Annotated in this window: 50 protein-coding genes, 1 tRNA gene and 3 pseudogenes (1 of these 54 running past the window's edge); 24 read left to right on the top strand and 30 right to left on the bottom strand. The window is 40.1% G+C overall.

Annotation, left to right across the window (positions count from 1 at the left end; all coding sequences use genetic code 11):
* From rsmA to trmY, 6 genes are all read right to left on the bottom strand, one after another.
* Positions 1 to 461: the 5' portion of a 16S rRNA (adenine(1518)-N(6)/adenine(1519)-N(6))-dimethyltransferase RsmA gene (gene rsmA, locus BP621_RS15850; RefSeq protein WP_349682090.1), read on the bottom strand. Its footprint begins 286 nt before the window's first position; the window shows 461 of its 747 coding nt (coding positions 1-461); the start codon lies at positions 459 to 461; its stop codon lies off the left edge, out of view.
* 235 nt (positions 462 to 696) lie between these two features.
* Positions 697 to 1419, bottom strand: a complete 723-nt coding sequence (locus BP621_RS15845) for a DUF655 domain-containing protein (RefSeq protein ID WP_292391603.1) — start codon at positions 1417 to 1419, stop codon at positions 697 to 699.
* 347 nt (positions 1420 to 1766) lie between these two features.
* Positions 1767 to 2120: an RNA polymerase Rpb4 family protein gene (locus tag BP621_RS15840; RefSeq protein ID WP_292391602.1), complete on the bottom strand. Its 354-nt coding sequence runs from the start codon at positions 2118 to 2120 to the stop codon at positions 1767 to 1769.
* Between the two features lie 541 nt (positions 2121 to 2661).
* Entirely contained in the window at positions 2662 to 2955 is a 294-nt protein-coding gene (locus BP621_RS15835; protein ID WP_292391600.1) for a 50S ribosomal protein L21e, read from the bottom strand.
* 149 nt (positions 2956 to 3104) lie between these two features.
* Complete coding sequence (locus tag BP621_RS15830; protein ID WP_292391599.1) at positions 3105 to 4400, bottom strand: tRNA pseudouridine(54/55) synthase Pus10; 1296 nt, start codon at positions 4398 to 4400, stop codon at positions 3105 to 3107.
* 127 nt (positions 4401 to 4527) lie between these two features.
* Complete coding sequence (trmY, locus tag BP621_RS15825) at positions 4528 to 5166, bottom strand: tRNA (pseudouridine(54)-N(1))-methyltransferase TrmY (RefSeq protein ID WP_292391597.1); 639 nt, start codon at positions 5164 to 5166, stop codon at positions 4528 to 4530.
* Between the two features lie 232 nt (positions 5167 to 5398).
* Between trmY and BP621_RS15820 the strand changes: the two genes are divergently transcribed.
* The 8 genes from BP621_RS15820 (at position 5399) to BP621_RS15785 (ending at position 12944) form a co-directional block, all read left to right on the top strand.
* Positions 5399 to 6058: a metallophosphoesterase gene (locus tag BP621_RS15820; RefSeq protein ID WP_292391596.1), complete on the top strand. Its 660-nt coding sequence runs from the start codon at positions 5399 to 5401 to the stop codon at positions 6056 to 6058.
* A gap of 590 nt (positions 6059 to 6648) precedes the next feature.
* Positions 6649 to 7881, top strand: a complete 1233-nt coding sequence (locus tag BP621_RS15815) for an MgtC/SapB family protein (RefSeq protein ID WP_292391594.1) — start codon at positions 6649 to 6651, stop codon at positions 7879 to 7881.
* A 642-nt stretch (positions 7882 to 8523) separates the two neighbouring features.
* Positions 8524 to 9090: a hypothetical protein gene (locus BP621_RS15810; RefSeq protein WP_292391592.1), complete on the top strand. Its 567-nt coding sequence runs from the start codon at positions 8524 to 8526 to the stop codon at positions 9088 to 9090.
* A gap of 608 nt (positions 9091 to 9698) precedes the next feature.
* Positions 9699 to 9821, top strand: a complete 123-nt coding sequence (locus BP621_RS15805; RefSeq protein WP_292391590.1) for a hypothetical protein — start codon at positions 9699 to 9701, stop codon at positions 9819 to 9821.
* 82 nt (positions 9822 to 9903) lie between these two features.
* Complete coding sequence (locus tag BP621_RS15800; RefSeq protein WP_292391588.1) at positions 9904 to 10227, top strand: hypothetical protein; 324 nt, start codon at positions 9904 to 9906, stop codon at positions 10225 to 10227.
* 24 nt (positions 10228 to 10251) lie between these two features.
* Complete coding sequence (locus BP621_RS15795; RefSeq protein WP_292391586.1) at positions 10252 to 11418, top strand: tRNA (guanine(10)-N(2))-dimethyltransferase; 1167 nt, start codon at positions 10252 to 10254, stop codon at positions 11416 to 11418.
* A 153-nt stretch (positions 11419 to 11571) separates the two neighbouring features.
* Positions 11572 to 12192 carry a MarR family winged helix-turn-helix transcriptional regulator gene (locus tag BP621_RS15790; protein ID WP_292391585.1) on the top strand — a complete coding sequence of 207 codons (621 nt, stop codon included), beginning with the start codon at positions 11572 to 11574 and terminating at the stop codon, positions 12190 to 12192.
* A gap of 56 nt (positions 12193 to 12248) precedes the next feature.
* Positions 12249 to 12944: a DUF2110 family protein gene (locus BP621_RS15785; protein ID WP_292391583.1), complete on the top strand. Its 696-nt coding sequence runs from the start codon at positions 12249 to 12251 to the stop codon at positions 12942 to 12944.
* Between the two features lie 154 nt (positions 12945 to 13098).
* On the opposite strand, the gene BP621_RS15780 is transcribed toward BP621_RS15785, so the two are convergent.
* Positions 13099 to 13836 carry a V4R domain-containing protein gene (locus BP621_RS15780; RefSeq protein WP_292391581.1) on the bottom strand — a complete coding sequence of 246 codons (738 nt, stop codon included), beginning with the start codon at positions 13834 to 13836 and terminating at the stop codon, positions 13099 to 13101.
* 387 nt (positions 13837 to 14223) lie between these two features.
* Here BP621_RS15780 and BP621_RS15775 point away from each other — a divergent pair, with 387 nt between their 5' ends.
* The gene (locus tag BP621_RS15775; RefSeq protein WP_292391579.1) at positions 14224 to 14976 is read left to right on the top strand and encodes a PspA/IM30 family protein; all 753 of its coding nucleotides are present in this window, start codon (positions 14224 to 14226) and stop codon (positions 14974 to 14976) included.
* A gap of 2 nt (positions 14977 to 14978) precedes the next feature.
* Positions 14979 to 15257 carry a PspA-associated protein PspAA gene (pspAA, locus tag BP621_RS15770; RefSeq protein WP_292391577.1) on the top strand — a complete coding sequence of 93 codons (279 nt, stop codon included), beginning with the start codon at positions 14979 to 14981 and terminating at the stop codon, positions 15255 to 15257.
* A gap of 112 nt (positions 15258 to 15369) precedes the next feature.
* Here the strand turns inward: pspAA and BP621_RS15765 are convergent, their stop codons facing one another.
* The 4 genes and pseudogenes from BP621_RS15765 to BP621_RS15750 all read right to left on the bottom strand — a co-directional run bounded on the left by BP621_RS15765 (position 15370) and on the right by BP621_RS15750 (position 18640).
* Entirely contained in the window at positions 15370 to 15819 is a 450-nt protein-coding gene (locus tag BP621_RS15765) for a universal stress protein (protein ID WP_292391575.1), read from the bottom strand.
* 802 nt (positions 15820 to 16621) lie between these two features.
* Entirely contained in the window at positions 16622 to 17221 is a 600-nt protein-coding gene (locus tag BP621_RS15760; RefSeq protein ID WP_292391573.1) for a thiamine-phosphate synthase family protein, read from the bottom strand.
* A 393-nt stretch (positions 17222 to 17614) separates the two neighbouring features.
* Positions 17615 to 17762, bottom strand: a pseudogene (locus BP621_RS15755) (IS256 family transposase); the annotation flags it as partial.
* 398 nt (positions 17763 to 18160) lie between these two features.
* Positions 18161 to 18640 carry a hypothetical protein gene (locus tag BP621_RS15750; RefSeq protein WP_292391571.1) on the bottom strand — a complete coding sequence of 160 codons (480 nt, stop codon included), beginning with the start codon at positions 18638 to 18640 and terminating at the stop codon, positions 18161 to 18163.
* Positions 18641 to 19106: 466 nt separating this feature from the next.
* Here BP621_RS15750 and BP621_RS15745 point away from each other — a divergent pair.
* Positions 19107 to 19178, top strand: a tRNA-Cys gene (locus tag BP621_RS15745).
* 81 nt (positions 19179 to 19259) lie between these two features.
* Here BP621_RS15745 and BP621_RS15740 read toward each other — a convergent pair.
* Entirely contained in the window at positions 19260 to 19430 is a 171-nt protein-coding gene (locus tag BP621_RS15740; RefSeq protein ID WP_292391569.1) for a hypothetical protein, read from the bottom strand.
* A 722-nt stretch (positions 19431 to 20152) separates the two neighbouring features.
* Here BP621_RS15740 and BP621_RS15735 point away from each other — a divergent pair.
* Complete coding sequence (locus BP621_RS15735; RefSeq protein WP_292391567.1) at positions 20153 to 20896, top strand: hypothetical protein; 744 nt, start codon at positions 20153 to 20155, stop codon at positions 20894 to 20896.
* On the opposite strand, the gene BP621_RS15730 is transcribed toward BP621_RS15735, so the two are convergent.
* Together BP621_RS15730 and hcp are read right to left on the bottom strand one after the other, a co-directional pair.
* The gene (locus tag BP621_RS15730) at positions 20870 to 21004 is read right to left on the bottom strand and encodes a hypothetical protein (protein ID WP_292391565.1); all 135 of its coding nucleotides are present in this window, start codon (positions 21002 to 21004) and stop codon (positions 20870 to 20872) included. The genes BP621_RS15735 and BP621_RS15730 overlap by 27 nt on opposite strands.
* A 217-nt stretch (positions 21005 to 21221) precedes the next feature.
* Complete coding sequence (gene hcp, locus BP621_RS15725) at positions 21222 to 22850, bottom strand: hydroxylamine reductase (RefSeq protein ID WP_292391563.1); 1629 nt, start codon at positions 22848 to 22850, stop codon at positions 21222 to 21224.
* A gap of 615 nt (positions 22851 to 23465) precedes the next feature.
* Between hcp and ppcA the strand changes: the two genes are divergently transcribed.
* Positions 23466 to 25046: a phosphoenolpyruvate carboxylase gene (ppcA, locus tag BP621_RS15720; protein WP_292391561.1), complete on the top strand. Its 1581-nt coding sequence runs from the start codon at positions 23466 to 23468 to the stop codon at positions 25044 to 25046.
* Between the two features lie 88 nt (positions 25047 to 25134).
* Here the strand turns inward: ppcA and BP621_RS15715 are convergent, their stop codons facing one another.
* The 5 genes and pseudogenes from BP621_RS15715 to BP621_RS15695 form a co-directional block, all read right to left on the bottom strand.
* A complete protein-coding gene (locus BP621_RS15715; protein WP_292391559.1) occupies positions 25135 to 26538 on the bottom strand; it encodes a right-handed parallel beta-helix repeat-containing protein in 1404 nt (467 codons plus the stop codon).
* Positions 26539 to 26757: 219 nt separating this feature from the next.
* Positions 26758 to 27195: pseudogene (locus tag BP621_RS15710) on the bottom strand (IS5/IS1182 family transposase); the annotation flags it as partial.
* 709 nt (positions 27196 to 27904) lie between these two features.
* Positions 27905 to 28306 (bottom strand): 5-(carboxyamino)imidazole ribonucleotide mutase, encoded by a 402-nt coding sequence (locus tag BP621_RS15705; RefSeq protein WP_292391558.1) that lies wholly within the window; start codon positions 28304 to 28306, stop codon positions 27905 to 27907.
* 20 nt (positions 28307 to 28326) lie between these two features.
* Positions 28327 to 28614, bottom strand: coding sequence for a chorismate mutase (locus tag BP621_RS15700; protein ID WP_292391556.1), 288 nt, complete (start codon positions 28612 to 28614; stop codon positions 28327 to 28329).
* 14 nt (positions 28615 to 28628) lie between these two features.
* Positions 28629 to 29492: a shikimate kinase gene (locus tag BP621_RS15695; protein ID WP_292391617.1), complete on the bottom strand. Its 864-nt coding sequence runs from the start codon at positions 29490 to 29492 to the stop codon at positions 28629 to 28631.
* Between the two features lie 252 nt (positions 29493 to 29744).
* On the opposite strand from BP621_RS15695, the gene BP621_RS15690 reads away from it, so the two are divergent.
* The 7 genes from BP621_RS15690 (at position 29745) to BP621_RS15660 (ending at position 36963) form a co-directional block, all read left to right on the top strand.
* Positions 29745 to 30740, top strand: coding sequence for a phosphate uptake regulator PhoU (locus BP621_RS15690; RefSeq protein ID WP_292391616.1), 996 nt, complete (start codon positions 29745 to 29747; stop codon positions 30738 to 30740).
* A gap of 955 nt (positions 30741 to 31695) precedes the next feature.
* Positions 31696 to 32337 (top strand): Era-like GTP-binding protein, encoded by a 642-nt coding sequence (locus tag BP621_RS15685; RefSeq protein ID WP_292391555.1) that lies wholly within the window; start codon positions 31696 to 31698, stop codon positions 32335 to 32337.
* A 5-nt stretch (positions 32338 to 32342) separates the two neighbouring features.
* The gene (locus BP621_RS15680; protein WP_292374469.1) at positions 32343 to 32702 is read left to right on the top strand and encodes a DUF2073 domain-containing protein; all 360 of its coding nucleotides are present in this window, start codon (positions 32343 to 32345) and stop codon (positions 32700 to 32702) included.
* 14 nt (positions 32703 to 32716) lie between these two features.
* Entirely contained in the window at positions 32717 to 33229 is a 513-nt protein-coding gene (locus BP621_RS15675) for a hypothetical protein (protein ID WP_292391554.1), read from the top strand.
* Positions 33230 to 33460: 231 nt separating this feature from the next.
* Positions 33461 to 34075 carry a 6-phospho-3-hexuloisomerase gene (hxlB, locus tag BP621_RS15670; RefSeq protein WP_292391553.1) on the top strand — a complete coding sequence of 205 codons (615 nt, stop codon included), beginning with the start codon at positions 33461 to 33463 and terminating at the stop codon, positions 34073 to 34075.
* Positions 34076 to 34140: 65 nt separating this feature from the next.
* Positions 34141 to 35253 (top strand): pyridoxal phosphate-dependent aminotransferase, encoded by a 1113-nt coding sequence (locus BP621_RS15665; protein ID WP_292391551.1) that lies wholly within the window; start codon positions 34141 to 34143, stop codon positions 35251 to 35253.
* 774 nt (positions 35254 to 36027) lie between these two features.
* Complete coding sequence (locus BP621_RS15660; RefSeq protein ID WP_292391550.1) at positions 36028 to 36963, top strand: cytochrome c biogenesis CcdA family protein; 936 nt, start codon at positions 36028 to 36030, stop codon at positions 36961 to 36963.
* 199 nt (positions 36964 to 37162) lie between these two features.
* Here BP621_RS15660 and BP621_RS15655 read toward each other — a convergent pair whose 3' ends face one another.
* From BP621_RS15655 to BP621_RS15645, 3 genes are all read right to left on the bottom strand, one after another.
* Positions 37163 to 37654 (bottom strand): hypothetical protein, encoded by a 492-nt coding sequence (locus BP621_RS15655; RefSeq protein ID WP_292391549.1) that lies wholly within the window; start codon positions 37652 to 37654, stop codon positions 37163 to 37165.
* 612 nt (positions 37655 to 38266) lie between these two features.
* Positions 38267 to 38404: a hypothetical protein gene (locus BP621_RS15650; RefSeq protein WP_292391548.1), complete on the bottom strand. Its 138-nt coding sequence runs from the start codon at positions 38402 to 38404 to the stop codon at positions 38267 to 38269.
* Positions 38405 to 38800: 396 nt separating this feature from the next.
* Positions 38801 to 39130 carry a hypothetical protein gene (locus BP621_RS15645; protein ID WP_292391547.1) on the bottom strand — a complete coding sequence of 110 codons (330 nt, stop codon included), beginning with the start codon at positions 39128 to 39130 and terminating at the stop codon, positions 38801 to 38803.
* Positions 39131 to 39782: 652 nt separating this feature from the next.
* On the opposite strand from BP621_RS15645, the gene BP621_RS15640 reads away from it, so the two are divergent.
* Entirely contained in the window at positions 39783 to 40079 is a 297-nt protein-coding gene (locus BP621_RS15640; RefSeq protein ID WP_292391546.1) for a hypothetical protein, read from the top strand.
* A gap of 239 nt (positions 40080 to 40318) precedes the next feature.
* Here BP621_RS15640 and tnpC read toward each other — a convergent pair.
* Together tnpC and BP621_RS15630 are read right to left on the bottom strand one after the other, a co-directional pair.
* A pseudogene (tnpC, locus tag BP621_RS15635) lies at positions 40319 to 41742 on the bottom strand (IS66 family transposase).
* Positions 41743 to 41855: 113 nt separating this feature from the next.
* Positions 41856 to 42467, bottom strand: coding sequence for a superoxide dismutase (locus BP621_RS15630; RefSeq protein ID WP_292391545.1), 612 nt, complete (start codon positions 42465 to 42467; stop codon positions 41856 to 41858).
* Between the two features lie 523 nt (positions 42468 to 42990).
* Between BP621_RS15630 and BP621_RS15625 the strand changes: the two genes are divergently transcribed.
* Both BP621_RS15625 and BP621_RS15620 read left to right on the top strand, forming a co-directional pair.
* Positions 42991 to 44043: a metal-dependent hydrolase gene (locus BP621_RS15625; protein WP_292391544.1), complete on the top strand. Its 1053-nt coding sequence runs from the start codon at positions 42991 to 42993 to the stop codon at positions 44041 to 44043.
* 155 nt (positions 44044 to 44198) lie between these two features.
* On the top strand, positions 44199 to 45671 hold the full coding sequence (locus BP621_RS15620) for a pentapeptide repeat-containing protein (protein ID WP_292391542.1): 1473 nt from the start codon (positions 44199 to 44201) through the stop codon (positions 45669 to 45671).
* 434 nt (positions 45672 to 46105) lie between these two features.
* Here BP621_RS15620 and BP621_RS15615 read toward each other — a convergent pair whose 3' ends face one another.
* From BP621_RS15615 to gyrB, 3 genes are all read right to left on the bottom strand, one after another.
* Entirely contained in the window at positions 46106 to 46420 is a 315-nt protein-coding gene (locus tag BP621_RS15615) for a protease inhibitor I42 family protein (protein WP_292391541.1), read from the bottom strand.
* Positions 46421 to 46864: 444 nt separating this feature from the next.
* Complete coding sequence (gyrA, locus tag BP621_RS15610; protein ID WP_292391540.1) at positions 46865 to 49678, bottom strand: DNA gyrase subunit A; 2814 nt, start codon at positions 49676 to 49678, stop codon at positions 46865 to 46867.
* An 11-nt stretch (positions 49679 to 49689) separates the two neighbouring features.
* Complete coding sequence (gene gyrB, locus BP621_RS15605; RefSeq protein WP_292391538.1) at positions 49690 to 51591, bottom strand: DNA topoisomerase (ATP-hydrolyzing) subunit B; 1902 nt, start codon at positions 51589 to 51591, stop codon at positions 49690 to 49692.
* 1387 nt (positions 51592 to 52978) lie between these two features.
* Between gyrB and BP621_RS15600 the strand changes: the two genes are divergently transcribed.
* Positions 52979 to 53590 (top strand): GNAT family N-acetyltransferase, encoded by a 612-nt coding sequence (locus tag BP621_RS15600; protein WP_292391537.1) that lies wholly within the window; start codon positions 52979 to 52981, stop codon positions 53588 to 53590.
* Positions 53591 to 53969: 379 nt separating this feature from the next.
* Here the strand turns inward: BP621_RS15600 and BP621_RS15595 are convergent, their stop codons facing one another.
* From BP621_RS15595 to BP621_RS15585, 3 genes are all read right to left on the bottom strand, one after another.
* On the bottom strand, positions 53970 to 55079 hold the full coding sequence (locus BP621_RS15595; protein WP_292391535.1) for a DNA topoisomerase IV subunit A: 1110 nt from the start codon (positions 55077 to 55079) through the stop codon (positions 53970 to 53972).
* 1 nt (position 55080) lies between these two features.
* Entirely contained in the window at positions 55081 to 56946 is a 1866-nt protein-coding gene (locus BP621_RS15590; protein ID WP_292391533.1) for a DNA topoisomerase VI subunit B, read from the bottom strand.
* A gap of 512 nt (positions 56947 to 57458) precedes the next feature.
* Positions 57459 to 57671, bottom strand: a 213-nt coding sequence (locus tag BP621_RS15585; protein WP_292391532.1) for an Lrp/AsnC ligand binding domain-containing protein, incomplete at its 5' end; no start/stop codon positions are given.

Here is a 57671-nt window from a genome sequence, read left to right as displayed (position 1 = left end):
ATAACTGCAGAATCAACCTCAGGTACCGGCTGGAAAGCGCTTTTTGGGACTTTCATCAAAATAGATGCGTCGGCAAAATAGCAGATATCAACCGTAAGCCGTGAATAATCTTTACAATTAGGGGGAGAAACCATCCGGGCTGCAAACTCGTACTGGTACATAAGAATGCCAAGTTTGAATTTATAGCGAAGGAGCTTGAAAGTTATCTCAGAAGAGATGGAATATGGAAGGTTTGAGACGACCTTATCGAATTCCGGAAAATCGACTTTCAGCGCATCGCCGGCAATTATCTCAATATTTTCAACCTTCTCGAAACGGTCGTGAAGGACTTTTACCAGGGCAGGGTCAAGTTCAATTGCAATTACCTTTTTTGCCTTCCGTGCAAGCCTCTCAGTCAGGTTTCCAATACCTGCACCGATTTCAAGAACAACATCCTCGGGCCCAAGCTCAGCAGCAGCCACTATTCTGTTCAGGTAGCCTGCATCGACCAGGAAATGCTGATCAAAAGTACCTCCTTTTATATTATATTTTTTAAGAAGAGAACGAACCAGAGCTTAAACCTCCTGAGTAAATCGAGTACTTTGATTTGAAACGGAATTAATTTGAGCTAAAATGATGATAATCAAAAGCTGAAAAAAATCAACCTCGAGAGCCTTTCTGAAAAAGAGAATGGAGAGAGTTCATACCTCACCCGACTTACTGCCGGCGCGGTGGAGTTGTGAAAAGTCTGTACTTGATGAAATCATCCTTGAGTTCTTCTTCAATCCTGTGGGCAAGGACTTTAGCCGGGTCATGCAGGCTTGGAATTCTCTCCCGAATATCCTGAAAACTCTTGAATTCTCCCTTTTTACGCTCATCGATTATGGACCACATGAGTTTTTTGCCTATTCCGGGCAGGAGGTCAAGCATGTGTAGGCGGGTAGTTATGGAATGAGCCTCATTGAAAAACTTTACAAAGCGTGCCTCCTGATGCCTGACACAGGCCTCGAGGATAAAAGGCAGTTCGAGATTCGCTCCTGTTGTAAGATCCGAATAGCCTATTCTCTGTTTTACGTGGTCGATTTCATCCCGGTCTCCTGATCCTATATAAACTATTGACTGGATCTGAGGAACCACGCCGTTTTTGGGAACGAGTTCCATAAGAGTAAATTTTTTATCTCCCACAGCCTGGACGAGAGGTTTTTTCTGATAAGAGGCAGCGCCGCCGACTGATTTCCCATATGGAAGATAGTCGAGAACCCATGCGTATTCCTCTCTTTCCTGCGAGCTTTCCAGGGACTTTCTGGATGAGCGCGAAGCTCTTTCTGATTGTCTCTCGGATTGCGGTTTGCCTGTCGGACGCCTGCCGCCATAAGAAGGTTTTTCAGCAGCTGATCTGCCAGCGTACGGTCTACCTGATTGCGACTTCTCTACTCTCATCAGCACCCATCCTATCAATAAATATGAAATCCCATGGAAATATGTGTTTAGGATCTGTCTTATTCTGATATGCCCAACTAGCTTCCATCCGGTTCGAAATTTATCCCATTAATCGGAACTGTTGACGATTCACAAATTTCTGGTGTTCTATGTGTTCTATAAAACTTTAGACTGCCCTGTAACCGGCATCCCCGGACTCAATATATTCAATAACCCAAAGAGTCCTCTGTATTTGAATTCAGATCAGGTACTCCCTGACACTTTAAAGTACTCTAAGTTTCGGATACTTCCCTTATAAACAACAAGATGAAAACTGCTATATAGCTTATTCCCTTTTCATCTCAGTTTTATTCAACAGTTTCCAGTACATAATCGAGAATTTGATCAAGCTCCTCATTGCTCAGGGTATATTTTTCCTTAGCGTAGATTGATCGGATTTCATCCCTGGATTGAGGCAGAATATCTGCGATCCTAATCGCGATTGAGGGCTTCATTTTTTCGAGTTCTAACAATCTGTTAACCAGTTCCCTTGATTTTTCTCCGCTGATCTTTGAGAATTGTTCAGCATGGTGCAGGGCTTTTCTGAATCCGTATCCGACTTCAAGCCCCTTCTCCCTGCGCTCTTCAGCGATCCTGGTAAGTAGTTCTCTGACTTCGGCCAAGGTCAATAGTTCTTCACTGAGGACTTCCTTAACTATCATTGGAATACACTCTTTTCGACTTAAAAGTTGTAACGATTTGCCATTCCCTGCTGAGTAATCTCTTCAGATCACTCTTCAATTCTCCAGGAGTTCTGGCTGCAAGTAAATTTCTGCCTGTCAGTATTCGGCAATCTGAACTGGCCTCGAGATTCGCACCCTTTTCATGGATAGGCTTTCTCCAGATTGCCGCTACGCACGAAATTCGATCGTATTTAATAATAATCTGAAATTGTTCCGAATAATCTTTTCCTTATCTGGCTTTATCTGGCTCAGGTATATGTCTGACAAACGATATATAATTATATATTCCCATATCGGGATAAGAGACCAGTTTTTTAAAAGCAGTTTTCTTTAATTCCCCCTCTCCCCTTTAAGCAGTTTTTCCAGGGGGCATTGAGTTTCTTACACTTAATTACAGGCCCCTACTCTTAAAAGTTACCGAAAACTTTGGCAGGAGCCCAAGCCTACGGTAAAAACCTGCATACTGTGAACTCAGGATAAAATGGGTTAGGTTTTACAACCTAACTGCCTGGAATGGGAATTAATATTTCTGCGGTTTAAGGTGCTGAGGGACGGAAATAACTTGTTTCATCGCATTTCCGCTGCGGACTTCAAGAATGTACGAACGACCGCGCTGTCCAACGATCTTTCCGGTAGAACCCTGGAATTTCGGATTTGGCATGCCTTTTTGAACACTTGGGTCGATGTCAATATGGACCATCTGCCCTTCTTCGAATTCCTGAATTGCCTTGCTTACAGGGGAAATCCCTCTTTCACGAACTGTCTTCTGTAATTTGTACCTTGTGCAGCGTTTTTCGCCGTGGGAGTTTGTCATCGCATGTTCCTCCTTAGAATGCTCGATTAATTTATCTATAGTATATACAGTTTTTCTCTAAATAAGATGGATATTATTTAAATAACACGTTCAGTCAGGCAGTATTTTTCCTGACTCTATGTATTAAATAAAGCTGATTCAGATTGAGTTTAAATATCGACGTTGACCACATCAAGATCTTCCACAAGCGCAGGAATCCCTAAAAGTTCGCTCAGGCTCGGTTTTGTCCTGCCATCGTCTCCGGAAATAAGTTCTTTTACATACAGCCCGCCTTCGCAGTTTACTGTTATGTAAGCGTAACCTTCGTCTGTCAGCTCGTCAAGCTTAATGCTGTGTACATGCCTTTTCCTGACAAGGTCAGCCCGCCTATGAACTACACGTATTGGAGTCTGCTGGGAGATCTCTATGCCACTCAAAGCCTCAAGGCTGGATTTAAGCTTTTCCTCCGAAACAGGCTCTTTAAATGTAACTTTAAGCTTATAAGTTTTATCCGCCTTTGAGCTTTTTAAGGTCTCAATCATATCTTTTCCGGTGAAAGAAAATTCTCTTACCTCAACTTTTCCGGCAGCTTTCTCATTAATATTTCGCATAAGCTCTTCAAGGTCTGTGCTTCGCTTTACAGGGGATTTTGCTTCCACTACAAAAGGCCTGCCGCTACCCAGCATCAGGGCATCGATATCTTCCCTACCAGAGCCGTGAAAAGCTGTATCAGTGGCCTGGAAAGCTTCAACTACAGGCCCTTTTATAAGCTCGTCTACGGATTCCTGATACTGTTTCCCTGTAAAGTTGCAGCGTTCACATCCTTTGCCCTTACATTTCCTGCAAGGCCAGCGGGTCTGGGGAATTCCCCTGATCAGTTTACGGTAACGTCCGAGAATATATACTGAGCGGAGCTGGAGCTCAAGCTTGTTTTTTGCGAGGTCAAGGGTAATTGTAATATCAGGGTTTTCGAAACCCACATCCTTCTGGACTTTTTCGGCTATCCGCTTGCCAACTTCCCTGTTAAGTTCGGTCTTAAGCTGTTCGGCGTATGCAGTTCCAGTCTCAGCCCAGAGCATCTCCTCGTTTTCACTCAGAAGCCCGCTGACCTTTGTGCCTACAAGAAAGGTAGAATATTCGAGTCCTTCTAGGGCTTTCACAGCTTCATCAGCCCATTCATCCAGTTTTTTAAACTGGTCAAGACAAACCCAGCACTGTTCATCTTCACCCTCTACTCCAAGAGCCTTTCTCGCAAATACACTGCAAGGAGCAAGCTCTTTGAGAAGGGAATCATCATTTTCAGTTTTGTAGATTCGGTCCCCTTCCAGGACGAGGGCGAGTTTCAAGGCCTGCCCACGTTCTCTGTTGCTCAGACCTGTGGATAATTTTGCAAACTGACGGCCCAGGCAGTTGTCACATATCGGGCCTTCATGCAGAATCTTTTTTGAAATTTCGAGTACATCCATTTTCTTTCACTTTCTTTAAGCTCTTTGTTCGGGAAATAGATCTGGGAATGAGTGATTGAATGTAAGGGATAAATGAAGGTATAAAAACTCCTGATCGACGCTCAGTCTGTCATCACTCAGTCTATCATTACTCAGTCTTCGGCCCTGCTGTCAGATTCTCGGATAACTCTCCTCTTTCAGCCTCAGCCCTGTCCAGTTCATTGTGGATAAGGGTTATGCAGTGATTTGAATGGAGGGAAAGAGGGCCTACCGAGATAATTTTCGCCCCTGCCTTAAGAATCTGTGCTTCTTCTTCTTCGGTAACTCCTATATGGTCTCCCAGGATGAAGACCGGATCCCGAATTTCACTTGCAATTGCCCTGATGTCCTCTCCATCTTCTCTCAGGTAGAACAGGGTGCGGCCCTCAAATTTTGATAGCAGAGAATCGAGTTCTCCCTTACGAACCCAGACGCCTGGTGTGGAACGAATATCCTGTTCGCTTGCGTCCTTTTGAAGGGCTTTCTGGATAAGCGAACCGCTGCTCCGTTCGTCCGGGTTAAGGTACCTCAGGTGGAGTCCTTCAAACCTGATGATTTTTCCTGGATCAGGTTCTCCCAGAAGGAGCAGGTGTACGTTTACATCCCTGCGCATTCCGAATGAGAGAAAAAGGGCAGAACTCACGCAGCGGCACAGGATATCCATTCTTCCCGCAGAGCCTGGAAGATCGTTTAAAGGAAAATCGCCACTTGTCTTTGCCTTATGCCCTATAACAACGATATCGCGCATGGGCACTATATTTACGCAAGGGATATAAAAGATGTACGTAAACCTTTTTAGAAAAAGGTTTATCAAAAAACTTTTTGGGAAAAAGGTTTATCAAAAAGTCTTTTTAGAAGAAGAGTTTATCAAAAACACATGGCAAGATCTTTTTGAATAATTACGAATAACAGGACTTCTACGAACAAACGTGAGTAATAGGACTCTTACTGATAGTTGCGAATAACAGGACCGGATAAGGATGAAGATATTAGCCATCTCTGACCCCCATGGGGATTATTCGAAGATAAAAGAAATGATTGAAAAGGCAGAGAATTTTGACCTTGTAGTTATTGCCGGGGACATTACCAATTTCGGGCCCGATGAAAAGGTTGAAGAATTGATGGAAATGTTTGATAGACCTGTACTTGCGATTCCAGGTAATTGCGACCATAGGAGCATATTAAAAGCCCTTGACGCTTCGAAGGCTACGAACCTGCACGGAAAAGCCGAACAGATAGGAAATATCAGATTTATAGGGCTTGGCGGCTCAAATACCACCCCTTTCAACTCTCCTTTTGAGCTATCCGAAGAAGAAATTGAAACAGCCCTCGAAGGAATGGTCTGCTCTGCCGAAAATAACGATGATTGCAGCACCATAGTGCTTCTGACTCATGCCCCGCCTTACGGTGCAAGGGATGAGCTTCCTTTCGGGCACGTGGGCAGCAAGGCTATCCAGAAATTCCTTGACCGGGTTGACCTTATCGTTTGCGGACACATCCATGAGGCAAAAGGTCTGGAGCAGGTCGGAAAGACTGTAGTGGTAAACCCAGGCGAAGCCTGTAAAGGTTCCTGCACTCTGATCACTATTGGAGAAAAGGAAGAAAATAAACTCATTGAAGTTGAATTTGTAGAGGTATAAATAGCCAGATCTAATAATAGCCCAGATCTAATAACAGCCAAACCTCAATTTCTAATCAGCTTCAATCAAATTTGGGAAATTTTCTCAGATATAACAGTTGTCTGAAAAAATATTATACAGGCTCTCAATACACTCTGAGCCTTTTTCTCTTTTCAAGGGCTAAATTCATTACCTGGAACATACTTACTATCTAATTATATTTTGATTTTCTATTGTAATTATATTTTTGTTTTAAATCTCCCCATTTATTTCACCTTACTGAAGTGAATAATATTACTTACAATTATTCACTTTATTACTCACAATTATCCACCTGCTTCATTATTTTGCTGGCGTAAAAGCAAATCCGGTGTTTGATGAAAAGCGCTTTGAGGTACTGGGATAAAAGGACTTAATGATAGATGCCGGAGCAAATAGGCAGATAGAATACTTAAATAAATCTAATAGAAATATTGAGTAGAGATTTGATATATACATTAAATCGAGGTTTCTTGGAACTTGACTCTGGACTTAATAGACCGAAAAATCATAGAGGTTGAACTACGGATATCATTAAAGAATTCGGTTTCGATCCGTTTTTTCTAGATTTCATGACAAAGCTTGCTATAGCCTTTCTGATAGGGATAATGGTAGGTATAGAAAGGGAGCATAGAGGCATTGAGCACGAAATTTTTGCCGGGGTGAGAACCTACAGCATAACCTGTATAACAGGTATGTTAACTGCATTTGTAAGTACGGCAACAGGACAAGGTTTTGTCTACGTAGCCGCGCTCTTTTTCGGAGCAATCTGTTGCATAATCACCTATGCCAAGATATTTCTCTTCAAACGGATCGGGGTTACCAGCCCTATAAGTCTCTTTTTCATATTTGTTATGGGAATCCTTGTGGGCTATGACTACGGCATGTTTGCTATTATCTCTTCAATAGTTGTAGCTTTTCTTCTGATCCAGAAAAAGCCTCTTCACCAGTTTGCAGGAAACCTGACAAAGGAAGAACTCTACAATGCCATACAGTTCCTGGCTGTGGCTTTTATACTTTATCCGGTAATGCCAGATAGGGAGTTTTTAGGGGTTATAAATTTCAGGTATGCAATCCTTATTGTAATTCTTGTTTCTCTTATCAGTTTTTTAAGTTATGTGCTCCTGAGGAAGTTCGGCACAAAGCGTGGGATCTGCTATTCCGGCTTCGTAGGCGGCTTTGTGAACAGCGAAGCCACAACAGCTGCACTTGCAGGTCTCTCGAAACGAGCAGAGGAAATGGCCGACCCTGTGCTTACTGGAATCTTGCTCTGCAATATCTCCATGCTCATCCGAAATCTTGTATTAGCCCTGATTGTTGACCCGACTGGCCAGACAACTCTGCGTATGCTTCCTCCACAGGCCGTGATTATCTTTGTTTCCGTAGTAATAGCTCTCAGGTATGATAAGAAATTCTGTCCTATAGATGGAGGAGAACTTAAAATTGAATCTCCTTTCTCGCTTGGGCAGGCATTTAAATTCGGCTTTGCTTTTACCGTCATTCTGATAGTAGGAAGTTTTGCCTATAAAGTTGCAGGGACTGCAGGAATTTACGTCACTGCCCTCGGTGCTCTTGTTAGCAGTTCGGGAGTGATTGTTTCGGTAGCCTTACTTGCAGTAAGTGGAAACATTTCCTATGCAACCGCAGCAAACACTGCAGTCCTTGCAAGCCTGATAAGCACGGTTAACAAGATCTTGCTTTCGAAAATTTCCGGTTCTTCCAGCCTTTTCGCTCTTACCAAGAAAACTTTTGGGGTAGTTACAGTTATCGGAACTCTTGCTTTACTTTTGTGGAACTTCGTGTGAACAGTTCTGACACGGATTTTTGTTTTCATTATAAGTGATCTTATGATCTCATGCTCGAAATTTGGATCAAACTACTGTGCTCACAATCCTATAATTGATGTTTGTGGACCTGAATTACTGCTTAACGTGAGCATCTTTATATATATACAGAATAGTAAAATTATATAAAAGTTAATCTTGAACTGGTAAGGAGTATGGAAGCGAGCTGAGATATATTAAGAAGAGTACTTGCTTAAAAAAAACAATTTGATAAAAGTAGAAGGAGTATTTAAAAGTTTATTAAAAAGCAAGATGGATACTAAAATACTTATTGAAAAGGAAGAACTATATTAAAATATATTAGAAAGTAAAAAGCACTTTAAAAAGTAAAAAATACATTTATAAGTACGGATAAATAAGTACGGATAATCTTAAAAAAGAACAATAAGATTTGAAATTCCTTAAACAAAGACTATACTAAGAAGCACTGAGACTCAAAAGGTCAATAAAGGTTTTAAGGTTAAGTAAAATCAATAGAGGTTAATAATTCAATAAAACCTAAACGGTTAAGCTTCAACCTGAATATTAGCTTAAAATTACATAAGATTTTTATTTGATCTGTGGATTTCCTAAATTTCACAATCGCAAGATGCGGGGAATAAGATGAAAACAAAAATAATTGTGCTGCTTCTTATATTCGGCGCCGTTTTACTTTCAGGATGCATAGGGAATGAACAGCCCTCAACAGAGAAAAATGCAACCCCTGAAGAAACAGTAACTCCTGTGGAAAATACAACTGTCACAGAAACACCTGAAGAAAATATAACTGCCGGAGAAAACGAAACATCTGAAGAAAACGTAACCTCAGAAGAAAATGTAACCTCAAAAGAGAACGAAAAATTAGAAAAAAATATAACTTCAGGAGGGAATGGAAGACTCAATGTCTCAACTACTGAAATTAAGGAAACTCCTTATCTGTTAAGACTGATCAATAAAAGAGTAAGTTCTTCAAGTCTTGATATAAAAAAGGGAGAATCAATTTCTTGGATAAATATGGAAGACAGCCCAAAAAGGGTTCTTACCCTCGTAAGTGAAGAAAAGCTCTTTGAGGACACAAAACTTGTGTACAAACGTGCTTTTACATATACCTTCAACAGGACCGGAGACTACCATTTCAACGTTGTCGGCCAGCCCAGAATGAATGTTACTGTTAATGTAGCTGAGCCATGATAAATAGTTCCTGAAACTGAAGAGTCGAAAGTTCAGAGGACCGGGCTTAATGAGATACTCTAATTAGTTCCATCATTCTGAAGAGGGTTTAAAAAACAAGGACACGGATTTTGCAGGAAAGGCCGATAAAATTTCGGCCGATAAAATTTCCTGGCAAATCTATTTTCATCACATTTTTTAAATAGGGACTTCTTTGGGCAAGAATACCTTTTTTGCATCTTCTGATATGTACATGGCCTTTTCTGAGGCCTTCAGAGCTATAGTTTCTTTTCTAAACTGTATATAAAATAACACTAAAATAATTTTATATTATATATCCCGATCAGTACTTATCACCCAAAATTCGTGCCCTTGCTTCAAAAATAACTCCGGCTTAACGGACTGTTCTAAGAAAGCATTATTATTTATAAAAGGCTTATATTAAACTAGGAATACAAAAGGTAGGTTAACAACAAGGGGGAGGGGATTGACAACAAAAAAATAATTTTACTCCTGATAGTCCTATCAGTAATAATTTCAGGCTGCCTGAGCTCGGAAGACGAGAAGAAGAATGAAAAAGAAGACTGAGAGGCAGGCGGCAGTTCAGAGGCGCGCAAAGACAAAGAGAAGTGAAAACACCCAAAGGAGTACAGGTAGAAACGTGGACAACGGAAGGGACGGAAACTGAAGGAAAAATGTGGACACCGGAAAACGGAAAAACAGGAAGAAAGGATAACACAGAAAGAGCTTGAAACACCGGCAAAAACGGAAAAGCAGGCAGAATTGAGCACTCCGAAAGAAAAGGGAACTTCTAGAATTCCAGATGAATCTGAAATGAAGAAAACAGAAGTCTGGACCGGGAAAGGGGAGCGAACTGGGGCCGTCCAGCCTAGCGGAACCTCACCGATGTCACATTTTGTAAGGCTTAAGAATTATCTTATGATCCCTTCAAGCCTGAAAATCAATATAGGAGATACGGTTATTTGGAGGAATTACCAGGAATCCAGTGTGCTTACCCTGACCAGCAGGGAGCGTCTTTTCGAGGATCAAAGGCTTGCGTGTGGAAGTAACATGAAGTATACATTCAATGAGCCCGGAAGTTACAATTTCAGTGTAAAAGGTTATCCTCAAATGCAGACGACCATCACTGTAAAATAAGATCCCAAAGTATAGCAGTTTCAAATGACATATCAAACTATAGTCGAAGGCACAACAAAGGTTTCAGTTCCGGTACCGCCTCCGGATGCAACCTTCCCTCCCTCGGCAGCTCCGGTTTTTTACAATCCGGAGATGGAGCTTAACCGCGATATTAATGTTGCAGCTACGGCTGCATTTGTGGAAAAGCTTCTTTCGAGAAAAGAGCTTCTCAGGGAAGAAGTCCGTTATGTGGACGCTTTCTCAGCGTCAGGGATAAGGGGGCTTCGGATTGCGGGAGAAGTCGGAATCCATGCGACCATGAATGACTGGAGTCCTGAAGCGTTTGAACTTATAAAGGAAAATATAAAAATTAATGGGCTTGAGGAACAAACCCTGGCTACCCGCAAGAGTGCAAATGTGCTGCTTCACGAGCAAAAATTCCATATCGTGGACATCGATCCTTTTGGCACTCCTTCGCCTTTCCTGGACGCAGCATCGGCCTCAGTTCGGAATCTGCTGTCGGTTACGGCAACGGATACAGCTCCCTTATGCGGGGCCCACCTGAAAGCCGGGATACGGAAATATGCGGCTATACCCCTTAACACGGAATATCACAGTGAAATGGGACTTCGAGTTCTCCTGGGAGCCTGTGCTAGAGAGCTTGCAAAGCATGAAAAAGGAATGGTACCCCTGCTTTCCCATGTGACGCGCCACTATGTTCGTACTTATCTCGAAGTTCTCCCTGGAACAAAACAGACTGACCGAACTCTAAAGTCAATGGGCTTCAGCATTCATTGTCCGAAATGCGGGTTTCGAAAACCGGTGTACGGACTTGCAGTACATATCGAAAAGGAATGCCCTGTTTGCGGGGCTTTCACACAAATTGCAGGCCCTTTATGGCTTGGACCGTTCAGAGAACGGGCATTCTGTGATGAAGTTATTTCCGAACTTGAAGTGCATCCTCTAAACACAAAGGATAAAGCAAAAAAAATAATTACTTTCTGCAGGGACGAACTCGATATCCCGATGTTCTATGATCAGCATGTGATCTGTAAAGAACTTGGAGCTTCTGCAACCGGAATAGAAACCCTGGTAGAAGCCCTTAAAGCCAACGGATTTGAAGCATCAAGGACTCATTTCAGCGGCACTTCATTCCGAACCGATGCGCCTATTACAGAAATAAAGGAGATAATCAGGGCGCTTTCAGGATGAGTTCCGAGGTAAAAACTGCAGAAATAAAAATGCTGATTATAAACTGTCCCAGTATTATATTGTCCCAGTATTATATAAACCATTGAAGGATACTTAAAGCGCTTTGACTTAGATCCAGAAGTAATCCGCCAAAAAAAATTCCAGTGTGATATTATGTCCGACGAAAATCCAGAAAAGTTATTTTTGCAGGAAAAACCCACTCGTGCGCTACTGTTTATAGGCTCGATGGGAAAGACATATGCATCTGTTATTTCTAAAGAGATAGACTCTACCTTTGCCCATACAACGAGGATCCTGGCAAAAATGGAACAGTGCGGGCTTATAAGATTCACATTCGAGGGGCGGATAAAATTTGTCGAACTTACGGAATATGGAAGAGAGGTCGAAGCTGCCCTTAAAGAGTTCAGTGATCTAATTGAAGAGGAGCCTTCGAAGAATAAGAAAGAGGAGTCCCGAGATACAGGTCTTGAAGGGGAAAAAGCTGCAGAAGAGGAAGGCGGTAAGGAACCTGAAAAGGCAGAAGATCTTGACTCTTTGAATGCCGAAATTCTTGAGAAGATTCAAAAACTTAGGAATAAAATCGAAAGGATCCATAGGGATGCAATAGAGCAGGGAGATAGCAAAGATACAATTTCCCGTAAACTTGGCCCTTACAGTCGGGATATTAAAAAACTTCAGAACCAGATTGAAAGGGCAGAAAGCCCCATTAGTGAGACTGTCACCTTAGCTCTGGAAAAAAGTGAGGAGCTTCTGGAAACTTACCTCAGGAGCTGAGGAATAATTCAGTTCCCGGTAAAAACAGAGCAGAAGAGAGAATTGGTCGGAAGAATATGATAAAAGTTGTAACCCTCCAGCATATTTACGGAAAGAACCGGGAAAGGATGGCTGGGCTTTTGAAAACCCTGGTTGAGAATGAATTGAATGAGCTTGAAGTAAAAGTTGAGATTTCTATTACCCCTGAAAACTGGGCCGAGTTCACCCTTGAAGGGGAGGATGAAGAAGTATCTGCAAATTTGCTGACCTCCAGATATGGGACACCTGCCGAAAAAGCTGAACCCGGAAAGGTATACTTGGGTTTTCTCCAGGCTTTCGGAGAGGATGCTTTTCTGGTCAATATTGGTGTGCCTGTAAGAGTTGAAACCGGGGAGCTGAAAGCTCTAGGGAGCGGAAAACCAAAACAACTTGCCTCAAGATTCGGCCTTATACCCCATTTGCCAGCTGAAGTAGAGATTATTGAGGCTAATAAGAATTTAAAAGCTCGCTTCACCAAAAAGCAGCTTGATATCTGGTGGAGTTGGAAAAAGGCAGCTACTGATAGGGTAACTGTTAACGGAGCAACCCGCTCGGAAATCAAAAGCGCAATTAAAAAAACAGGTCATGGAAGGGATATTTACGAAATCGAGCGGCTGGGGCTGCTGGAACATGCAATTGTGTGCCGGGAAAAAACCGATGGGCCTGGTATAGTTGCAGCGATAGGACCTCGCCTGAAATCCGAGATGGGAGTAGTAGTCGGAGCAGCTCGCTGACAGCTTGCCTTGAGGAAAAATAGGGTAAAGCTCGAAAAAAAGAGCTAGCCCGGGAAATATTGTAAGCCAGTTGGTTTTGAGAATAGGGCGCGGCTTAAAACCCGGAATTATTAATAATAATTCACATGTAATACTGTTAGAAAGAGAAACAAATTTATATTGTTATCTTAAAAAGGCAGTGTTCATGCCCTGATCCATAGCACTCGGTCTCGGTAACTCTGTACTCCTTATCGAGCTTTCCTTTAAGAATTCCCTCAATAATGCCTTCTCTTAAGGTGCAGAAGGGTTTTCCTATAACCGGTATTGATCTGGCTTTGAAATCGTCTTCAATCTGCAGAGCAAGAAGATCTACAAGTACGGTAACCCGGCATTTCCCCTGGAATTCCAGAAAATCCCCGATTTCCTTCAGGAGTTCCTCAGGGGTTTCGGATTCAAAAATGGGGGAAATAGATCTTCCAAGATCGTTTCCTATCGCTTTTATAACCGGGGAATTGTCAATTCCGTATGCTCCAAAGCCAAAGTAAAGCGCATGGAGCAGCATTTCTACAAAGCAGAACCTATCGTTTCCGTACTCAGGAGCTTTTTCCAGTAAACTCCTGTAATGCTCGATGAAAGGTTCCTGAGAGCAGCCCATGTAGCGGGAAGTGAGAGAATAAATCTTTCGGCGGCGATCTTTTGGGTCAAAGTTTTCTTCTACAAGCTCGCACGATCTGAGATTGTTAAGGTGTACGGAAACAGTTGATTTGGCTTTTGCTGTAGATTTTACGATTTCATCAAACGACCTGGGTTCTTCCCTGAGCAAATTAAGGATCTGAAGTTTAACAGGACTGCCTATTGCTACCAGTTCTTTTTCATTATAAAAAAATTCTGTTTTACTCTCAGATTTTGCCATAATATCTTTAGATAAGTTGCATTTAGAATATATAAATCGTTCGCGCACCCACGAAGAATATCTTATTGTATATAATTACATGTTTATAAAATGTTTTTATTTAAATAAGCAAACCCGAAAAGAGATCTATTTGATTCGGGAAAAGAAAAGTTTGATTCTGGGAGAGATATATATTATTCAAAAAGAGAAATATTTGATTATGGAGATGATTTATAGATAGAAATATAGGTAAGCTAATTATATTACTCCAATGAAAACAAATAGACAGTAGGATACCAGAAATGCGGATGAGGTGCCGGAAAGGATTTGTCAGGAATAATAAAGAAAGCATGAAAGCCTCAGATCTATTCGGCTTGAAATCTTTAAAAAAAGCAAAGGGGAAAATACATGGGATTATTCAAAAGGATGGAGACAGTATTTAAATCAAAGATGAATACAGTGCTTAACAGGATGGAAGACCCACGGGAAACGCTGGACTATTCCTATGAGAGACAGCTCGAATTGCTCCAGAACGTGAAGAGAGGAGTTGCGGAAGTTACAAGCTCAAAAAAGCGCCTCGAGCTCCAGCGTGCAAAACTGGTTCAAAATACGGACAAGCTTGAAAAACAGGCAAAAGATGCAGTTGCCGCTGGCAGGGAGGACCTTGCAAGGCTGGCTCTTGAGAGAAAAGCCGCTCTTGCGCAGCAGGTCGAGGGGATCGATAGGGAAATTGCAGAGCTCGAGAAGCAGCAAGAAAAACTGATAGCCTCGGAAAAGCGACTTTCAACTAAAGTGGAGATTTTCAGAACCCGGAAAGAGTCAATTAAAGCTCAGTACTCGGCTGCTGAAGCCCAGGTGAAAATAAATGAATCCGTTACAGGGATAAGCGAAGAAATGGCGGATGTAGGCCTTGCGCTCGAAAGGGCTGAAAATAAAACCGAAGAAATGAAAGCTCGGGCTGAGGCAATTGATGAGCTTATGGAAGCTGGCACACTCGAAGACCTCACAGGTGGCAGGGACGACATTGATCGGGAACTTGCAAAAATTAGTGCTCAGAGCAATGTAGAATCAGAACTTGCCAGACTTAAGGCCGAAGCCGGAAAAGAGCCTGAGAAAGCGAGAACCGGGGAAGAAGGTACGGGAGAAAGAAAGGGGGTCTGAAGTTGATAATCAGGATTATGGGTGAAGGCCAGTACAGGGCACCTGAAGCTCTCTGTGACGAGCTGAACCAGATTGATAACCGGATTGTGGATCTGGTTGAGGAAGGAAAAAACGAGGAATTCCGAAGAGAACTTGCCAGATTGATCTCCAAAATAAAGGAAAAAGGGGAGCCGATTGAAGCGGAAGAACTTCTGGAATCCGACATTATCGTACCCCCTGAGGATCTGAGCCTTGAGGAAGCAAGAGATGTCTTTAAAGGTTCAGGAATCTTTGAAGATTAAAGCTGTGATCTATGAATAACTAAGAACAAATCTAAGAACAAGCCTTAAAACAAATCGAAGAACAATTTTCCGGCACTGAATTAAAGAATTAGCAGGCCTTAAGGGCCTGCGTTCACCGAATAACCATTACTGGAATCCTTGAGTGCCTTACGACCTTTTCTGCAACACTGCCGATCAGGAATTTTTTGATGCCTGTAAAGCCCTGTGTGCCCATTACTACAAGGTCAATATTGTTTTCCTGTGCATATTCAAGGATCTTTACAGCAGGAATGCCTTTCAGGAACGCGGGTTTAACTTTAACCCCGGCTTCTTTCCCCAGTTTTTCCACATCATCAATTGCAACTCTCCCCTTATTCGTAAGACATTCTTCAAATCCTTCGCTCCAGCCCTTAACCGTCCGGGTAGTTACTGCATGTTGAGTTGAGATTACATAAAGGGCATGCACTTCAGCACTTGCTATCTTTGCGAGATTCACTCCATAAGAAGCCGCTCTTTTTGCATTCTTCGAGCCGTCGGTTGCGATCAGAATTCTTTTGAAATGATTTTCTTCCGTTCTATCCACTCCCTTTTATGATACAATAAAGGCATATTTTCTATTCTCGCCTTAAAATTCGTCTATTCTTATTTTAAAGTATACTACTTTTTATTCTTTAATTAAAAATGAGTGTTATATTAAACTGCAATATCAAGCGTTCCAGCTTGATACGAAATACGTTATCATGCGTAGAGTATCAATAACTCTGTATAAAAAGTGACTGTTAACCAGATTTATTCAATATGTTCTAAAGCATATATCTTAAAATTTAAATCAGGGCTTTATTTATCAATGGATGTTATTTGTTCAATATATTTTAAAGTAGTATCTAAAATTTAAATGAGAGTTTTTAAAAGTGGGTAAAAGTCCTGAATATTTTATTGAAATCCGCAAATTAAGGTGGTAGATTTTGTCAAAAGAAAGGACTCATATCTTTTTCTTTCCACTATCTCTCATAAGAAAATTGATTTGATTTTCCTGTTCCTGTGAGGACTCTCAAAGTTGGAATAATATATATTCTCTCGAAAACCGATAGTTTTCTGGATTTCGTATTAATTGAGTTGTGCTAACATACTATCTGCTATCACAGCACATAGTATAAATATCCCAAAGTTCTATTTAATATCGTGTAAAAGCGAACAAACCTTACATTTTAAAACGTATTTTCGAAGCCGGCAATCACCACCTTCAGAATGCCGGTTTATATTGAAGAGCCGAAAAATCGGTTTCTTTCATTCCATGGGAGGAGAGGGGTTCTACAATCCTTTCCCCGCTCCTCATCGCTTTCTTCACTGGTTTCTGTTTTTTTCATCTGACGACTTTTTCGTTTTTATCTCGTTCTTCGTCCTGATTCGTGGTAACTTCTAGCAAGCTCACAGATCTGTTCTGCAACCTCGAGCGGGTCTTTCCCTACAAGAATACTCACAGGCTCTTTTCCAACCGCACCTGTTTCGTAAAAGACCCTGGGCATTTTCCCTCCTGCAGCCCGTATAGCTTCCTCTGCAATCCAGGAGATAGCCTCTCCTTCTGCATCCTTCAGATTCTCAGGCTCAAAAAGCCGGTCGACTACTGAAAACCCCCATCCCTTTTCTTTACAGTAAGCTTTTAGAAACTCAGCAATTTCCGGGTTACCTGCAAAATCTATAATAGACCTTATCTCAGAATCTTTTTTCCGGATTTCCAGTAGAAGATGTGCCATATAGCCAGAAGCCCCGAATTTTATTCTTCCGATAGCTTTCGGAAAACCATCAACTACGGAAATTCTCCCATCGACTGCAAGAATATCTTCAGAAGTGGTTGATTCTTTTGAAGCATAAACAAAATTTGTTCGAACTTCAGGAATCAAAGCTGAAAACTCTTCACAGTCTTCTATTTGTTCAAGCCCAAGATATAAACGCCCTATCATGTCTATCTTTTCGTTAAGATCCATACCATCACGGCTCCCCACCAGGTTTATCTTATGATACCTCTTCCGCATCTGCAAATTTGGACTGCAAACAATCGTACAATAGCATTTAAAGCAAGTTACAGGAAATTAGCAATCGTGAATTTATTTTTGTTAAATATATATTTATCTAACATATATGACCAATCCCATAATCTAGTGATTTCTCTTATTGTTGCTTCCTTAAAACTACAATTTTTTCTACTAACTATCTCAAAAAACTGCAATAATCTTGAAAAACAAATTCTTTGGTAAAATGCGGCTATATCTCGAATTTGCTATAAATTCAAAGTTAATTTTTGTGTACTGAGTATAATGCCGTTATCTCAAGATTAGATTTTCACACCACCAGCTACTTGAAATTTATGATTTTACAGAATCCTCCATAACAAGGTTTAAAAACCACGTGATTAACTGGCAAATTCCAGCTTCCTGATCTATAAAATAATCTTTTATGAATGAGAATCGATTAACCATTGACTCTGCATCCTGTTTTTTGTGGTGAAAAAAAAGGGTACAGAGTCAATCATAATTTACAGAACTTTTGGTACACTGCCTCCAACGCAGATGTTTAATACCTTTTAGGTCTAAGTTGAAAAGAAAAGTAAAGTAAAATTGCAAAAGCCGTAAGAAAATTAAATATGAGCTCATCCCAAAATCAGTTTTTTATTTCTCTCGACGATAGAATATGTCTCAGCCACATACTTCAATCTTCCTAAAAATACTCTATATTCTGAAGCTCAACTTGGGAAACAAAATTCGAATGCCTACTTCGGATTAGAATTATTGGATCACCAACAAATATCAATGGGCAAAGATTAATCCTAGAAATTGTCAGGGTCTATAACAAGAAAAAATATATTTAGGCACAGCCAGGCGTAGGCTAAAATTTTGCTTTTTCATTTACCTGAAGATCCTTAGAAATCATTTGTAATAATCTCCATTAAACCTTCTTTCCCACAGCATAACCAACTGCCCCAATAATAGCGTCTGAATCAATATCTCTATTAAAGTTATCAAAGCGAATTTTAATGGGTATGACTCAGCAGTGAAATAAACATAATGTTCTATCAGACCTCCAGAGGCTGCCAGGTATCCGAAGACAAAAACAATAGCAGTTATGAGTAATCCACCCCATACCTGACCAAGTTCGAAAATCCGCTTTCTGAAGGGCAAGAGAACACCTGCAAAAAGCATTCCCCTAATTAATTGTGCTGGCATAAATAGCATCTGAACATGAGTGCTCAAAGGATCTCTTAAGTAGCTTAATGCATAGAGAGAAGGAGGGTAAAATTCACTTGCTCCCAGAACCTTCTGTGCGATTATTCCTGCGAAAAAATAAGTTATTGAATGAAGAATCGAAAACCCTATTACAAATTTAGAAATTGATTTGATATGAAGCATTTTTTAACTCTTTTTTAGTTTTTATATTATTAGTCACATTGAAATTAACTGGTACAATAACTCTTCTTATTTTTAAATTATCGCAACTCCAGAATCACCGATGTGATCATACTTCAAAGTCATTAGAAAACTCTGAATGTTGATCTAATTGCGCTGGCGTACTCTCTGCAATCAATGGTTATTCGACAGAAATAAATTTTGGATCTCGCCCTAAAAACCTTATTTGCCGAACGTAACCTGTTTTCACTGAATGAATACTCGGGCCAGTCCGAAAAAGTAAAAAATAACAAAAATCTTTCGTATAAAGAGAAGCAAGTGAATTTTCGATCTTATTTAAACAACATACTGGAACGATTTATTTCTACTTTTTATATCTATTATTAAGAAAAGCCGCACGGGGTGCGTGATAATACTTGGCAACCTAAAAATTTATATATTTTCCATGCTGTATTAAGATTTACAGATTGCCAAGGTGGCGGAGTGGTCACGCAGTCGCCAGCAGAGCGATTCAGTCCTGGTTCAAATCCGGACCTTGGCTTCTTTTAATTTTTTAAAACAACTTCTTCATTGCAAATAACTTTGATTCTCTGTTTTTTATATCGTTTAACTTTCTATCTCTTTAGTTCGCTTGAGGCAACCATTGAACTGCAATTGTTGACCCGCAACCGTTGCGCCGGTTGATCACGCCGACTACCGATGTTTTAGATTTTGCAGTTTTTCGGTCAAGCCTTTTCAAAAAAGGCTTGTGATCACGCCGGATAGGGTTTGGGATTAAGGTTCTCAAACTCAAATGTTGCGCTGTTTTTCGTTTTCGATCAAACCTTTTTTGAAAAGGTTTGCGCTCAAGCTTTTTTTGAAAAGGCTTGCGGACAAGCAGTTTTTTAAAAAGGCTTGTGGGACTCGGGCTGCAGAATCGCAAATCTACCGAAAAGAGCCACATGTTACTGAAGCGCAATTTTGATCGTATTCCGGAAGTAGAATTAGAAAATTGATAATCTGAAAATTGGGCATCCGGATATTGGGGAGTGGGGGTGTTGGGGGTTATTAAAAACAGTTTAAAAGGTCTTTTCTGACCTTCCCAGATGCCCACACCCTAGTTTACCTCATGATATATATAATTAAAGTTTATTAGTTTCTCCATAGAGTGCCTTCAAGGAAACTATAAGTTACTTGCGGGTAAAGTTTCTAAATTAACTATAAAATGAGTTTTTAAAGTCCCTTTGGGTAAATCAGGATGAGTGGAGAGAAAAATTCTTCTGTTATGATTAAATTAACTCCCAGAAAAACCCGATTACCTGTGATCCTGAAGAAACTTGGTATCTAACGCCTGTTTCTTAATTAAAATTCAGCCCTCTTGAGCGAAACCCAGCATAGCGAAAAGGGTTCTGTCTTACCGAAGTGGTACTCGGGCTGTAGAGCAGCAGCTATGCTGGAAAAACATTTATCATGCTTTGTGATATAAAAATACTCACGAATAACAGCTAATCTAACCAGAAACGGGCCGCTGATCTATTGGCAAAAGACAAGCGAATAAGGTTTCCATCAGGTTCATATCAGGCTTTTTGTGAAGGCATCCGCTACAAAATAGACCCTGAGAATGACATCGTGGAAATGACCCAGAAATTGAATCCAAGATATAGCCCTGAGAGCAGGGAAGAAGCTGTTAATCTGGCAAATAAACATGGAGTAGAAAAAATTCAAAAAAGAGCCAGGTTGTTCTCAAAACTCCTTCTTCTTTCAATACTGTTATTTCTATTTTTGATGTTTTTCCCTGCTAATTTCTCTGCAAACTCCAAAAACTTCTTTATATCAGCCGGAAGATTTCTAACGATCGTGTCAGAAATTATTTTCCTTTATATGTTTGGTTATTACAGGGCCATGATGAATTATTGTACGGATTCATACTGCGAAAAATGCGGGAAGCATTTCGTTTTTGAGGAATTTCAGGCTCCACTAGTAAAGGAAGAAAGCAAAATCGATGTTTATACAAAAACCCTAACACAGTACTGGCATTGCAGAAACTGCGGGCATGAAGCTATAAAAATCGAACTTCAATCCATAGACCACCATCACGAGAAAAGGCAGGGTAATTTAAAAGAAGACACCTGTGAGGAGTGCGGGGAAGAGCATGCAATAGAAGAATACAGGAATATTGACGTATTAAATTACGTTCTCAAAAAGAAAATAAGGTATTTTAAATGCAGAAATTGCGGCTACCATGAAATCAGATTAAGTAAATGGTTCAGAATTGTATAACAATTTCAACTGTTGACCCGCAACCGTTGATCCGCAACCGTTGCGCCGGTTGATCACGCCGCTGCTAGGGTTTTCGATAAAACCTTTCTTCAAAAGGTTTTCGGTCAAGCAGTTTTTTAAAAGGCTTGTGATCACGCCGCTTAGAGAAAGGTAGAAATCTTAGAGGGGGTAGAGATAAGACTCTAAAACAAGATTCTAAAACTCAAAAATTGCCTTGTTTTCCTGTTTTCATCAAACTTTTCTTTAAAGTTTTCAATCAAACCTGTTTAAAAAAGGTTTGAGAGCAAGCCTTTTTAAAAAGGCTCGCTTTTCTGGCTGCCTGGTTTCAGGCCTGTTTAAGAAGCACTTTCATATCCTCTTCGACGGTTGTATTGGGTCTTAGATTGAAGTTTTCAACCAGCACTTTAACAACATTGGGTGAGAGGAAAGCTGGAAGTGTCGGGCCGAGTGTGATATTTTTTACGCCGAGACTAAGGAGGGCAAGCAGCACAAGCACGGCTTTTTGCTCGTACCAGGCTATATTGTAGGACACAGGAAGGTCATTTATATCCTCAAGCCCAAAAGCCTTTGCAAGTTTCTGCGCTATTACCACAAGCGAATAGGAATCATTGCACTGTCCTGCATCGAGAACTCTCGGGATTCCTCCGATATCACCAAGGTCAAGTTTATTGTAGCGGTATTTGGCGCAGCCTGCAGTCAGGATCACTGTATCTTTAGGGAGAGCTTTTACAAAATCGGTATAGTAAGTTCTCTCTTTCTGCCTGCCGTCACAGCCTGCTATAACCATAAACCTGCTGATCTTTCCGGTTTTTACGGCGTCTATAATTTTATCCGCAACCGAGAGAGCTGCCTCGTGCGCAAAGCCTGCGGTTATAGTTCCGCTTTCAATCGGTTCGGGAGGCTTGCTCGTTTTTGCCTGCTCGATGAGAGGGGTAAAATCCTTTGTGTCGTTTTCTTTTTCGTAGATATGGGTAAGCCCTTCAAATCCAACGACTCCTGTAGTATAAATCCGGTTTTTGTACGACTCTCTTGGAGGAATTATGCAGTTTGTAGTCATCAGGATAGGGCCGTTGAACTTCTCAAACTCCTCATTCTGCTTCCACCAAGAGTTACCGTAATTGCCCGCGAAGTTATCGTACTTCTTGAAGGCAGGGTAAGCATTTGCGGGCAGCATTTCCCCATGCGTATAAACATCAATTCCTGTACCTTTTGTCTGCTCAAGAAGCTGTTCCAGATCCCGCAGGTCGTGCCCGCTAATAAGAATTCCTGACCTGTTCCTCACACCGATATTAATGGCTATAGGCTCAGGGTTTCCATAGGTTTCAGTATTTGCCTTATCTAGCAGGGCAAGGACGGATACACCTTTTTGCCCGCATTCCATAACCAGGCCAAGCAGGGATTCTATACTCAGGCTGTCATCTGTAGTCGAAACCAGCCCTTTTTCTATAAATTCATAAGTGGCTTCATCCTTGTATCCCAGGACATAAGCGTGGTGAGCATAAGCAGCCAGCCCTTTCAGGCCATAGGTTAGAAGTTCCCGAAGAGACCTGATATCCTTGTCCTGCGTAGAGTGAACTGCAACCTCAAGGCTTTCTATATTTTCCGGAGTAACCGTAACCACAGCAGGCAAGTCTCTTTTGGATGGTATCATTTCGGCGGGAATCTTTGCTTTAATTTCATCTCTGAGGTCAAACCCTTTCTTTAAAAGGATCTCTATTTCCCGCCTGTCAAAATTGGTATTGGTAAGGGTCGCAAAGAAGCTGTCAAGCAAAAACCTGTCTGTTGCTTCTTCATTAAGGCCTAAAGCTCTTGCTTTCAGGTTATAGAACGCGATACTTTTGAGTACATAGATCAGTCTGTCCTGTAGATCTGCAACTTCCCCTTTTTTGCCGCAAACCCCATTTTTAATACAGCCTTTCACATTAAGCGTTTCCTGGCATTGATTACAGAACATACTATTTTCACCTCATATTTGTTTACAGAAAATTTCTCGTTTTTCCCTTGTTATTGAATGTCCTCTGTAATTTTAATAAATTTCCACTTATGTTCAAGCACAATATCTTTTTAATACCACTATCATTAAGATACTATTTTTCATGTGATACCATATCATATATAGCAGACAGTTTCAAAGTGGATATTGGTATCAAAGATCGATATCATACTCGATATCATAGAAAAATTTCAGTTCTGCACTGGCTTTTGGTATTTTGAGTTCTTGATCCTTTCATTGCTTCCTTTTTCATGTCTTGATCCTTTACTGCTTCTTTTTTAATCCGGTTAATTTTAAACACTTCAAAATATTTTTGATATAGATTTGTTTTTGATACTACGACACTGTGCTTGATTCATAAATTGTAAATAGTTTAAAAGTCGACACTCAAATGTCAACCTATTGTCAACGAAAACCTTTATTTCCAAGTAAACGTTCTTCTTCGCTACCAGTTTGAGTTTATTTTATGGTTAACAATAAAGTTGATAAGCCAGTTGAGCTGGCGGCAGAAAGAATAAAAGCAAAAATTAGAAAAACCTGAAAATTTGCCCTGTTGAACAGTGAGGGTTTAGTTTCATGAGCAATAAAGTAACCTATCCAAAAGTTATGTGTACGCAGCACCCGGACTCTGCATCAAGATATATATCCACGCAGGAAGAGCCGGGAGAAGCCATAGAAGCTGCGGTGATATTCGGCTGTGACGAATATATGCCGGATTATGAAGGGAAGGCAACTCCCTACCATCAGAACGTCCAGATCGTATCAAAATTCATAGAAGAAACAGATCTTATCCCTGGAAGGGATGTTTCCATTACTCCCAGGGCTCCGAGTGCGGTTCAGGAAAACCGGTTCAGACAACTCATGGTTATGATGTCAATTGCTGAGGCTAATTACAATGCCCTTGAACATTCGGATATCCAGGCAATCAATGAGTATGTGCATCCCATGACAGACAGCGTCAGGGAAATTATTGAAGCTCAGCAGCGTATGGTAGATGTAAGTGAGCTTGCAAAAAAGGAATTCGGTTTCTCAATGGAAGTCCCGCGCATAATTCCTCTTATAGAGGATGCTCCTGCGCTGTTACATGCAAAAGAACTTGCAGAAAATACGCTTCTTGCCTGGGAAGAGCACTTCGGGGCAGTTCCTGACAAATTTAGGGTATTCTTGGGCAAATCCGACTCTGCCCTCTCCTTTGGGCATGTTGCTAGCACGCTTTCATGCAAATACGCAATAAATGGACTTTCGGAGCTAAATTCCGAACTTGACACCCAAACCGGCATTATATTCGGAGCAGGAACGCTGCCTTTCAGAGGGCATCTGAACCTGAAGAATGCGGATAACTTTTTCAGAGAATACCAAGGGGTTGGGACTATTACTCTTCAGTCCGCGCTCAGGTACAGCCATAAAAAAGGAGACGCTGAAGCCCTGGTAAACCTTGCAAAGGCCAGGCTGCCTGAAACTCCTGAACTCTTTTCCGCCGAAGAAAAAACAGAAATAATAAACCTCATTGGGATATTTGGAACAAGCTACAGCCGGATTCTCAGGCAACTGGCTCCCACGATTAATCAAATAGCTGATCTTCTCCCACAGCAGCGGGATCGTCTTATGCACAAAGGTACAGGTGGCTATTCAAGAAGCGCTCCTGATATCTCAAGCCTGGTTAAACTCTGCCGTACCGATATCGGAAAAGAGCTTGAAGCCAGCATGCCTGCTGAAAACCTCCACCTTCCAAGGGCAATTAAGTTTACAGGCGCTCTTTATTCCATAGGCCTGCCTCCGGAATTTATAGGTACAGGCCGTGCTCTTGAAGAAGCCCGGGAAAAACTCGGAGAAGCCACCTGTGAAAACTTGCTTACAAAATACTTCCCCTCCCTTGCAGTTGACCTGAATTTTGCATCAGGATATCTGGATCTCAATGTAGCTTCCCGCTTCCTATCCAGGGAATGTCTGAAGGAAGTCCGCAAAGATCTCGATATCCTGCATGAGGTCTTTGATCTTGAAACCAGTTCCGAACCTTCTTACCGCATCCTGATCGAAATGATGCAGCCTGATCTCCTGCAGGCAGGAAGTAAAGGAAACTGGATGGATGAGGAAGTTTCCCAGCTTGTGTGCTCAACCCTCACCAAAATGGGAAAAATAAGAAAAGCTCTCGGTTGAATAATTCTGTCTCCTACCGTGACTTTTTCTTCCTTTTTTACCTTCCTTCAGTGCTGCTGCCGTCGACCTCGCTTCTTACCAAAGTTTACTATTGGTTACCGTCCTTTTCTGTGGTATTGTCCTCGTTTGAGCTGCTTTTTGCAGTTACAGGAACTTTAGCCGTTTTTGGGGCAGTAACGTCAGTAAGATCGGTACTGAAATTTGTGAGATTGGTACTGGAATTCGTAAGATCTGTACTGGAGTTTGTAAGATCAGTACTGGAATTTATGAGATATATACTGGAATTTTCAACAGAGGGCGCCTGCTGTTCTGGATTGGATACAGACACAAGAGGCAGAAAATCGGTAAAGTTGGTTTCGTTATACTTTATATCTGCAATTCCGTTTTTATCTTTATCCGGTGCAGTTTGAGAGAAACCTGTCCCGCCCGGGTTTGCCCAGAAATTGCCTCCAAGAGATGGCCCCCCAACAATGTTTATGCCTGTTTTCTTTGTCGTGTTCCAGGTATTTTTCCGATTTCCAACTTCTGCATTAAAAGTATTATTGAGATAGTTATCGAATATGGTGTTGTTATCACAGGCTGGACACATAGAAAGGCCTGAAATATGATTGAAAGCAAGAATATTTCCAGAAAGTGTGCTATTATCCGAGGAGTTCATATGAATGCCCCAGTTGCTTTCGTTAATCGTATTCCCGGAAATTCTGTTGTAGTTTGAATGTGAGATCCACATTCCGTATCGTATATTCTCCAAAATATTGTTCCCTAAAATTATGTTCAGGTTTGAATTTGTTAGGTAAATTCCCATATCGTTCTTGCTTATCGTATTGCCATTGAGATTATTGCTGCTTGAATTTATAAGGTAAATACCATAACCTGCATTCGAACCTGCCATATTCTCTGTTAGGTTATTGTTGCTGCAATTATTTTCCAGAACAATTCCGTGATGGTTTGAATCGGCACTGTTATTTGAGAGTACATTTCCTTCCGAGTGCATGAGCTGGATTCCATATTTACTGTTCAGGCTCATTTTATTGTCCACAATCGTGTTATTTTTTGAATTACTCATATATAGCCCGAGGTAATTTTCCGAAAGGTCGTTGTTACTTATGGTACAGTGACTGCATCCGGCTAAATAGATCCCTATTACTTCAGCATATTGGGCTGATCGGACTTTGAACCCGTTAATCGTTACATTATTTGCTCGTATATTAAACACGTTTACGTTCGGGTTATTTGCGGCAACTATGGTATCCTCAGGATTCCCGGATTCGGATGTTACTGTTAGATTTTGGGTACCGATTATGATGTTTTCGGTGTAGTTTCCAGGCTTTACGATTATCAAATCACCTGAACTTGTATTGTTTACTGCGGCCTGTATTGATTCTCCCGGCTGGACGAGAATCTCAATTGCAGTTCCGGTACTCGAGCCTAATGTGAAAATAAGGAAGGCTACAACTAAGATGACAAATCTGTTTATTTTAATCCCCCACATATAATACAAAATCTTATTTAATTCTTTATTAATAAACCAGAATTTAAACATTAATGAATATTAATATATTGGATTAGAATAATATCAAAATAAAGATATAAATTTATAAAGCAAAAAGTAATCAGTAGGTAACTTATTGAAATGTAAAATATATTACCTTTATTTTGTTATATCATATTTTCATTTAGATAGGCAAACTGTAATTCTCAGCCCACACAGAAGTTTATTAGAATTACAATTAATTCTCGGAAAAAAAACAGGAACTATTTTGTACTTTGCTATTCCTATTACGTAATTTTCTTATGAATAATATCATCTATCAAAATAAATTATGTTTCCTGCTCATAATTTCGTTTTCCTATCTTGAGTGTCCTCACTTAAAATCTCGATCTTTACCATCTTTTTGCTAATTTTCCTCTTAAACCAGTTAAGATCAAGATTGATATCCACGCTATCGATTATGATGTGGCTTAAACTTCTTTTATGACGAGAACAAATGTTATTAAGTAATCCAATAACAATGTTGATAAACTGATCTGGGTCAAAGTTGCTCATAATGCTGTAAATTTCATCTTCAGAAGGCACTGACTTGATTCTCATAATTTTCGTAATTTTTTTCCGATTTTTAATGGGATAAAATCGTATTTTAAGCAAAAATAAAATATATTTTTGAAGAAAAAACTAAAATTAATCTTTTTTAAGAATAAAACGTTTGTGCAACTAGTCATCTCAAACAATTTTAAGGTCCCTAAGTTTTAATCTTTGCGTAGGTTTTCAAGTTGAATCCAAATTTACAATGTGGCCTGATTAAAAAGATCCTTTTCAAGAAATCTAAGTACTGTGAAAAATTCATATTAACTAACAGTATATCCATGTTTTTATATATATTCTTGCATATTTATAAATGGGGCATCTGAGAAAAATCGATTTCTGTTGTAAACCTCAGCCAACACTTTTCCCCCCAAATCCCCCCACTCCCAATACTCAGATGCCCTCTCCCCAACACGATTTTTTCAACACATCTTTTTTAATTGTTTTTCAACAACACATCTTTTTTAATTGTTTTTCAACAATACTTTTTTACAACTGAACCTAATTTTGTTTTGCTTCTTAAAAAATCGTTATGCCCGAAAGAAGAGAAAAAAGGAACAATTGGAACAACTCAGGCTTAACAGGGTTAAATGGAAACAGGGTTAAATGGACTGAGCCAGGTTAAACATGGGGCTAATAAGTAAGATTATTTAAAAAAGAGTTTTTGGAGTGAGTCGACTGAATTTTATAAATAGCCGACTGAGTTTAGTACCGACTCAATTTAGTAAATTGATTATTACTCTCAAATCTGGAAATGAGACCTTTAATAGGCTTCTTAAGGCTTTGCGATGTCAATCAAATCCAGAATTCTCAGAGCAAGATATGCACCGTTTGCTCCATTATCGATCCCTACGCTTCCGACAGGCACTCCTGGAGGCATCTGAGCAATCGAGAGCAGGGCATCGAGTCCACCAAGCTTCGCGCTCACAGGGACTCCTACTACAGGTCTTTTTGTTCTGGAAGCTACAACCCCCGGAAGGGCTGCGGATAAACCTGCAATTGTGATAAAGACTTTTGCATCAGTCATTGAGATGTAACTTTCAAGTTCGTCAGGGTTCCTGTGAGCAGAGATAACCATTACTTCGTAAGTGTATTTGCTCTTTTCAAGCACGGATATTGCACGGTTGGCGATAGGCCTATCGGATTCGGAACCCATAATTACTGAGATATCAACCATTTTTAGCTTCTCCTAAGCAGTCAGGGCAGGCTGCCCTTTCCACTTAACTCATTCTGGCGTTCAATACTCATCCTAATAAGGATCTCAAAAATAGCCTTTATAGATCCTAAATCAAGGTTGAGCTCGGTTGCAGCATTTAAAGCTCTGTTAATTACAACCTCATTTTGCTTCTGGTCATTTATCGAAGTTCCATTTATTCTTTTTGATTCAAGTACTCTTTCAGCCAGATTTACTCTTCTATCAATGAGGGCAAGAATTTCCCTATCAATTTCTTCGATTTCTCTGCGGACATCCTCAAGTTCGCTCAAGTGAACCCCTCGTTTTATAAAGACATTGCATCTCTGTTATTTATAGAGGTTTCTATAACTCTACCTTCGATTCCACATCTTTCCCAGGCCGACCTTAGCTCTTCAATCTGGTTTTCTTTGACAAGCGCAACATATGCCGGGCCCGATCCAGATAGGCTTACTCCTTTTACTCCACATTCCAGGGCTCGAAAAATGCATTCAGTATCAAAGCCAAGAGCGGCGCAGTAGAGAAAACCGTTTAAAGTCATTGCTTTTTCATACTCTCCTGCAAGTGCAAGTTCGTATGCCACATCCACATACGGAGCAATGAGTTTCGAGCGTTTAACATTTGTTTGTGAACTGAACACTTTTCTATCCGGTGCAAAAATAAGTACTTTTGAATTGTAATCTTCTCTTTTGATCAATTTCAATTCCCGGTTATCGGTAATCACAACTCCGCCAAAAAAAGAAGCACAAGCGTCATCAAAAGACCCTGTTATGGTTACTTTTGCTTCTCTTGCAGCTCTTACCCCAAGCTTTACAGCATCAAGAGGAGGCATTGACTCTCCAATAGCATTTAAGGTTGCCAGTACAGTTGCATTGGCAGCTGCACTGCTGCTCTTAAGCCCACCTGCAAGAGGAATATTGCTGCTTGTTTTTACCGTGCCTCCAAGTTTAATCTCGAAATGTTCAAGCACAAGTTCAACACACCTTTCAATAAGAAAAGTGTCTGCTTCAGGCATCCCCTCAATCGATCCGTGGACTTTTCTCTCGCGATCCGAGAGTTCCACCTCTGAACATGTTTTTAAGCCAGTTCCAAATGCCGCACCTTTCCAGGTTGCAAATGCTGCGATAATGGTTCCTGCTCCCGACGCGCAGGCGTGCCCTTCAAGTATCATCATGCTCAGAATGCGCTATTCTTTAATATTTTTTACTGCGTTTCTTCACAGGATCTAGAGTATCCTGAAACGCAGGGCTCTGTAACATATTCATAAAAAATAGGAAATCCACAAATATAAATAGTAAAGTTGAATCACGTATATAAAAAAGTATTTCTAAGTATTATCAGAAAGATCAGAAAGCGCGATTGAATTAGGAATAAATATTCTAATTTCAGACATGGCAGATTTAACTAAAAACGGGGAATCATTATCGAGACCAGGAAAGTACAGCAGACAGGAGGATCTACTTACATTATTTCCCTTCCTAAACAATGGGCTGAAAAAGTGGGAATAGAAACAGGCATGAGAGTTTCCATTCAAGCACAGCCTGACGGAAAACTCCTGATAAATCCCATTATCGAAGGGCGGTCAATTAAAACAAAAAGAATTGATGTGGGAGGCTGTGGAGCAAAAGCACTTGAGCGAGACATTATTGCTGCATATCTCCACGGATATGACAGGATCGAACTTTTCTCAAAAAGGATACTCGTTGAACAGAAACAAACGATTCGGAAGGTATGCTACAAACTCATAGGTCCGGAAATTACTGAGGAAAGCTCAAACTGTGTGGTTATCCAGGATCTTCTTAACCCGAATGAACTTCCTATCAAAAAAGGTGTACAGAGGATGTTCCTTATTGCGGTGTCCATGCAAAAGGATGCGGTAAGAGCCTTTAAAACCATTGATCATGACCTTGCACTTGACGTAAGTCAGAGAGATGACGAGGTTGACAGGCTATATCTTCTTATCTCCAAGCAATTTCGCTCGATTCTCTGCGGAGGAGGGGTGCCGGACTCCACAGAAACAAATATAGAGGAATACCACGAGTTCAGAATGGCGGCAAGCCCGCTGGAAAGGATAGCCGACCACGCGCAGAAAATAGCGAATGTCGCCTCAAAGCTGCAAGAGCCTGTTAATTATAAGGTGATGGTAGAGCTCGAGAAACTCAACGCTGCTTACATGGAACTTGTGGAACAGTCAGTTGAGGCTCTCTTTGAGGCAAATACTTCTCTTGCAAATCAGGTAATAGATAGCGTTGAAAAAATGTGCGCATGGGCAGAGAAACTTCGTGAATCTACTCTGAAATTGAAATCTCATGAGATCATGATTTTACTCGGGGCCGTTATAGACAGCTTATCCAGAATAGGAGACCTTAGCTCCAATATAGCCGAGATTGCTATAAACATGGCAATCTGGGACAGATGAGCAAAACTCTATCGAAGAAACCAGAAGCCTTATCCAATCTGAAAAGGTAAATAACAGGTATTTCCAAGTAAAATATCTCAAAAGTAATCAAAGTTGCGCTGGCGCACCCGCTGCAAGCAATGAGGTACGTTCGCGCCACCGCTTCAAATTCTGTTAAAGGAAATAATAGCCCAAAACAATTTAGTTTGAGCAGAAGTTAGTAACCGAAAAATGGAATTGATAATTATTATCACCAACGGTTACCGGGGAAGTTTTCCATCCCCGCAGCAAGCTAGCGGGATATTCGACTGAGATCAATAAAAAAGTTAAATATATAGCTAAGGTCTTAAATCGAAATAATAGGTTTACCTCTAAATGCTCTGAATTGTCAAAAGTTAACTTTAAATTTATAAAACCATCGCGAAGTTGCTAATAGATGTCTTGAAACATCTCAAGGAAAATTGGGCTGTAAAAGTTATATACGAGAGTTGAGTGAGAAGAATACCAGAAGATATCTCATAAAAACAATTTATATTTTTAAGCTTGAATGAATAAATATAGGAAAAAATATAAAGGAAAGTGCAGAACATCAGTGCACATACAAAAATTTAATACTTATGATAAGAGTTTGGGAGAGCTTAAAATCTTCTGGATAAAAAGGTTTTTTATTTCTGGATAAAAAGCCTTTTTATTGATGTGATGAGGGAATAAGGCGATAAAAAGCAATTTATATGTTCTGGTGTTATTTCCACGGAGACACTTTCTATTCTACCGTAGAAAGGACCTTAAATTTCCTATTTACTCCAATATGTACTGGAAAGGAAAAGAACATCTATAATTTCCCCCAATCCCCTCAGTACGATAAATGGAAGTTACTTAAGTGCATGATAAATAGATTAAAATTTAAGTACTACCCGTAAAGGAAAGCAATCCGAGAAATCCTTAGATGCTATGCTTTTCCCAAAGGAGGGAAGCTATGAATATGATAAAACGATTTAAGGTAAGCTTTTCAAAAATCTTCAACAAGCTCTTTAAGAAAAAAGGAGCATGCATAGGAATCTACGGTCCCCCCAATGCCGGTAAGACTACCCTTAGCAATCGTATCCTCAAGGATTGGGTCGGAGCTGAAGAAACAATGGGTTCGGTTTCTCATATCGCTCATGAAACCCGGCATGCCAAGAGAAGGAACGCAATAAATATTGATACCAACGGACACACAATCAACCTTGATATCGTAGACACGCCCGGGCTTGCAACAAAAATCGATTTCCATGACTTCATGGAGCAGGGAATGAGTGATTCCGAATCCAAGAAACGATCCAAAGAAGCAACAGAAGGCGTAATCGAAGCTGTCAAATGGTTGGATGACCTTGATGGTGTCATACTTGTTATGGATTCCACCGAAAATCCCTATACCCAGGTCAACGTAACAGTAATAGGGAATATGGAAGCAAGAAACCTTCCGCTTCTTATCGTAGCAAACAAGGTCGACCTTCCTGATGCCGACCCGGCTGTCATAAAGGAAGCCTTCCCCCAGCATCCCATGGTGCCAGTTTCGGCCCTTGAAGGAGTGGGAATGGATTCGTTTTATGAAGCTCTGGCAAAACAGTTCGGGTGATCAGTATGCAGGGAATTCAGCTTGATTTGATATCCGAAGCCAGAATCTCTCAGATGGCTTCAATGGAAAAAGTTCGATACATAATCGATGAGGTACGAAAAGGTAAAATTCTGGTGCTTGAAAAGGGCCTGAACCCGATGGAGGAAGCAAAGCTTATAGAAATGACAATGTCAGCGATTCAGCCTGATGTGTTTTCGGGTATCGAGATGCAAAGTTATCCTGCAAATACGGACGGTTCATTGCTTGGAAAAATTTTCAAAAAACAGAGCAGTAAGAGACTTACAGTGATAGGGCCTGCAAACCAGCTAAAAACCCTTAAGAAAGATCGGAATCTCATCAGTGCACTTGTCTCTGCAAGTAAATAAACGAAGTGGAAGCAATGTGTGCCCAGAAGACCCAAGACGTGGAAGCTATAATTTACCCTCCCCAGTCTCTAGGCTCCTTTGAGATGGGAAGGAATGATGTCAATTTAATCTGTACTTACGGGAAAATCGCCGTATGGTTTGGACGGAAAGTTCCTGATTACATTATAGCGCAGATACTTATAGGAATTTCAAAAGTTGACCAGTCTACGGTTCATGAATTTGAAATTATCTGCAACTTTGATGAGATTACGGAATATGAGAGTAAAGGGTACACACTCGTGTCCTATGGAAAAACAGCCGGCGGTTATCGCGTAAACTATAGTATCCCCTTTTCCAATAAAAAAGCCCTTTTCCACCTATCAAAATTTATACTTGAAGAGCTTCAAAAAGGAGAAACGCGTAAAGACTTTTATTGGAATGGGAGCGACTGTGATATCCAGAGGCTCTATCATGAATTTAAGAATAATATTGAGGACTGGGAATTGAAAGCTATTAATTATAAAACTGAATCGCAAACAAGCAAGTAAAAATCTGGACTGCTGGGATTGCGGCAAGGTGATAAGAAAGCTTCAGAAAATTTGCTCTAAGATCCTCACTGTAAATTTGAAGGAGAGAAGGATTTTGGTAAAGTATTATCAGGAGTATTTTCTATCATTGATATAGGCAGGTAAGTAAATTAATCAATTAATTATTATATAATCAGGCATTTAACCAGGCACTTAACTAGCACTTAACTCAATGTTTTTCGGAGAACTCATATGGAAAAAGTTCAGGTAAACGACTGCGAAGACGTACTATTATCAATGAAAATGATTGCAGTAAACCTCAATGAGGTAATTGACAAACTTGACAGAGAAGCCATAAAGTCGATGATCCAGAAAATTATGGAAGGCAAAAGAATCTTTTTGATGGGAGCCGGAAGGTCCGGGCTTGTTGCCAAAGCTTTTGCAATGAGGCTTATGCACCTTGGATTCAGTGTGTATGTGGTTGGCGAAACCACAACCCCTGCTGTCCGGCCGCAGGATGTGGTGATTGCCATTTCAGGGTCAGGAGAAACCCATTCTATAGCGGATCTCGGAAAAATAGTAAAAGACATTGGCTCCACCCTTATAACGGTTACCTCTAAAAAAGAGTCCACACTCGGTAGAATCTCAGATATTGCTATGATCCTCCCGAGCAAGACTAAAAACGACCCTGATGCAGACGGCTACCTTGAAAGAAATATGCGGGGAGGTTACAAAACCCTGCCACCGCTGGGCACATCTTTTGAAATTACATCGCTTATTTTCCTTGATTCGATAATCTCTCAGCTCATCATGCTTACAGGCGCCTCAGAAGCCGAACTGAAATCGAGACACACGAACATTGAATAAAAGCCTTAATCGCCAGCAAGTATATTTAAAAAAAATTAATTTACAGGGATATAGGAGGGCTCAATTTGAAGGAAATAAAGTTTTCAGAGAACGTGGCCAGAATAGACACCTCAGGGATCAGGAAGATTTTTGAAGCCGCAGGCTCGGATGCTATTAACCTTGGGCTGGGGCAGCCTGATTTTGATACCCCGGAGCATATCAAGGCCGCGGCAATAAAAGCTATAAACGAGGGCTTTACGGGTTATACGGTCGGTTCGGGAATCCCTGAATTAAGAGAAGCCTTGAGTTCTAAGTTCAAGGAAGATAATGGGTTCTCGGTTTCCCCTGAGGAAATAATTGTAACCTCTGGAGCTTCGGAAGCTCTTGCCATTGCCCTTGCAGCCCTTCTAAACCATGGGGATGAAGTCCTTATCTCAAATCCTGGCTTCGTTTCTTACAATGCACTAACCGAAATACTGAGTGGCAAAGCCGTAGGCGTCCCTCTGGCCGAAGATCTTACTATGAAGCCTGAGACCGTGCTTGAGAATATTACCCCGAAGACCCGAGCCATCATCCTTAATTCCCCTTCAAATCCAACAGGTACAGTCGCCAGCAGGGCAGATATAAAGGCCCTGGCCGAGATTGCAGACGACCACAATATAACCATTATTTCCGATGAAGTTTATGAGTACTTTGTCTACGAAGGAGAACATGTAAGCCCTGCCAGTTATTCGGACAATGTGATTACTGTAAATGCGACTTCAAAAAGCTATGCCATGACCGGTTGGAGACTCGGGTACGTGGCAGCCAGAAAAGATTACATAGGCCAGATGCTTAAGGTGCACCAGTACTTCCAGGCCTGCGCCAACTCAATCGCTCAGAAAGCCGCTTATGCCGCAGTGACAGGACCAAAAGATTCAGTCAGGGTCATGCGAGAAGAATTCAGAAAACGCAGGGACGTACTTGTAAAGGGGCTAAACGAACTCGGCATGAAATGTGCCCTTCCGAAAGGGGCTTTCTATGCCTTCCCAAAAGTCTCAAATTCCGCAGAGGTCGCCTCGAAATTGATCTCAAATGGCATTATTGTCACTCCCGGAACAGCCTTCGGAAGCGAGGGTGATGGCTATATCAGAATTTCCTATGCGGCTTCAATGAAAGATATCGAAAAAGCCTTAGGCATCATGGAAAAAGTACTCTGAGAATGTATTCTGAAAACTGTTTAATAAAGTATTTCTTAAATGATAAAGAGTCTAAAAAGTATTCTGAAAAACAGTTTAAGAAAGTGTCCTGAGAGGTAGTCAAAGTATTAAAATAAACAAAAAGTACACGGAGACCTCTTTACAGGAAACACTTTTTCTGTGCTTTCTACTTATAGTATGAGCTCATCCCAAAACTTGAAATTTGCTTCTTGTGCCTCGTATTTCGAATAGTCGATCAAGCTCAAGATAATAAAACAACTTTGGAAATTACCAACGATTTAAAATAAAGTGGTTTTTGGGATAGACTCTATATCTATTTTTTCATTTATATCTCATATCTGGCACAGTTGAGCCTGTTAAAAAGGTTATCCTGATCCAAGTGTTGCCGTTATCTAAGGCAGATTTCAGCAGTTCAGCTGGAATATGTCAAGTTGCTACTTTAATTGGCAGAATTCGAATTTATATATACTTTCGGTCAGTCAAACAGAGTTTTATAAAAAAGATAATACCACAATAAAACTAATATAGGTGCACAAATTAAGGCTAGAAGTATCACATTTATTAGCAAAATCAAAAGAGATAACTCTATCAGTACGTAATTTTTTCGCTATAAAAGAGGAAAATTAAAGAATGAAAATTCGATCTTAGAATAGGCTCTTTCCTTCTATAAGAAGAAACTTTACAATGGGTAACAATCTGAATTTCATCAAAGATTATATGTCCATTGGCCATGGAAGTTTAAAATCTAGTTATAAAATATTTCCGGAAAAATATATGAAAAAGAAAAATACGCGTAAGTTGTTTGTAAACAAAGGAATTTTTACGCTGGCCTGCATTTTTTTGTTGCTGAGCTCTGCATCCGTCACTTCAGCCGCAGTATATGAAAACCAGTTAACGGGCTACTTTCATAGAGCATATGAAAACCCGGCCGGGGTTTTTCTGACGGAAATCCAGCCTTCTTTACTTTTTGCCGAAGGTCTTTCGTTTCCCCTTACAGAAACACAGGACGAAATAGATCAGCCCATAGAAAAAATTAGCCCTTTCTTACTCCTGGCAGCAGGTATTCTTGCGGGTTTCAACCCCTGCCTCCTTGCGGTAATGGCATTTCTTGCTTCAGTCACCCTTGCCAAGCACGGAAGAAGAAAGGAAATGCTCAAAATCACGCTCGGTTTTTCGACAGGAATCTTTACTATGTATATGCTTGCCGGAATGAGCATCCTCAGTATTGTTAACCTCCTGCCTGAAATTCAGAAAAGTTTTATAAAAGCTTCAATCCTAATTATTGCCCTGCTAGGTTTCTGGCATATTTTTGATGCCTACTGGCTGAAAAAGCATGCAAAAACTACCTTCAGGACTCCCGAACCCTTGAAAAACTTTATGGGCAAAATGGACCAGAATAATCTTCTGCTGCTGTCCTTCCTTTCAGGAAGCATGTTTTCCCTGGTCAAAGCTCCCTGCGTAGGAGCGATCTTTCTTTCACTCCTGAGCATACTGGCAACAAAAACCGATATTGTCACAGGAACAATATATATTGGCATTTACCATATAGGGCTTCTGCTTCCCGTAATAGCTCTCGGTCTCCTTCTTGCCTTCGGACTCAGCCCGAATAAAGTCACTGAATTCAGGGAAAGATGGAGAGTAGAAATAAGACTGACAACAGGAATCATACTGATATCCGTTGCCCGGCTCATGCAGCTTGGAGTAATCTAACCTATAAAGCCCTGGAATAGTTCAATAAAAGGTCTGAATTTAGCCAGCACACCATTCAAGTTCACATTTTCAAGTCCATTTTTTAATTTTTGTCAAATCCCCTGCTAACTTGCTGCGGGGGGCGCTAGCGCAACTTTATTTAAATCCTAAAAATGCACTTTTTAGAAACTAAATCCTAGAAATGTGTTTTTAAAATCTATTATTTTTCAACCTGCTTCAGTAAAGCGAAAAAAAGATTTTGCTGGCTTATGAAATCTCTTTTAAACCTAAAAAATATCTCGGCGTTGTCATCCGATGGTAACCGTTCACTCATTTCTATCCATTTTTTGATGGTTTCGAATTTTTCATCAAAAACAGCCAGTTTTTCAGGCAAAAATTTCTCAATCAGGTTTCTGGCTGACGAGGCCCAGTTTATATATTTTTTAAATAGTTCCTCCTGCTCGAGAAACTTGTCATTAGTTAATTTGAACCATCGGTAATGGAGAGGAACTGGCTCTCCCGTATAAGGGTTTGTATTAATGTAAGGGTCGTAATCCCACATCCTGGGCAGGTCTGATATGCTAAAGGGGCCGATGTCGAGAAAAGGATCGTACTGAATGGGCACTGAATAAAAAAACTTACGTAACGCTTCCATCAGATCATTGGATTCAGAAATCAAGTCTTCAATCTGCTTTTTAATTTCCTCAGACATTGCCCTACATCTCCCAAAAAAAGTAGAATTTCTATTCTTTTACAGACTTTTCTATAAATTATTTCACGGATTCTTTTAAGATTTGTTTAAGATACTTTTGCAGATTCTTTAACAAGAGTCATAAGGTTTTTCTATTCCCTCTTGCCTCAGGTTATTTTGTTTACAAGAATGGTTTCTAGAGCGAATTTTACTATGAAAAATACGTTTTTGTTCCTGATGAAACTTTTGTTGCTGGACAGTTCAGGGCAGTCTCTATCCAATATCAACTGTCAGAAACTGATTGGAACAAGTATTCCAATATAGCGTTCTTATACAATTATATTAATTTTAGACCATTTCATGAAAGATCATACATTTATGTTTTAACTTAAACGATCAAAAAATTGATGGCCAAATGACTGAATTATCAAAAAATTGAACAACCAAAAAATTGAGTAATTGAAAAACTAAATGACCAAAAAATGGAAAAAACGAAATTTCGTGTCAGCGTGAGGCCGCTTCCTTTCTCGATTTCTCCCTGAACGTCAAATTTTTCGTTGAGCTGGATAAACTCATTTTTATCGATTTTTGCTATGAGATCTGAATTCTCATCCTGGATCTCGGTCGTCAAAATCAAGCCGTCATCGCAGTTTTCCAGAATGAATAAGGTATCCAGTCTCCGGTATTTCGATCAGGCTTGCATGACAATATGTATACCGGATCTGCATACACATTTGATCCAAGAATTAGCATATAGTCATCACGAGTCATGCGATTTTTCTCTCTGCAGTTTTAAAAATGCATATGAATTTAGCTATTATAAAATGGCTTTTTATAATAATAGAAACGTTCTTTATAATAACACAAACTCTTCTTTATAATAATACAAACAGTTGCTTCGCAGTTCCAAAGCCCTTAATAATAGTACAAAAAACTTCTTTATATTTATATAACGCAGTTTTTTATACATCCTTGCTGTGAAAGAAAATAGATATCTCGAAAAAGGAAATGTCTTTAAATTATAAAGTAATAATTATAATTAAAATTATAATTATAAAAGTGGTCTTCCCTATACAATATTTGTTGTCAAGGCTACAAGGCTGATGAGTTTTCTGTTTTAATGTGAAGTTCTGGAAGGATGATAGAATTGCCGGGCTTAAATTTCACTCAGCAAAACTGTGCCCAGTATCGGTGTGCTTTGACGTAACTTCCCCAGAGTACGAAATCGTTCCATTCTTCAAGATCTATCTCTGCTGCCCTCAAATAGATTTTATTCTGAAAAGCTGAATATTCCATATCGTACTTCTGCTTCATTTCAGCTATTTTTTTGTCGTAGTAATTGGTTTTTTGTTCAGCCTTGTTGTGCACAAATCCCTGTAAAATTTTTTTCTCATCTTTGTTTAAACTGACTTTGGCCATATTATCTATAGATTCAAGGATTTTTCCAGACATTTTTACATAATGACAATACTCAATGATTTCCCCCAATATTACCACCTATTATTATTCCGTCCCTTCCACTTTAAATTTGCTTTTGTACGCATTCTTTTTTATGTAAGGTTCTCTGAAATTAGATAAAAGAAAATTTGAAAACTTAATCAGATCCCATATTCTATTTGACATGATAATATCTAACTCACTGTTAAATATTTAATCTATGTATCTAAATATTTATAAAGTTTATGGGTAGCTTTTAGTGTTAATTGAGATATGACAATTGAGTTACATTGAGAGAATATTAATATCGGCGACATGCCGTGATTCAGTTTAAGAGACCGAATAACGTTAATTCATGAGCAAAATCATGTAAAAAGGATTGGACTTGCCCCTAAGATAGAACAGTGTAGATGACAAGGAGTCCTTTTTTCTGGAATATGACCTGATCTGAAAGCTAGAACTATTAATACAAGAATATAACCCAAATCTTGAATTTTTATTTCGGCAGCTCGGGTAATAATCAAATTTTAAAGAGATAAAACTTATATTACTATGGCTTATTGCTGTTATAGATGCTGTTGTAATGCTATAATAAATTAATAAAAACTACAAACATTATTTGTCTGAAACCGAATAGCATCAAAACAAAACCCTATGAATTAAGTTGAAAAACGAGCTCGTATTAATTTATTTATTAAAATATGTGATCCCTATGCCCAGAAAATACACCAACAAGACAACCCATTTTATTCTCCACGATGACGGTACATTTGATGTTTATATGAATAAAAAGTTTAAAGAATGTGGACTCTATGAGGAAACCCCGGATACTGTAAAATTGAACTACTTTAAAAACTCTTCAATATTCCAAAAAGAAGTAGGATGTTTAATTTCTGAGAACTACAGAATCTGGATAGAGAACAGAGTAATTAATGTTCCCGGTGGCATCCTAGACAATGGGGTGTTCATAGCTAACTGTGATGACGGGAGTACCATCCTGAAAGATTGAAGTTTATGGCATTTAGAATAAATAGACGAGGATTGTTTGGATTCGAAGGAATCCATTTTCGGAATTTTTTATTTAATTTGAAAAAATATGCTCTATAAAAAATTATTCCTAGTATTACTCTTCTTACCCTGTATTATACAGTAAATTTTTTTATGTTAGAAAATCTAAAGCAAGGGATTTTCCAATCCATAAACCTTGATCTGGAATTCAGTGCTAAATATTAAAACTTATGTAACTATTCAGTGTATATTTAGCTGCGCTCCTTTGAGCGCCGCTAGAATAGCATGTAATACAGGTAAACTATTCTTTCTGATTGTAGAAATATATGTTCTAATTCTGCAGAAAGCTTCCGCTCTTCGCATGGTTCTGAAAATTCCGGATATTTTCTGCTGTAGCTTCATCATCCTGACATCTCTTTCTGCCTGATTATTCTCAAACGGAACTTTCAAGTCTATCCGGAATCTCAAAATCTTTTCTTTGTGTTCTATAAACCTATCAAGCATATTCCTTGATTTGGTTTTTGGATTCTTACCACGTTTTCCTTGTTTTTCAGGATTTAAAGACGGTGGATTCTCTTCAATTCCTTTCATAACTACAGCATCGAACCTTTTTCTAATGCCTTGATTTGTTCAATATCAAAATCTTTGACCTGCTCTTTGCACTCATCAGTATACTTTTTCATTTCAGTTAACAGCTCATTCATTTCTTTAGTCCATTGCTGTTTATAACTCTTCAATTCCAGTAAGTTCTCTCTGGAGATGAGCGTTACAAAGAATATGATTACAATCATAACCATTGTAGGGTTTCTATCCATCATGAACTGCCATTCCCTTATACTCTGGAAGAATTCCCATAGAATCCGTTGCTTTTGATCTCCTTTTGGATGAGCAAAATAACAGGTATATTTATCATTAGAAGCTACATGAAGCCAATGTTTTTTTCCTTGAACCTTCATTCCAGTTTCATCACAATGGAGAACAGGAGAAGATATTAACTTCTCTCTAATCGTATTTTCAAAATACTCCATATTCCGGAAACATTCTCTTTCTGCTTTAATAATAGTAGCAGAACAGATTTTTATTCCTATAACGTCATTAAAAAGCTCAGAAATCCTTTCACAGGGAATAAAATGGTGGTTCTTACAGTAAATTGCTGAAGCTAAGATATTAGGACCATATTGAACTGGATATTTTACGGATTTTGGAAAATCAGCTTTATTTAATCTCCCATAGTGAGGACAAGTTTTTATCTGACTTCGATGTTCTGTAACAATAAGATTTACAGGTGGAATATCAAAAACCTGTCTTTTCTCATAAGCTTCAACTTCAATATCCTCAAGAATATGTCTACATTCTTTGCAACAACTCAAAGAATGTTCAATTACCTACTCAGGTTATCAACTATTTTAAGAGTTGTTCCTGGATGACCTTCTTGAACTCCAGGTTTCTTGCCGCCCTTTTTACGGAGACTCTTGGGATTAGGTTTTTCGTTGACAAAAAAGTCAGTAGAAGAAGGTTTACTGCTGTTTCTGCTGTTTTGATTTAAGAGATTCTAAAGCTATCAATCTTTCAGTGAGTTCTTTAGTTTGAGACTCAAGACTTACAATATAAGCAATAACTTCAGGGCTTGAAGCACATAGAGCAAGAATCTCATCACGTTTCATCAAGGAGAAAAATGATTCATTTTATATCATTTTATATCCAATTTTTCATCGGAACGAGGAAAAATTGTGTAGCTTTGATAAAGCTACCTGAATAGTTACAACTAATTTTAAAATTACTTTTGGATTTTTGTGAAATATTTGTCGATTTCTTCCCAGTTGATGATATTCCAGAATCCTTCTATGAATTTGCCCCTATCATTCTTGTAATCAATATAGTAAGCGTGTTCCCACACATCAAGCGCCATAAGGATCGGATAATCCGGGATTATATTCACATTGTGCTTTTCGATCTGCATGATCATAAGTCTCTTTGTATCATTACAGAAGGTTAAGGCCGCCCACCCGGAACCTTCAACACTGGATGCAACCTGGGTAAACTCCTTTTTAAACCTCTCAAAGCTTCCGAAGTTGTCTTTGATCATTTCGGACAATTCCCCTACAGCCTCTTTGCTTGCATTGCTTTCGGGAGTCATCTCCCACCAGAAGTAATCGTGAAGGACATGCCCGGCCAGATTAAAAGACAGGGCTTTTGCAGTTGCCTTATAATCAAAGTCGTTTCCTTCTTTCCTCGCCTTGTCCATCATTTCTATAGCTGCATTTGCGTTAGCTACATAAGCCTGGTGGTGCTTGTCATGATGTAACTTGAGCTGCTCTTCGGAAATATAAGGTGCCAGGTCTCCATATCCATATTTTAAAGGTGGCAATTTGTACAATCCTTTGGCCATATTATCCACTCTCTTTATCGAATTTTTATGAGCTATTGGTTTTGCAAAATTTGTTCTGGAATCTGAATTAAAAATGGATCTATACTTTCCAGTCAAAAGATCACACTACAAATGATCCCATTACAAATCCTGCCCCACTAAACAATTTTCCCCTTAGTTATGTTACAGGAATCTGTTCAAATTACTCTATCGTGAGCAATTTTATTCCTGAACATTTCTCGCTGTAAAGCACTTTCTTTGAAAAGCACTCTGCTTTGAGTCTCTTCAAACACATCTCGAATTGCATCTGGCAATTCAAAATGTAAAACATAATTATCATCAAACCTATTTAAAGGTAAAAGATACAAACTATAGATATTTTCAAAGAAATGTATTCAAGATCTCCAAGAAAGATTTGACTTATTGAAAATAAAATCATAAGTAGTAATTAAGATAAAACTACAGTAGGGGTAGGAGCGAAGTTAAAAACTAAATAAAGATTAAAATTGGTTGAGGAAGAAAAATTGATTGAGGAATAAAACAAATGGTAAATTCACTCTCTCACCTGGGAATCGGCCTTCTGATTGCCCTGACCCTTGGCTTCAAAGGAAAAAAGCGAAACGCTATCGGGTTTCTGGCAATCCTTCCTGACCTGGATTTTATCCCATACACCCTGTTTGCTCTCATCAGCGGCAGTGTGAGCCATGAGGCGCGAAACCAGCTTTTTTACCTGTTCGGCCACAGGGAATTCCTGCACTCAATTCTTTTCATCCTGCTTGTCACTCTTTTTGTCTGGTTTAAAACAAAAGACCGCCTGTTTACGGCCGCCGGATTTGCAGCCATCTTTTCCCATGTTTATCTTGATTACGCGACAAGCTGGAAAATACGTCCCCTCTACCCATTCAGCACCGGGACATCAACTCTCGGCGCGGTTTATTTCTTCGACCCGCTGGCAAATATTCTTCCTCTGCTGCCCGTTTTCATTTTACTTGTGGCTTACATGAAGGACCATGGAAAATGGAATGGGAAGTTCAATAATTTCTGTGCCTTTGTCACGAAAAATCGGAGCAAACTCTATCCCGCGCTTTTAATTGTGCTTGTGGTCTGGCTTACAATTCTGCCGGTGGCAAAACTATTTCTTGTGAATTATATTTCCGGCGCGGAAGGCGCAAAAATCAGCTATCAGGACACCTATCCTTCGTCCTTCGGGAAGTTCATTTCCGCGTATTCGTATAACTCTACCCATTACAAGATAATGGAAGTGAGCTACTGGTCAGGGATCGAAAAAAGCGATTATATCGAAAAAGTCAACGTGACCGGCGCCGTTCCAGACGCCTCCACGTATATTGAAAGAGCCGGAAAACTCTACAGCACAGCCGTTCCTCAGGAAATCGATTATCCTGTCTACAGCGTTTCGGAAGAAAATGGTTCGGTAACTGTTACGTTGAGCGATGCGAGAGATCCATATGTTAAATACTGGGCTTATTTCAAAACGGTTTATAGGTTTGTTTTTGATAAGGAGAGCGGGGAATATGTGGCTTATGCGAGTAGGCAGGGGGAAGATGAGGAAAAGTTACATAAGAACTGGTTTGGGTAAGATTATGGACAGTTTGCTAAAAGAGATAGGAAATTTTAATTTCTCATTATAGTCTGTTGTAGTCTTTGAAATTAATGGAATATCTGCAAATCTAGATTTTTTAGATTGATTTAAATAGTTTTTGCATTTGTTTTGAAAGTATAGGAGATAGTTTAATGGGCAGATGCAAGTATAAGTTCAAAGGTACTTATGACAACTTTAAATGTCCTCTTGAATCTGAAGAAGGTAGTGAATATTGTTACTGGCATCAGGAAATCGAAGGAAAGAAACCATCTCAGGATCAGCTAAATTTTCTGAAAGATCACAAAATTTTGGGTGTTTTCCTTCAAAAAGTCAATTTAAACTGCGCTGATCTACAAGGTATTAAATTAATTTTAGCTAATCTAAAGGGATCTTCTTTTTATAAAGCAAATTTAAGAAAAGCTAACTTAAATTCCGCAAATTTACAAGATTCAGATTTAAGAGAAGCAAATTTAGAAGATGCGTATCTACCAAGAGCTGATTTGCAGGGAGCAGAATTTTTCAGAACCAATTTAAAGGGAGCATGCTTGATATTCGCAAGATTAGAAAATTATAGTCTCACTACAGTAAATTTTCAGAATGCTGACTTAGGATACGCTAATCTAACAAATTCAGACTTGAGTGGTGCAAATCTTAGCAGAGTAAATTTGGAATATTCTACTCTCGAAAATGCAAACTTAAGAGGATGTAAATTAATTGAAGCGAATCTACTTTACTCTAATCTTTCAAAATCTGATTTAGCTTATTCAGATCTGAGTGGAGCAGATCTTAGTTATGCTGATATAAGACAGGCATCTTTAGTAGGCACTATTTTTGATTCCAAATCCATTTTAGAAGGGACTCGGCTCATAGGTTCAAATATATCTAGCTCATATGTTGATGAAACAAAGACGTTCAGAAATGCCATTTTCTTTAAGTCTACTAAAATTAGTGAAAAAGAGATTAACGAGTTCGTTGCAGATACTCTCTCTACTAAAAGACCATTTCCATATATATTAAGTAAACAAATTATGTTTGATGTCAGAAAAATTGAGTACTTTGAAAGTGATTCCGATTTTGTGTTAGATGCTTTAAATAAAGCAGAAATTATAAGGTATATCGGTTATGGTAAAGCACTTAATATTTACAAAGTTATTTTCTACAAAGATTTAATCGATGCGCATCAAAAAGGAGAAATTTCTTATGAAATTAAGGAAAAATTCGATGATTTAGTATTTTATAAAAAGCCTAAAGAAAACATTCCTCTCTGGAACAAAATACCATTACTAAAAAACTACATGATAGCTATTGCATATGAAGATTTCTTATTTGACGATAGAAAAGAATCTTTTTTTGAATTTGCGACTTTCTTATCTTCACATAGAAAAGAACTTCTTTATGAATCTTCCTTCGAAATATATACAAAATTATATAATTTTTATTCATCCAACGGTGACAGTCTTCAAGCAAAACATGCTCATTATAGGGCAAACGAGTCTTATCGAAAACTTTTACTTACAAAGGGTGGCTTTAAGAATAATATTAGGGCAAGAGTTTTTGACGGGTTTATCTTAAAAGTTTTAGCAGGGCATGGAGACCAAATTTGGAATCCTATTTTTCTTCTATGATTGGTATTATTCTATTTGCTTTTTGTTTCTGGAAGATAAATGGTATAATTGTTCAAGGGAGAGAAATCAAACTGATTGACTATCTTTACTTTAGTCTCACTACCTTTACAGGATACAGTTTTCCAAATATACAGCCTGATATAGCAATACCGTTAATGCAACCATTAGTAATGGGAGAGACTGTTTTTGGTCTGATGATGGTATCTCTGATCATTTTTGTCATTACATATCAAATTTCAAGGTAATTTCTCAAATTTTTCTGTCTTCGCAGTCGTATGGTACCCCGTTTTAAGATTCATCGAAACTCAAACCGGCCCTGAATAACAAAAATTCGCAAAAGACAAATTGAAGATTAGTCTATGAAATTTAATGTAAGATAAATTGAATATTTTTCTTAAAAAAAGGAAAGAGAAATGGCTTTATTTGCCATTTCATCACTCTATTATAACAAACCTTTGTTGCATAGGAGTAGGTTCCAATATCTCTGGAGGGTGAGAGAATCTCACACTATGGAAAATAATCTTGCCGTCACCTTTCTTAACTGCAAGAAACTTGAACTTGCTAGTTCCACCTTTTCCCGGCATAGTAGGCTCATCGGGTACATATGCTGACTCTACAAAATAAACGCAATGTGGCATTTCTGACAGTAAGCAGTTGTAACCGGTCGAAGAAGGATTCGACGGTATTGATATTTCAAATATATCTCCAATTTTCGCATTTATCGGTGGCAATAACTCTAATTTTTGCATTCTTTTATACCCCCTTTATGTTAAAACTCTCTCACTATTGTTCTGAAAATTGCTGTGTATGAACACATTGGACAATTTATCCAAGTGATTGAGTTATAAGTTAGAATGTTGGTCAAAGTATATACAACTTTCTAACATTTATCATTATATTTCAATGTACGAGCTATATTTGGTGTTGTTTATAAAGACTTGTAGAATTCCAACGAGAACTATATAACTAAACTTTCAGATCTACCACATAAGGTCCTGAGAATTCTGAATAAACATACCTTCCGGTACTCAATCTCTCAAAAAATATATTCAAAAAACCCGCCCCGAAAAATAAGTCTACCGCCCGGCTCCCCTCCGGACAAAAACCCCGCCGCCGGAAACAAATCCCCAAAAAATCTTTATTCCGGCAGCATTTTAAGTGGAGAATTATTCTTCTTCACTCGCGTGCGTTACTCAATCTTCTTTAACTTCTTCGTCTTCGTCCTCTTCTACCTCATTCTCCTCTAATTCTTCGGTTTCGTCTGCTTCGTTGGCAACTTCAAGGTCTTCAGCTTCATCCTCTGAAACCTCGGCTTCCTCCCCGGCTCCAGTTGCTTCTGCGGCTTCTTTACCTTCAAAAGCTGTGAGTTTCAGGTTCTTTTCGGCTTTTTCGCTTTCGATCCTGGCTATACCCGCGACTGTGTCGTCGGGTTTCAGATTCATGATTCTTACACCCTGGGTGTTTCTCCCCTGAATAGAGATATCTTTCGCAGGGATACGGATAATGATACCATCGGCACTGGTGAAGATCAGTTCATCGTCATCGGCTACGGATCTGACTCTTGAAACAGGGCCATTCCTCCCATTGGTAATGATTGTTATCACGCCTTTTCCGCCACGGCGGTGCGCAGGATACTGGGAGTACTCGGTTCTCTTGCCAAAGCCATTTTCGGTTACGGTCAGGAGAGTCGTGGTCTCGTCAACGAGGTCCATACTGACAACCTCGTCATCAGGGCCTTCAAGGGTCATACCCCGGACACCTCTTGCGGTTCGGCCCATTGGGCGGACATCTTTCTCAGGGAAGCGGATAGCTTTGCCTTTCTTTGAAACCATCAGGACTTCTTTTTTGCCGTCTGTAAGGAGAACTCTTACAAGCTCGTCCTCTTCATCAAGGGTAACTGCAATTATGCCTGCTTTCCTCGGTTTCCTGAACTCAGAGAGGGGAGTCTTTTTAATCGTGCCTGCCCTTGTTGCCATAAGCAGGTAGTGGTTTTCGTCAAACTCCTTGACAGGGATCATGGCATTGATTGTCTCGCCTTCCTGAAGCTCCAGAAGATTTACTATGGCTTTGCCTCTAGACTGCCGCGAACCTTCCGGAATCTCATAGACCTTTTCCCAGTAGAGCCTGCCAAGGTTTGTAAAGAACAGGATATAATTGTGAGTTGAGGAAATGAAGAGATTCTCCACGAAGTCTTCTTCCTTCATTTCCATGCCGATTATACCTCTGCCTCCACGACGCTGCATGGTATAAGTCTTGAGCGGGATGCGCTTTATGTAGCCTCCGTTAGTAATTGTGACAACAACTTCCTCTTCGTGAATCAGATCCTCTTCTCTGACTTCAGAAGCAGCCTGCACGATTTTTGTCCTGCGGGCATCCCCATACTTTTCCTTTAGCTCCAGAAGTTCGTTCCTGATTATCTCGTACTTGAGCCCATCGCTTTCAAGGATTTTCCTGAGTTCACCTATCAGCTTTACAAGCCCTTCCAGTTCCTCAATAACCTTCTGGGTTTCAAGTCCTGTCAGGCGCTGCAGGCGCATATCAAGGATAGCCTTCGACTGAGTCTCGTCAAGAGCGAAATTGTCCATCAGACCCTGCTTAGCTTCATCAGCATTTGCTGAACCCTTTATCAGAGAGACTATCTCGTCGATGTTATCCAGGGCAATCTTGAGGCCGTCAAGAACATGGGCTCTCTCCTCGCTCTTCTTGAGGTCATAAAGCGTCCTTTTCTGGATAATTTCCATCCTGTATTCCAGGTAGATTTCAAGAAGCTCCTTCAGGTTGAGCTCTTTTGGCTTTCCGTCAACAAGAGCCAGATTGATTATCCCGAAAGTGATCTCCATTTGCGTATGCTTATAGAGCTGGTTTAAAATAACCTTTGGATTTGTGCCTCGAGAAAGCTCGATAACAACCCTTATCCCTTCCCTGTCGGACTCGTCCCGAAGATCGGAAATTCCGACAATTGTTTTTTCCCTGGCTAGCTGGGCAATGTTTTCAATCATCCTGGCTTTATTAACCTGATAGGGAAGTTCTGTTACGATTATTTGCTGCCTGTCTTTCTTTAATTCCTGGATTTCGGCAACGGCCCGAATCTTTATAGGGCCCCTTCCGGTCATGTACGCAGACCTTATACCTGCTGTTCCAAGTATATGGGCACTTGTTGGAAAATCCGGCCCCTTGATCACGGTCATGAGCTCAAGAATTGTGATGTCAGGATTTTCAATAAGCATAAGAGTGCCGTCAATGACCTCTACTATGTTATGGGGGGCCATGTTTGTTGCCATCCCCACTGCAATACCTGTGGACCCATTGACAAGAAGATTCGGAAGTTTTGCAGGGAGGACTTCGGGCTCTTCCATTGACCCATCATAATTTGGCATGAAGGGAACAGTTTCCTTCTCGATGTCTGCCAGCATCTCCTCTGAGATTCTGCCCATGCGGACTTCGGTGTAACGCATGGCAGCAGCCGAATCTCCATCAATCGACCCGAAGTTTCCCTGTCCGTCAATTAAAGGATAACGAAGTGAGAATGTCTGGACCATACGTACAATACTGTCATAAACGGCAGTGTCTCCGTGCGGATGGTATTTACCAAGCACATCTCCCACAACACGGGCTGACTTCTTGTAGGCCTTGTCATGCGTAATCCCTGCCTCTTTCATTGCAAAAAGGATTCTACGGTGAACCGGTTTTAAGCCGTCCCGGGCATCAGGAAGTGCCCTTCCGATGATTACGCTCATTGCATAGTTGATGTAAGAGCGTTTCATCTCATTTTCGAGAAGGATAGTAGTAACCCCACTCCTTTCTGGCTCTGGACCTTCGTCCTCCGGATCGTCTGAAGCAGGGTCGGATACGTTTAATTCCAGTTTTTTGCCCGAATCTTCCTGTTTAAGTGCGGCTGAATCGTCACCACTTTCCGGCTCTCCATCTTTCTCTTCGGGAATAAGGGTAGCTTGATAAGATTTTTTCAATTCATCTTCGGATTTCTTCTCGTCTTCATATTTTGCCATTTTTAGCCACCTCAGATATCCAGATTTGCAACCTCTTTTGCATGCATTTGTATGAAGTTCCGGCGTGGCTCAACTTCATCTCCCATGAGAACTCTGAATATCTCATCAGCCCGAATCGCATCTTCCAGGGTCACCTGTAAAAGGATCCGGCTCTCAGGGTTCATGGTAGTTTCCCAGAGCTGTTCTGGGTTCATTTCTCCAAGACCTTTGTAGCGCTGGATTCCAAGTCCTTTTTCCCCGAGTTCTTTCTTCTTTGCTTCGAGTTCCCTGTCAGAGTGTATGTAGTACTCAGCTTTGCCTTTCTTTATGCGGTAGAGAGGAGGCTGGGCAATGTATACGTATCCCTCGTCAATAAGAGGCCTCATATAGCGGAAGAACAGAGTGAGAAGAAGAGTCCTGATGTGTTCTCCATCTACATCGGCATCAGTCATGATAATAACCTTATGGTAGCGGGCACTTTCCAAAGAGAAGTCCTCGCTGACTCCTGTTCCAATGGCAGTGATTAGGGAAATTATCTCCTCATTTTTCAGGATTTTTGCAAGTCTGGATTTTTCCACGTTCAGGATCTTGCCCCTGAGAGGTAAAATAGCCTGGAAACTCCTGTCTCTACCCTGTTTTGCCGAACCGCCTGCCGAATTACCTTCCACAATGTAAATCTCGCAGGCTGCAGGATTCTTTTCCGAGCAGTCCGCAAGTTTTCCCGGAAGGGTACTGACTTCAAGAGCGTTTTTTCTCCTGGTCAGTTCTCTTGCCTTTTTTGCAGCTTCCCTGGCTTTCTGTGCAATGAGGGCCTTTTCAAGAATAACGTTTGCAACCTTGGGATTTTCCTCAAAATATTCTGCGAGTCCATCAGTCACAAGGGAGTCCACAATTCCTTTGACATCGCTGTTTCCAAGCCTTGTCTTGGTCTGCCCCTCGAACTGGGGTTCCATGAGTTTGACACTGATGATTGCGGTCAGTCCTTCCCTTACATCATCGCCTGTGAGCTTTATGTCTTCTTTGGAAAGTTTGTTAACTTTAATGTAGTCGTTTGCAACTCGTGTCAGTGCGGTCTTGAAACCGATAATATGGGTGCCGCCTTCGTGGGTATTGATATTGTTTGCGAAAGAGTACACGTTCTCTGTATAGCCAGTCGTGTACTGCATTGCAATTTCTACTGCCATGTCGTCCCTTTGTCGCTCAAAATAAATCGGGTCGTGGAGGGGTTGTTTTTTGTTATTCAGGTACTTGACGAACTCCACAATCCCCCCTTCATAAGTAAAAATTTCAGCCTGTTCGTCTGGGGTTCTTAAGTCCCTGAGGCTGATAGTAAGGCCCCGGTTCAGAAAAGCGAGTTCTCGTAATCGGTTTGAGAGGATCTCGTAATCGAAATCAAGGGTCTCAAAAATTTTTGCATCCGGCATAAAAGTAGTTTTTGTGCCAGTAACGTCCGAGGTTCCAATTTCCTGGACGTCGGCCTCAGGCTTTCCACGGGTATAGCGCTGGAAATACTTCTTGCCTTCTCTTGACACTTCAACTTCCAGCCATTCAGAAAGTGCATTTACTACAGAGACCCCTACCCCATGCAGTCCCCCTGAAACTTTGTAGGTGTTCTTGTCGAACTTCCCTCCTGCATGCAGAACAGTCATTACAACTTCAAGAGCTGATTTTTTGTGAAATGGATGAAGGTCGATAGGAATACCTCTTCCATTGTCCAGGACTGTCACACTCCCGTCGGGGTTGATCGTGACATCTACACTGGTACAGAAGCCTGCAAGGGCTTCATCAATACTGTTGTCTACTACTTCATAGACTAGGTGGTGGAGCCCGCGCCCATCCGTGCTCCCTATGTACATGCTGGGACGCTTCCGGACAGCTTCCAGGCCTTCCAGCACCTGGATGTGCGAAGCATCGTAAACCTGTTTATCACTCATCTTAGTTTATTCTCCATAAAAATCTAGTATAATTATCTGAATCACATAACATTATATTTTTTTTAAAAAATTCGCGGGGAAACTTTTATCAAAATAGATCTTAGAATTCGTATCAATCCTATAAGCCTGCAGTTTTTATCAACTGCTTATTATATTTTACTTTTATCTTTTTTACCACGAACCAAATTCAATATGCGCTCATACATTTTAAGCCTTTAGATTCCCTGAAAATTACACAAGATTTTTCAATATCAATCCTCTCAAAACAGGTGATTTTTAGCATAATTTTACGCTCAAATATGCGCTTTTCATACTAATTTTTTAATACGTCTTTAGTTTAAATTAATATTTGCTGTTCCGCTCGCAAAAATTTGTATCTCACAAGGAATCAGAGCAGTAGTTGCGGCATTTATACTGTTTATCAGCAGATCTTTACATATACAGTTCAGGGTATTTTTCGATAGCTTTACCGGGAATTTCCCGGTAGAATGTTAACCCGAAATCCGTCATGGTTATCGTGATGTACTGATTGGATATCCTGCCGTACCAAGCCCGATAGGATTTAATCACAGTTTCTTTTTAAGCCAATTATTCTTACATTAATTTAGAATGTTTCTATATAAACTTAATCAGCTTCAGACTTTATATTGAGTAAATTCAAAGAAAATTTCTCTTGCCCATGAATCAACCCTCTTGAATATCTCTCTGCAGAAATTTACATAACGTTGAAAATAAGAGCAAAATACTAGTGCTTCGATTCCAAAATAAATTCCTTATTTAATTGGAAATTCTTGATCGTTAATTTGGTTCAAGCGTCAAGTTTTGTGAACATACTTCGGAATCGAAGCACTAGTGCATCGATTTTCCAATATTAGGTTTACGTAAATCACTACAAAAACAACACATTATTTTTCATTTCGTATTAACCGAATACAAAAGTACTGGTCGTACACTAATATCTGATTGATGTTTTCATGGCATAGTCTCAAAAATGGCTTGTGATTGCGTTTTCATACATTGAAGCAAGTTTGCTCTAGCCTCACTAAAGTACGAAACAAATGCCATAAAATTCTAGTTGGAAAATTCTCCCTTGTATTTATAATTGATAAAATAATTGCATTAAATTTATTAATAGTATTGAATATATGTAGAGCTCATCCCAAAACCTACTCATCCCAAAACCTATTTTCATTCTCAGCTATAAGAATTATTCAGGATTGCTTTCACATCTGATGCTCGATTGGTCACTTAATATGCGGGAATCAAAGAAGCAAATTTTGAGTTTTGGGATCGGCTCATAATACAAAATATAATTATGATGCGTAATATAGTTATAGCATTAAATGTATATTTAAATTGTTACTAAAATTGAAGAGGTTTGATAATTGTGTTTATTCGACGGGCCAAAATTGAAGATGCAAATGAAGCATCAGAATTAATCTGTATGGCCTGGGAAGAATGTGCTTATGTGCTGGCTGGTTCTACTAATCGAACAGCTGTACAAGAGATTATTAAAAAGTTCTATAAACAGCCTGATAATATTCTGAGTTATCAAAATATAGATGTCGCTGAAGGACGTAATGGTATAGCAGGTTTAGTTTTGTCGTTTCCTTCAGACTATTTTCCACGCTTGAAGAAATTACTGGTGGAAAACCTCCCTAAATATTATAAATCCAATGCCGCGGATTTTCAGAGAAAAGTGATACCTATGTTAGAAACAAAAGAGGCAGAATCTGGGGAATATTATATAGATTCAATTGCCGTTTATCCACAGTACCGGGCCTGCGGGATTGGGAGCAAATTGCTAAAGGTAGCAACCCTCAAATCTCATAAACTTGGCATTTACAAGACCTCATTGATCGTTAAGCCTGAAAACAAAGAAGCTCTAAAATTATACAAAAAAAATGGTTATTCTGTAAGAGGAAATTTAAAACATGCGGGAATAAATTTTTTGAGTATGGTTAATGCAATTAATCGGACTGGAAATTCAAGCAGTTAACTACCCTTGAGATAAAAACTCAGAGGCTTCCGGCTTCATTTCCCTGACTGCTGCTCACCAATATCTACATGTGTCTATCCCCCGTGTTCTGCAGAATAGGGCAGTGTCGCGAATTTGCTATAAATTTGAGTCAAGTTTTTGTACACGGTATATGAAACTGGTCTACTAATATCGAGTTTTGATTAGATAACTTTTTTAAATTTGTAATTTTTCCAAAAAATTGGCACACTGCCAAAAAGAATTGTACTGGAAGCTCTCTAGGCTAATAGGTAATGTTCATGGTAAACTACAGAACTTTCAGTACACTGCCGGAAATTCACGGAACTGAGGCTTTAATAATTCGAGTTATCCATACTTGGTCAGTTCAGGTGTTCTTTTTTCAAATCATTCCCATGTCTTTCAACCGGTTCGGAAGATAAACTTCGGTTACGAAATCCAAGCCTTTGCCTGCAAAAGCCTGCTGTTCGGCCTTTTTCCCTATATCGAGCTGGAGTTTGATTTGTTCTTTCCAGTAGTCGGATTCGAAACGCGGGTCAGAAAGTTCACTCCTCAGGGCGTTTATATCCTGTTCTGTAAGCTTGTCGGTCGAGAGTTCGTATTCGACTATATCCGAGGGTTGGAGGCCAAGGAATTTGGCTGCGGGGGTTGCCATGAATTCCGAGAGATGAGCACTTTTTATAGCCCCATAGGCAACCGAGGCATAGATCCTGTAGGACCACGGGTCGCCATCCGTAAAAACGGCTACAGGGATACCTAGTTCCTCGTTCATGCGCTTGATAATCCTGCGGGTTGACCGGGCAGGCTGGCCTTTAAGATGGACAAGGATCGCATTGTAGGCTTCATCAAATCCGTTTTCCATCAAACGTGCGTACATACCACCGGTTTCTATGGCAATTATCATGCTTGCATCATGGGCCTTGAATTCGATGTTTTCCACATTAAAGGGGATCTGGTATCCTCCTTCCCCCACATCTTTCTGGCAGTGGATATTTCTTTCTCCGCGCTTTGTCTGCTCTGTAATTTCAATAGGGCCGAACATTGTAGCCCCGTCTTCTTCAGGGCGCATATGGAAATATTCTCTCTGAAGGGCTGTAAGGAGTTCGAGGTCTTCGATCAGTCGGTCACTTTCAGCCTGTTCTTTGAATTTTGCAGCTTCCCAGCCTTCCGAGATGTAGTAAAGTTCTCGAAGCGTTGAGCCGCGGTTATGGGCCAGATGCTCTTTTATAAGGAACTCGGTAGCGTAAGTGGTTTTCAGGAGCTGGAACGCCCCTTTTACGGTTTTTGCACTCCTTTCGCTTTCCCTGTCCCCGTAGACCCAGACATCGCTCTCATCAGAATATTCTATATTTGCCTTTGTTCGGCTTGGGAGGCTAACACTTGGGACAACCTCATTTTCAAACTGGTTGTAAATCTTCTCTGCAAGCTCAAGCAGCTTTTCCCTTGCAAGAGCATCTCCCTGAAAAGTTTTGCTATTTGTTTCTCTATCCATTTTATGCCCCCTTAAAGGCTTTTGCCCCTGTTACAAGCTCTTCTTCAAGCCCTTCCACAATAAGTTCAGGAAGCTTTCCAAGTTCGCTGTCAGTTGCAGATTCTATCCTGTAACTGAGCACCTTTGAAGACCCGACTGCTGCAGAGATATCCCATACATAATCGTAATCATTGCCCAGAGTCACAACCTTTGGTTCAGGTTTTGCCCTACTGATTGTCCAGGGCAGCATCTCATGAACCCTGAAAGCATATGAAGAGGTCCCGAAATTCTTGACCTTTATTACAATATCCGCAGTCCCATCCTCGTTCCTCTTCACTCTCCTGTGTACAAGCAGGTTTCCCATTATCTTTGCAACTATAGGATTGATGTCAGGAACATCTTTTTCCAGGATATTTGCAACCTTTAATGCCATTTTAGGAAGTAACTTTGTAATGATAATTTCTTTTTCCCTGCGCTTCTTAAGATCACTCTGCTTGCTTAGATAATGCTTAAGCTTCCTTGCCACCTCTTTGACTGCAAGATCAATCTCGTCCTTGATTACAGGGATATCTGCGATCGCATCTTTTGATTCCGAGGTAAAGGGTACGTTAATGGAAGCAATATGGATAAGGAGGATAGCCGGGCCAACAGGAATTCCCCCTCCTGGCTGATTTAAGCCATACTGCTTCCATTTAATATCTTCTACTGCATGTGTGGTCACGCAGCCTCCCTGCTGGTAAAGTAAAGGCACACGGTTAGCAAAACGCATTATACTGATTTTTTCTTCTTTCGGAAGATTTCCTCCGTAAGCGAGCCCTACTTCTACTACAAAAGGATTCCCGGAATATACTGCAGGTTTTCGTGTGCTTGTGGCAATAAAATCCACATTCGTTTCTTTCTCAAGCCCCCTGTAAATCAGCTCTTCTCCTATTGGAGAAAGGCAGTCTGTAGGAGGAGCCATAATCTTTACTTTCTCAAAAGCCTCAATTAGTTTTCTTGCCTCGTGGCGGCCCAGGGCGTGAGGGTCAATCTCAGGATCAAGCCCTGAAGCTTTGCAGATTTCCTCGGCAGTTAACAGGCCTATTTTGCAAAAAGAGTAACGGAGGAACGGGGCAAGTTTCTGGCGCTCAGTGTAATGGAGCATCTTCATTAGAGTGCCAAGTTCTATACCTTCAGGGTGGGGCAGGATTTCTTCTGCTGGCTCAGGCATCTTATCCGTTGCTCTTTCAAAAACCTCCTCATTGCCGTCAGGTTCTATAAGGGTAATTCTTGCATGGGGATTCACAATTGCTGTAGCTTTGAGATATTCGTAAATGGACTGCCTTCTTCCTTTTACGTAGGCAGCCTTCATTTCCAGTTCGATCTGAGTCCCGTGTGGGCGAAACCAGTCCCTTATCTCGTCTTTCAGGATGTCGGGCTCATTCGTGCTGGTATTGATCATAAGCTCATAATAATGGGCAGGGTTACCGGAGCCGGTTTTTGAGAGGATTTTCGTCTGCCTGCCTGCAGTCATCTGGGCATAGAGTACGGCTGCGGAAATCCCTATCCCCTGCTGTCCCCGGCTTTGCTTGAGGGCATGGAACCTGGAACCATAGAGAAGCTTTGCAAAGACTTTTGGAATTTGCTCTTTTATAATTCCTGGCCCGTTATCTTCTACAATAACAGTTACGTAGTCCTGCCCGGTTCTTTCGATCTGGACAAGAATGTCAGGCAGAATCCCTGCTTCTTCGCAGGCGTCCAGAGCATTGTCAACCGCCTCTTTTACGGTTGTTATTAGGCTTCGGGGAGCCGAGTCAAAACCCAGGATCTGCCTGTTTTTCTCAAAAAATTCTGCGACACTTATTGACTTTTGATTTTTGGCAAGTTCTTCTGCAATGGTGAATTCCATGAAAATTTACCTCAGGTTGAAAAATCAATGTAAGTTTATGCAATTTTATAAATATCCGGAGTAAGAATTTCTGCTTTATGTTAGTACAATTATTAGCATTTTTATTTCATAGCATTTTACCATTTTAGCGTTTCATTGTTTTCTGACAACTGTACGCCTTCTATGAATTTCTTATTTATTTCTCTTCTTTAAGTGTAGATTTTGATAATTTCATTTTTTTAAGTACATTTTAAAGTATAAAAAATATTATACAATATAGAAAATAGGTTTCTATGAGAGAAAAAGAGTTCAACAATATAAAAATGCCTTCTAAAACAAAAATAACTCTGGATATTAAGGTACTTTTATGCCTCATTAATTATTTCAAGTAGGTTTAATACAGCCTTAAACGAGGAGTTTCTAATAACAGATTTCAGAATAAAAGGTTTAGGTAGGAAAACCAGGCCTGATAAAATATAAAACAACTTTAACTTTATTATTATAAAATTGCGCTAATTTTGAAGTCAAGAAGCTTAAAGTTCTGCCCCTATAATTGTCTTGGTGGCTTTTACGGTTTCGCTTTCCCTGATTCTATCTACCACGTCGTTAAGGGTATTCAGATCTTCACCATCTATAATTATTACAAAGTCGTACTCCCCAAAGACATGGTAAACATCCTTAATCCCCTCGATGTTCTTCAATTCTCTATATGCTGCCTTTTCATAACCTGGCAGCACGTTTATCAT

Origin of the sequence: Methanosarcina sp. UBA5 (assembly GCF_002505485.1) — an archaeon.
Classification (GTDB): Archaea; Halobacteriota; Methanosarcinia; order Methanosarcinales; family Methanosarcinaceae; genus Methanosarcina.
The sequence above is the reverse complement of the archived record's forward strand: the minus strand, read 5'-3'. Positions and strand labels throughout refer to the sequence as shown.

Excerpts from the sequence above, each read along its gene's own strand:
- ppcA (WP_292391561.1), top strand. The coding sequence starts at position 23,466 with ATGAGCAATAAAGTAACCTATCCAAAAGTTATGTGTACGCAGCACCCG.
- hxlB (WP_292391553.1), top strand. The coding sequence starts at position 33,461 with ATGGAAAAAGTTCAGGTAAACGACTGCGAAGACGTACTATTATCAATG.
- BP621_RS15695 (WP_292391617.1), bottom strand. The coding sequence starts at position 29,492 with ATGATACTTGAAGGGCACGCCTGCGCGTCGGGAGCAGGAACCATTATC.
- BP621_RS15685 (WP_292391555.1), top strand. The coding sequence starts at position 31,696 with ATGAATATGATAAAACGATTTAAGGTAAGCTTTTCAAAAATCTTCAAC.
- BP621_RS15660 (WP_292391550.1), top strand. The coding sequence starts at position 36,028 with ATGAAAAAGAAAAATACGCGTAAGTTGTTTGTAAACAAAGGAATTTTT.
- BP621_RS15780 (WP_292391581.1), bottom strand. The coding sequence starts at position 13,836 with ATGGCAAAATCTGAGAGTAAAACAGAATTTTTTTATAATGAAAAAGAA.
- gyrA (WP_292391540.1), bottom strand. The coding sequence starts at position 49,678 with ATGGCAAAATATGAAGACGAGAAGAAATCCGAAGATGAATTGAAAAAA.
- BP621_RS15795 (WP_292391586.1), top strand. The coding sequence starts at position 10,252 with ATGACATATCAAACTATAGTCGAAGGCACAACAAAGGTTTCAGTTCCG.
- BP621_RS15630 (WP_292391545.1), bottom strand. The coding sequence starts at position 42,467 with ATGGCCAAAGGATTGTACAAATTGCCACCTTTAAAATATGGATATGGA.
- BP621_RS15845 (WP_292391603.1), bottom strand. The coding sequence starts at position 1,419 with ATGAGAGTAGAGAAGTCGCAATCAGGTAGACCGTACGCTGGCAGATCA.
- BP621_RS15810 (WP_292391592.1), top strand. The coding sequence starts at position 8,524 with ATGAAAACAAAAATAATTGTGCTGCTTCTTATATTCGGCGCCGTTTTA.
- BP621_RS15840 (WP_292391602.1), bottom strand. The coding sequence starts at position 2,120 with ATGATAGTTAAGGAAGTCCTCAGTGAAGAACTATTGACCTTGGCCGAA.
- BP621_RS15640 (WP_292391546.1), top strand. The coding sequence starts at position 39,783 with ATGCCCAGAAAATACACCAACAAGACAACCCATTTTATTCTCCACGAT.
- gyrB (WP_292391538.1), bottom strand. The coding sequence starts at position 51,591 with ATGAGTGATAAACAGGTTTACGATGCTTCGCACATCCAGGTGCTGGAA.
- BP621_RS15650 (WP_292391548.1), bottom strand. The coding sequence starts at position 38,404 with ATGACTCGTGATGACTATATGCTAATTCTTGGATCAAATGTGTATGCA.
- BP621_RS15595 (WP_292391535.1), bottom strand. The coding sequence starts at position 55,079 with ATGGATAGAGAAACAAATAGCAAAACTTTTCAGGGAGATGCTCTTGCA.
- BP621_RS15615 (WP_292391541.1), bottom strand. The coding sequence starts at position 46,420 with ATGCAAAAATTAGAGTTATTGCCACCGATAAATGCGAAAATTGGAGAT.
- BP621_RS15705 (WP_292391558.1), bottom strand. The coding sequence starts at position 28,306 with ATGGTTGATATCTCAGTAATTATGGGTTCCGAATCCGATAGGCCTATC.
- trmY (WP_292391597.1), bottom strand. The coding sequence starts at position 5,166 with ATGCGCGATATCGTTGTTATAGGGCATAAGGCAAAGACAAGTGGCGAT.
- BP621_RS15800 (WP_292391588.1), top strand. The coding sequence starts at position 9,904 with ATGAAGAAAACAGAAGTCTGGACCGGGAAAGGGGAGCGAACTGGGGCC.
- BP621_RS15835 (WP_292391600.1), bottom strand. The coding sequence starts at position 2,955 with ATGACAAACTCCCACGGCGAAAAACGCTGCACAAGGTACAAATTACAG.
- BP621_RS15775 (WP_292391579.1), top strand. The coding sequence starts at position 14,224 with ATGGGATTATTCAAAAGGATGGAGACAGTATTTAAATCAAAGATGAAT.
- BP621_RS15675 (WP_292391554.1), top strand. The coding sequence starts at position 32,717 with ATGTGTGCCCAGAAGACCCAAGACGTGGAAGCTATAATTTACCCTCCC.
- BP621_RS15750 (WP_292391571.1), bottom strand. The coding sequence starts at position 18,640 with ATGCTTCATATCAAATCAATTTCTAAATTTGTAATAGGGTTTTCGATT.
- BP621_RS15625 (WP_292391544.1), top strand. The coding sequence starts at position 42,991 with ATGGTAAATTCACTCTCTCACCTGGGAATCGGCCTTCTGATTGCCCTG.
- BP621_RS15785 (WP_292391583.1), top strand. The coding sequence starts at position 12,249 with ATGATAAAAGTTGTAACCCTCCAGCATATTTACGGAAAGAACCGGGAA.
- BP621_RS15830 (WP_292391599.1), bottom strand. The coding sequence starts at position 4,400 with ATGGATGTACTCGAAATTTCAAAAAAGATTCTGCATGAAGGCCCGATA.
- BP621_RS15715 (WP_292391559.1), bottom strand. The coding sequence starts at position 26,538 with ATGTGGGGGATTAAAATAAACAGATTTGTCATCTTAGTTGTAGCCTTC.
- BP621_RS15815 (WP_292391594.1), top strand. The coding sequence starts at position 6,649 with ATGACAAAGCTTGCTATAGCCTTTCTGATAGGGATAATGGTAGGTATA.
- BP621_RS15620 (WP_292391542.1), top strand. The coding sequence starts at position 44,199 with ATGGGCAGATGCAAGTATAAGTTCAAAGGTACTTATGACAACTTTAAA.
- BP621_RS15760 (WP_292391573.1), bottom strand. The coding sequence starts at position 17,221 with ATGGATCTTAACGAAAAGATAGACATGATAGGGCGTTTATATCTTGGG.
- BP621_RS15680 (WP_292374469.1), top strand. The coding sequence starts at position 32,343 with ATGCAGGGAATTCAGCTTGATTTGATATCCGAAGCCAGAATCTCTCAG.
- BP621_RS15820 (WP_292391596.1), top strand. The coding sequence starts at position 5,399 with ATGAAGATATTAGCCATCTCTGACCCCCATGGGGATTATTCGAAGATA.
- BP621_RS15655 (WP_292391549.1), bottom strand. The coding sequence starts at position 37,654 with ATGTCTGAGGAAATTAAAAAGCAGATTGAAGACTTGATTTCTGAATCC.
- BP621_RS15790 (WP_292391585.1), top strand. The coding sequence starts at position 11,572 with ATGTCCGACGAAAATCCAGAAAAGTTATTTTTGCAGGAAAAACCCACT.
- BP621_RS15590 (WP_292391533.1), bottom strand. The coding sequence starts at position 56,946 with ATGGAATTCACCATTGCAGAAGAACTTGCCAAAAATCAAAAGTCAATA.
- hcp (WP_292391563.1), bottom strand. The coding sequence starts at position 22,850 with ATGTTCTGTAATCAATGCCAGGAAACGCTTAATGTGAAAGGCTGTATT.